Source organism: Peribacillus simplex (genome assembly GCF_001542915.1).
GTDB lineage: Bacteria > Bacillota > Bacilli > Bacillales > DSM-1321 > Peribacillus > Peribacillus simplex_B.
Genome location: NZ_LNNH01000051.1, coordinates 57,672 through 107,352, shown reverse-complemented (window position 1 = coordinate 107,352; position 49,681 = coordinate 57,672). Strand labels below are relative to the sequence as shown.

51 protein-coding genes and 1 pseudogene (1 of these 52 running past the window's edge) are annotated in these 49,681 nt (G+C 42.4%); 33 read left to right on the top strand and 19 right to left on the bottom strand.

The annotated features are described in order from the left end of the window. Positions 1–110: 110 nt before the first annotated feature. On the bottom strand, positions 111–1,136 hold the full coding sequence (locus tag AS888_RS21640; RefSeq protein WP_061144155.1) for an acyltransferase family protein: 1,026 nt from the start codon (positions 1,134–1,136) through the stop codon (positions 111–113). Between the two features lie 284 nt (positions 1,137–1,420). Between AS888_RS21640 and AS888_RS21635 the strand changes: the two genes are divergently transcribed. After that, the gene (locus tag AS888_RS21635; RefSeq protein WP_185113150.1) at positions 1,421–3,583 is read left to right on the top strand and encodes a PAS domain S-box protein; all 2,163 of its coding nucleotides are present in this window, start codon (positions 1,421–1,423) and stop codon (positions 3,581–3,583) included. Positions 3,584–3,939: 356 nt separating this feature from the next. Then, a complete protein-coding gene (locus tag AS888_RS21630; protein ID WP_221408621.1) occupies positions 3,940–4,137 on the top strand; it encodes an aspartyl-phosphate phosphatase Spo0E family protein in 198 nt (65 codons plus the stop codon). 267 nt (positions 4,138–4,404) lie between these two features. Here AS888_RS21630 and AS888_RS21625 read toward each other — a convergent pair whose 3' ends face one another. The 3 genes from AS888_RS21625 to AS888_RS21615 form a co-directional block, all read right to left on the bottom strand. Continuing rightward, positions 4,405–5,136, bottom strand: a complete 732-nt coding sequence (locus tag AS888_RS21625) for a ZIP family metal transporter (RefSeq protein ID WP_061144152.1) — start codon at positions 5,134–5,136, stop codon at positions 4,405–4,407. Positions 5,137–5,263: 127 nt separating this feature from the next. Then, positions 5,264–6,469 (bottom strand): MFS transporter, encoded by a 1,206-nt coding sequence (locus tag AS888_RS21620; protein ID WP_260320329.1) that lies wholly within the window; start codon positions 6,467–6,469, stop codon positions 5,264–5,266. Positions 6,470–6,595: 126 nt separating this feature from the next. After that, positions 6,596–8,089, bottom strand: coding sequence for an ATP-binding protein (locus AS888_RS21615; RefSeq protein WP_061144150.1), 1,494 nt, complete (start codon positions 8,087–8,089; stop codon positions 6,596–6,598). Between the two features lie 155 nt (positions 8,090–8,244). On the opposite strand from AS888_RS21615, the gene AS888_RS21610 reads away from it, so the two are divergent. The 3 genes from AS888_RS21610 (at position 8,245) to AS888_RS21600 (ending at position 11,849) form a co-directional block, all read left to right on the top strand. Continuing rightward, positions 8,245–8,682, top strand: coding sequence for a MarR family winged helix-turn-helix transcriptional regulator (locus AS888_RS21610; protein WP_061144149.1), 438 nt, complete (start codon positions 8,245–8,247; stop codon positions 8,680–8,682). Between the two features lie 223 nt (positions 8,683–8,905). Continuing rightward, on the top strand, positions 8,906–10,600 hold the full coding sequence (locus tag AS888_RS21605; protein ID WP_061144148.1) for a M3 family oligoendopeptidase: 1,695 nt from the start codon (positions 8,906–8,908) through the stop codon (positions 10,598–10,600). Between the two features lie 208 nt (positions 10,601–10,808). Continuing rightward, entirely contained in the window at positions 10,809–11,849 is a 1,041-nt protein-coding gene (locus AS888_RS21600) for a YkvI family membrane protein (protein ID WP_061144147.1), read from the top strand. 45 nt (positions 11,850–11,894) lie between these two features. Here AS888_RS21600 and AS888_RS21595 read toward each other — a convergent pair whose 3' ends face one another. Both AS888_RS21595 and AS888_RS25335 read right to left on the bottom strand, forming a co-directional pair. After that, complete coding sequence (locus tag AS888_RS21595; protein ID WP_061144146.1) at positions 11,895–12,521, bottom strand: hypothetical protein; 627 nt, start codon at positions 12,519–12,521, stop codon at positions 11,895–11,897. A 161-nt stretch (positions 12,522–12,682) separates the two neighbouring features. Then, positions 12,683–12,859 carry a YkvS family protein gene (locus tag AS888_RS25335; RefSeq protein WP_064505160.1) on the bottom strand — a complete coding sequence of 59 codons (177 nt, stop codon included), beginning with the start codon at positions 12,857–12,859 and terminating at the stop codon, positions 12,683–12,685. A 453-nt stretch (positions 12,860–13,312) separates the two neighbouring features. Here AS888_RS25335 and AS888_RS21590 point away from each other — a divergent pair, with 453 nt between their 5' ends. After that, a complete protein-coding gene (locus tag AS888_RS21590; RefSeq protein ID WP_061144145.1) occupies positions 13,313–13,507 on the top strand; it encodes a hypothetical protein in 195 nt (64 codons plus the stop codon). Between the two features lie 46 nt (positions 13,508–13,553). Here AS888_RS21590 and AS888_RS21585 read toward each other — a convergent pair whose 3' ends face one another. Both AS888_RS21585 and AS888_RS21580 read right to left on the bottom strand, forming a co-directional pair. After that, positions 13,554–14,048, bottom strand: coding sequence for a sigma-70 family RNA polymerase sigma factor (locus AS888_RS21585; RefSeq protein ID WP_061144144.1), 495 nt, complete (start codon positions 14,046–14,048; stop codon positions 13,554–13,556). Between the two features lie 410 nt (positions 14,049–14,458). Continuing rightward, complete coding sequence (locus AS888_RS21580; RefSeq protein WP_061144143.1) at positions 14,459–15,286, bottom strand: thermonuclease family protein; 828 nt, start codon at positions 15,284–15,286, stop codon at positions 14,459–14,461. A gap of 181 nt (positions 15,287–15,467) precedes the next feature. On the opposite strand from AS888_RS21580, the gene AS888_RS21575 reads away from it, so the two are divergent. From AS888_RS21575 to AS888_RS21545, 7 genes are all read left to right on the top strand, one after another. Next, positions 15,468–16,100, top strand: a complete 633-nt coding sequence (locus AS888_RS21575; protein ID WP_061144142.1) for an ABC transporter ATP-binding protein — start codon at positions 15,468–15,470, stop codon at positions 16,098–16,100. Next, complete coding sequence (locus AS888_RS21570; protein WP_061144141.1) at positions 16,100–16,885, top strand: ABC transporter permease; 786 nt, start codon at positions 16,100–16,102, stop codon at positions 16,883–16,885. The genes AS888_RS21575 and AS888_RS21570 overlap by 1 nt, the downstream gene beginning before the upstream one ends. A gap of 202 nt (positions 16,886–17,087) precedes the next feature. Further along, positions 17,088–17,354, top strand: a complete 267-nt coding sequence (locus tag AS888_RS21565) for a phosphocarrier protein HPr (protein WP_061144140.1) — start codon at positions 17,088–17,090, stop codon at positions 17,352–17,354. Further along, on the top strand, positions 17,354–19,069 hold the full coding sequence (ptsP, locus tag AS888_RS21560) for a phosphoenolpyruvate--protein phosphotransferase (RefSeq protein ID WP_061144139.1): 1,716 nt from the start codon (positions 17,354–17,356) through the stop codon (positions 19,067–19,069). Before AS888_RS21565 ends, ptsP begins: the two co-directional genes overlap by 1 nt. Positions 19,070–19,397: 328 nt before the next feature. Beyond that, complete coding sequence (locus AS888_RS21555; RefSeq protein WP_061144138.1) at positions 19,398–20,183, top strand: SDR family oxidoreductase; 786 nt, start codon at positions 19,398–19,400, stop codon at positions 20,181–20,183. Between the two features lie 6 nt (positions 20,184–20,189). Beyond that, positions 20,190–21,092, top strand: coding sequence for an NAD(P)-dependent oxidoreductase (locus AS888_RS21550; protein WP_061144137.1), 903 nt, complete (start codon positions 20,190–20,192; stop codon positions 21,090–21,092). A gap of 65 nt (positions 21,093–21,157) precedes the next feature. Beyond that, on the top strand, positions 21,158–21,523 hold the full coding sequence (locus AS888_RS21545) for a hypothetical protein (RefSeq protein WP_061144136.1): 366 nt from the start codon (positions 21,158–21,160) through the stop codon (positions 21,521–21,523). 103 nt (positions 21,524–21,626) lie between these two features. Here the strand turns inward: AS888_RS21545 and AS888_RS21540 are convergent, their stop codons facing one another. Beyond that, the gene (locus AS888_RS21540) at positions 21,627–22,769 is read right to left on the bottom strand and encodes an aminotransferase A (protein WP_061144135.1); all 1,143 of its coding nucleotides are present in this window, start codon (positions 22,767–22,769) and stop codon (positions 21,627–21,629) included. Between the two features lie 160 nt (positions 22,770–22,929). Here AS888_RS21540 and corA point away from each other — a divergent pair, with 160 nt between their 5' ends. Beyond that, positions 22,930–23,904, top strand: a complete 975-nt coding sequence (corA, locus tag AS888_RS21535) for a magnesium/cobalt transporter CorA (protein WP_061144134.1) — start codon at positions 22,930–22,932, stop codon at positions 23,902–23,904. Between the two features lie 637 nt (positions 23,905–24,541). Continuing rightward, a complete protein-coding gene (locus AS888_RS21530) occupies positions 24,542–25,447 on the top strand; it encodes a chemotaxis protein (protein ID WP_061144163.1) in 906 nt (301 codons plus the stop codon). Positions 25,448–25,510: 63 nt separating this feature from the next. Here AS888_RS21530 and AS888_RS21525 read toward each other — a convergent pair whose 3' ends face one another. Both AS888_RS21525 and AS888_RS26210 read right to left on the bottom strand, forming a co-directional pair. Then, positions 25,511–26,014 carry a YkyB family protein gene (locus tag AS888_RS21525; RefSeq protein ID WP_061144133.1) on the bottom strand — a complete coding sequence of 168 codons (504 nt, stop codon included), beginning with the start codon at positions 26,012–26,014 and terminating at the stop codon, positions 25,511–25,513. A 284-nt stretch (positions 26,015–26,298) separates the two neighbouring features. Further along, positions 26,299–26,601 (bottom strand): penicillin-binding protein, encoded by a 303-nt coding sequence (locus AS888_RS26210; protein WP_397252346.1) that lies wholly within the window; start codon positions 26,599–26,601, stop codon positions 26,299–26,301. A 165-nt stretch (positions 26,602–26,766) separates the two neighbouring features. On the opposite strand from AS888_RS26210, the gene AS888_RS21515 reads away from it, so the two are divergent. Both AS888_RS21515 and crcB read left to right on the top strand, forming a co-directional pair. Beyond that, positions 26,767–27,147, top strand: coding sequence for a fluoride efflux transporter FluC (locus tag AS888_RS21515; RefSeq protein ID WP_061144132.1), 381 nt, complete (start codon positions 26,767–26,769; stop codon positions 27,145–27,147). Further along, positions 27,144–27,506, top strand: a complete 363-nt coding sequence (gene crcB, locus AS888_RS21510; protein WP_061144131.1) for a fluoride efflux transporter CrcB — start codon at positions 27,144–27,146, stop codon at positions 27,504–27,506. Before AS888_RS21515 ends, crcB begins: the two co-directional genes overlap by 4 nt. A gap of 166 nt (positions 27,507–27,672) precedes the next feature. On the opposite strand, the gene AS888_RS21505 is transcribed toward crcB, so the two are convergent. Then, a complete protein-coding gene (locus tag AS888_RS21505) occupies positions 27,673–28,539 on the bottom strand; it encodes a metallophosphoesterase (RefSeq protein WP_061144130.1) in 867 nt (288 codons plus the stop codon). Between the two features lie 144 nt (positions 28,540–28,683). Here AS888_RS21505 and AS888_RS21500 point away from each other — a divergent pair, with 144 nt between their 5' ends. The 4 genes from AS888_RS21500 to AS888_RS21485 all read left to right on the top strand — a co-directional run bounded on the left by AS888_RS21500 (position 28,684) and on the right by AS888_RS21485 (position 32,877). Beyond that, positions 28,684–30,540 carry an SLC13 family permease gene (locus tag AS888_RS21500; RefSeq protein WP_260320328.1) on the top strand — a complete coding sequence of 619 codons (1,857 nt, stop codon included), beginning with the start codon at positions 28,684–28,686 and terminating at the stop codon, positions 30,538–30,540. Positions 30,541–30,720: 180 nt separating this feature from the next. Further along, a complete protein-coding gene (locus AS888_RS21495) occupies positions 30,721–31,929 on the top strand; it encodes an EAL domain-containing protein (RefSeq protein ID WP_260320330.1) in 1,209 nt (402 codons plus the stop codon). A gap of 72 nt (positions 31,930–32,001) precedes the next feature. Next, positions 32,002–32,235, top strand: a complete 234-nt coding sequence (locus tag AS888_RS21490; protein ID WP_061144127.1) for a hypothetical protein — start codon at positions 32,002–32,004, stop codon at positions 32,233–32,235. Between the two features lie 156 nt (positions 32,236–32,391). Beyond that, a complete protein-coding gene (locus tag AS888_RS21485; RefSeq protein ID WP_061144126.1) occupies positions 32,392–32,877 on the top strand; it encodes a DUF3993 domain-containing protein in 486 nt (161 codons plus the stop codon). 35 nt (positions 32,878–32,912) lie between these two features. On the opposite strand, the gene AS888_RS21480 is transcribed toward AS888_RS21485, so the two are convergent. After that, positions 32,913–33,146 carry a glutaredoxin family protein gene (locus AS888_RS21480; RefSeq protein WP_061144125.1) on the bottom strand — a complete coding sequence of 78 codons (234 nt, stop codon included), beginning with the start codon at positions 33,144–33,146 and terminating at the stop codon, positions 32,913–32,915. Between the two features lie 91 nt (positions 33,147–33,237). Then, complete coding sequence (locus AS888_RS21475; RefSeq protein WP_061144124.1) at positions 33,238–34,197, bottom strand: MBL fold metallo-hydrolase; 960 nt, start codon at positions 34,195–34,197, stop codon at positions 33,238–33,240. 183 nt (positions 34,198–34,380) lie between these two features. Between AS888_RS21475 and AS888_RS21470 the strand changes: the two genes are divergently transcribed. From AS888_RS21470 to AS888_RS21460, 4 genes are all read left to right on the top strand, one after another. Beyond that, on the top strand, positions 34,381–34,620 hold the full coding sequence (locus AS888_RS21470; protein ID WP_034314086.1) for a YkuJ family protein: 240 nt from the start codon (positions 34,381–34,383) through the stop codon (positions 34,618–34,620). A 616-nt stretch (positions 34,621–35,236) separates the two neighbouring features. After that, positions 35,237–35,383: a hypothetical protein gene (locus AS888_RS26205; protein ID WP_185113148.1), complete on the top strand. Its 147-nt coding sequence runs from the start codon at positions 35,237–35,239 to the stop codon at positions 35,381–35,383. 122 nt (positions 35,384–35,505) lie between these two features. Continuing rightward, a complete protein-coding gene (cbpB, locus tag AS888_RS21465) occupies positions 35,506–35,943 on the top strand; it encodes a cyclic-di-AMP-binding protein CbpB (RefSeq protein ID WP_061144123.1) in 438 nt (145 codons plus the stop codon). A gap of 91 nt (positions 35,944–36,034) precedes the next feature. After that, a complete protein-coding gene (locus tag AS888_RS21460; protein WP_061144122.1) occupies positions 36,035–37,543 on the top strand; it encodes an MDR family MFS transporter in 1,509 nt (502 codons plus the stop codon). A 51-nt stretch (positions 37,544–37,594) separates the two neighbouring features. Here AS888_RS21460 and AS888_RS21455 read toward each other — a convergent pair. Continuing rightward, positions 37,595–38,267: pseudogene (locus AS888_RS21455) on the bottom strand (sulfite exporter TauE/SafE family protein). A 166-nt stretch (positions 38,268–38,433) separates the two neighbouring features. Between AS888_RS21455 and AS888_RS21450 the strand changes: the two are divergent. The 4 genes from AS888_RS21450 (at position 38,434) to AS888_RS21435 (ending at position 42,057) form a co-directional block, all read left to right on the top strand. Next, the gene (locus AS888_RS21450) at positions 38,434–39,318 is read left to right on the top strand and encodes a LysR family transcriptional regulator (RefSeq protein ID WP_061144121.1); all 885 of its coding nucleotides are present in this window, start codon (positions 38,434–38,436) and stop codon (positions 39,316–39,318) included. 121 nt (positions 39,319–39,439) lie between these two features. Beyond that, complete coding sequence (gene dapD, locus AS888_RS21445) at positions 39,440–40,150, top strand: 2,3,4,5-tetrahydropyridine-2,6-dicarboxylate N-acetyltransferase (protein WP_061144120.1); 711 nt, start codon at positions 39,440–39,442, stop codon at positions 40,148–40,150. Positions 40,151–40,226: 76 nt separating this feature from the next. Then, positions 40,227–41,351, top strand: coding sequence for an N-acetyldiaminopimelate deacetylase (locus tag AS888_RS21440; protein WP_061144162.1), 1,125 nt, complete (start codon positions 40,227–40,229; stop codon positions 41,349–41,351). A 46-nt stretch (positions 41,352–41,397) separates the two neighbouring features. Beyond that, entirely contained in the window at positions 41,398–42,057 is a 660-nt protein-coding gene (locus AS888_RS21435) for a potassium channel family protein (RefSeq protein WP_061144119.1), read from the top strand. Between the two features lie 73 nt (positions 42,058–42,130). Here the strand turns inward: AS888_RS21435 and rnjA are convergent, their stop codons facing one another. Both rnjA and AS888_RS21425 read right to left on the bottom strand, forming a co-directional pair. Next, complete coding sequence (gene rnjA, locus AS888_RS21430) at positions 42,131–43,801, bottom strand: ribonuclease J1 (protein ID WP_061144118.1); 1,671 nt, start codon at positions 43,799–43,801, stop codon at positions 42,131–42,133. A gap of 3 nt (positions 43,802–43,804) precedes the next feature. Next, the gene (locus AS888_RS21425) at positions 43,805–44,014 is read right to left on the bottom strand and encodes a DNA-dependent RNA polymerase subunit epsilon (RefSeq protein WP_061144117.1); all 210 of its coding nucleotides are present in this window, start codon (positions 44,012–44,014) and stop codon (positions 43,805–43,807) included. Between the two features lie 902 nt (positions 44,015–44,916). Here AS888_RS21425 and AS888_RS21420 point away from each other — a divergent pair. After that, positions 44,917–45,684: a Cof-type HAD-IIB family hydrolase gene (locus tag AS888_RS21420; protein ID WP_061144116.1), complete on the top strand. Its 768-nt coding sequence runs from the start codon at positions 44,917–44,919 to the stop codon at positions 45,682–45,684. 51 nt (positions 45,685–45,735) lie between these two features. Here AS888_RS21420 and def read toward each other — a convergent pair whose 3' ends face one another. Next, on the bottom strand, positions 45,736–46,290 hold the full coding sequence (def, locus tag AS888_RS21415; RefSeq protein ID WP_061144115.1) for a peptide deformylase: 555 nt from the start codon (positions 46,288–46,290) through the stop codon (positions 45,736–45,738). 245 nt (positions 46,291–46,535) lie between these two features. Continuing rightward, positions 46,536–46,697, bottom strand: coding sequence for a YjcZ family sporulation protein (locus tag AS888_RS21410; RefSeq protein ID WP_061144114.1), 162 nt, complete (start codon positions 46,695–46,697; stop codon positions 46,536–46,538). Between the two features lie 217 nt (positions 46,698–46,914). Here AS888_RS21410 and AS888_RS21405 point away from each other — a divergent pair, with 217 nt between their 5' ends. The 3 genes from AS888_RS21405 to AS888_RS21395 form a co-directional block, all read left to right on the top strand. Continuing rightward, complete coding sequence (locus tag AS888_RS21405; RefSeq protein WP_061144113.1) at positions 46,915–47,580, top strand: YkyA family protein; 666 nt, start codon at positions 46,915–46,917, stop codon at positions 47,578–47,580. 599 nt (positions 47,581–48,179) lie between these two features. Next, positions 48,180–49,295 carry a pyruvate dehydrogenase (acetyl-transferring) E1 component subunit alpha gene (gene pdhA, locus AS888_RS21400; RefSeq protein ID WP_061144112.1) on the top strand — a complete coding sequence of 372 codons (1,116 nt, stop codon included), beginning with the start codon at positions 48,180–48,182 and terminating at the stop codon, positions 49,293–49,295. A 3-nt stretch (positions 49,296–49,298) separates the two neighbouring features. Continuing rightward, positions 49,299–49,681 carry the 5' portion of an alpha-ketoacid dehydrogenase subunit beta gene (locus AS888_RS21395; protein WP_061144111.1) on the top strand. It continues 595 nt past the right edge of the window, so 383 of the gene's 978 nt are visible here — the first part of the coding sequence; its start codon is at positions 49,299–49,301; the stop codon falls past the right edge of the window.

Sequence of the window (49,681 nt, the reverse complement as noted above, 5' to 3'; positions counted from 1 at the left end):
TCGAAGAGCCCAAATCTCGTAACCTTTGGTCAAAATTTCAAAGGAATTTCAAAAGGGGTTCGGAATTTTTTAATTCCGAACCCCTTTTGTCTACAAACTGCAGCTTTCTTTTAAAAAGCTTGTTTTATATATTCCTTGGTTCTCGTCATGAACCGTTTTGTTTTGGTGGCCTTCAGTTCTATGATTGGCTGGGCCATGGTTGCGATCATCTCGCTTGATAACAGGACCGTGATCAAGAATGATAGGCAGGCAAGCATGATGAAGCTTTCCGTATTACTGAAATAGTCATGTATCGTACTCTCACGGAAGAATCGAATGAAGAATCCATGCAGCAGATAAACATATAAAGTTTGCTTGCCCCAATTGGTAAAGAAATACTGTCCCCGCGGGATGAAGGATAAGAAGCTGAACACGGAAATGAGGCTTAACCCGTAAAACCCAAGGCGTTTGAACATCGACACGATCGTTGCATCTTCCAGCTCGGCATATGGCTTGGAACCGAGCAGCCATTTATAATTGATATCGGTATTTAAATAAAAGCCGATGAATATCACTAACATGACACCAAGGGAAGCGAAACGAACTTTTGGTGTAAATAATTTCTTTAGATGGTCCTTACTTAAATGATAGCCGATTAAGAACATCGGGAAAAAAACGAAAGTCCTTGAGAGACTAAGGTAATTGGAGATATTGTCCATATAACCAATCAATAAGGCGATCATAATCGATAAACCTATCCCTATTGATGGTTTTAGCTTTGAAAATCCAAGCAGCATGATGTTCCAGCAAAATAGACTAATCAAGAACCAAAGAGACCACTGCGGATCAAGCAAGTCAACAGTGAGGGCAGACCTTTGATAAAGGAAATAATAATAAACGGCATATATTAATTGAAAGATGACGTAAGGTAAAATCAATTTTTTCGTAATTTTAGCTAAATATCCTTTTTGATAGAAGCCTTTTGCAAAGAACCCCGAAACTAGGATAAAGGCTGGCATGTGAAAGGAATAAATGGTTTTATATAAAGCGTAAATCGTTTCATTATCATGGATATACGTATTAAGCAAATGTCCAAAAACGACAAATGCCATAAGAATGAACTTGGCATTATCAAAGAAAAAATCGCGTTGTTTCATAGTTGCCTCCATTTAAGAGAATTTTAAGGTAGCTAGAAAGCATTGTTATTTTTATACCCTAATTTTGTAGTGGGGAATCATGATTTATTAAATTAATTTTATGATTTCATTCTTAATTTAAGCTTAACGCTAAATTTTATCGGATTCAACATACGATAATTTGACATGAAGGGAAATACTGGATTTTAAAATTGCGATTATTTTCGAAAAAATAGCGAGGAAATTCAAAATGGGTGTCGAATAAAGGTTGGTAAGTAAGGGTTTGATAAGGGGTGTGGATGATCATGAATATCGGTTTAAAAAATGAAACGGAATATAAACAGGAACTTGAAAAATTGAAAATGCAGATTGAAGATTTTCAAAACATTATCAACTCAATGCCGGAGCCTTATATCAGGATTGATGAAGAACTAGGGTTCACATATGTCAATGATGCCGCCTGTGCCCTGCTGGAGACCCCTGCAGGAAAGCTTTACTCCATGAAGATGACGGATTTTCTCGACGTCATCCCTTTGAATAATCAGGAAGAGTCCGCCATACGGGGAAAACCGAGAGATAGGGAGAAGCAAATGATCCAGCTCCATACAGGGGATCTTAAACAAATTGTATTCGTACCTGTCGGTGCCGTTACCGAAGGCGAGCAAATGTATCGCCTGGAAGATGTGAGTTTGGATGTGTCCGCATCCCGGGAAAAAAGCATGTCAAGGCAGATGTTTTTGGACATATTCGATACTTCCATAGAGAGCATTGTCCTGTTTGACAGTTCGGGAATAATCATGGAAGTGAACCATGCCTTCATCCATGTAATGGGGATTCCGAAAAAGGAAATCGTCGGAAAGAATATGCAGGATTTCATTTCCCCCGATTATAAGGGCTATTGGGATCAATGCATACGTAAAGTCTTTGATGTATCGAACTTCAAGGGAGAGGTAGAGATGATCATCAGGGACGAACCTTACCATTTCACCTTTTCGATAAGTCCAATGGGAGGAAATGACTTATACATGTCAGTGCTTCGGAGACTTACAGAATCCAATCTTATCGAAAAAAGGTTGGAGACGAGCGAACGGATTTTTGCCGAATTATTTGACCAGTCGATGGATGCGATCATTTTTTGGAATGATGACGGAATCATTTTTCGAGTCAATTACTCCGCTTGCAAAATATTCGAATCGACGAGGGAGGATTTGATTGGCAGTTATATCTGGAAATACGTTTACAGCAACAATCAGCATTTCGGGCAGATGATGGAAACGTTTGAAAGGGACACGCAAGTGAGGGGCGAGCTGTTTTATAAAATGCCGAATGATCAAATTAAATTACTTGAATTGACGGCAAAAAAACATGAGGGTGACGGGTACAACGTCACGATTTTCCGCAATGTCAGTGAGCGCTGGCTGATTGAAAAGGAATTGAGGGATAGTGAAAAGAAATTCAGGAAAATATTTGAGGGAACATTGGACGGCTTGATCTTGTGGAATCATGAGGGATTCAAGGATATTAACGAAGCGGGTCAGGAAATATTGGAAATATCGAAGGATAGGCTGCTTTCTTTTACGGTAAAAGAATTCATCGAGAAAGTTCCAGGAAATGCCCCTGACTTGAATGCACACATCGAGAATGTATACCAGCATGAGGTTTTCTCCTCCATCATTCCGATAAAGTTCGAGGATGGACGTGTTAAACATATTGAATTTTTAACGAGGAAAAATGTATATTCGAGTCTGAATTTAAGTATTTTTCGTGATGTGAGTAAAAGCCTGGAAATGCAAGAGCAAATCCGCAAGTCGGACACGTTGAACGTCGTCGGTGAACTGGCGGCCGGGATTGCCCATGAAATCAGGAATCCAATGACGGCTTTAAAAGGTTTTATCCAGTTGCTGGAGGATGGAGTGGAAGGGGATTTCTCCACATATTTTCATGTCATTACTTCCGAAATCAAGAGAATTGAAACCATCATCACGGAATTTCTAGTTTTGGCTAAGCCGCAGGCGCTTAAAATCATTAAACAAGATGTGCACACCATTTTAAAGGAAACACTCGAATTGCTTGCAGCTCAGGCTTTATTGGACAATATTCAATTCGATACGTCCTTCGAAGAAGTGGAGCTTCCCGTTTTATGTGAAGCGAACCAGCTAAAGCAGGTTTTCATTAACATCATAAAAAATGCTTTGGAGGTGATGCCGGATGGCGGATCTGTTCGGATTAAAACAAGTCGATGCTCAGGGAAATACGTTTGTATTTCCATTACTGATCAGGGAATGGGAATTTCATCGGAAAAACTGAAAAAGTTGGGTGAACCTTTTTATACGACGAAGGATCGGGGAACCGGGCTTGGACTGATGGTCAGCTATAAAATCATTGAAGAGCATAAAGGTTATATAGATGTCGAAAGTCAAGTGGATCAAGGGACGAGCTTTCATATATATTTGCCTTTGGAGTCTTGAAGAAGGCTTGCTGAAACCGTAAAGCATATCCTGATCAAATCCAATCCTTAAAAAAGGGGAATCGATGAATGGATTCCTTTTTTTTTTGCCTTTCGGAGTAGTGACTTGTACAGCTGGTCCATGTAGGGGATGCGTTTTTCCAAGGTTGATAGCGATAAGAATTCCCGTCATATTCTGTCTGCTTCTGGGACATGCTTTAGCGCAATTTAAGAAGTTTTGTCTTTTTTTGCGAATCTATTTACATATAAGGCATATTTTGTAATACTTCTTTATTATGATGTAACTTTAAAAGGGCAGGAGTAGTGAATGTAGTTATGAATTCTAGGGGTGCAATGGAAATTTGTTCTGAGATTCGCATGAAACGTTGGGAAATGATGGAGTTGGCAAAGGCGTATGGGATAGGCCATGAGTATACTCTTCGCCAAAGCGAGCAACTCGATAAGCTTATAAATGAATATTTGATCCTTCAACACCATTCATCGGTGGAAGTGAGGAATAAGCGAAAAGACATGGTCGTCATTGTACAGAAGCCATTTCATGATGACTTTGCATGATAAATGGAAGAAATATAAAGATAAAGGATATATCTAATTATTCATGATGAGAAGCTGAACTTCTACGGCAATCGGCTATAAACGATGAACTGTAGCGAAAAAATGGGGAAAGGCACCTTGAGGTGTCCTTTCATGCGTTGGAAAAGCCAAATCGGCAATTGGTTTTACATAGGTTGGATGACCAATGATATTGTCCAAGCGGAATATGGAAACGCTTGGATGAATAAAAAGTAACAGCTGACTCACTTAAGCGAGCCAGCCCATGCATTACAATATCTCCAATAATATGACCATGAACAAAAGGCCGATAATGAAGGAATAGGTGGAGGATCGTTCATTGCCATCTCCGTGACTTTCCGGAATCAATTCCTTATAGACAATGAAAAGCATGGCCCCGGCCGCAAAAGCCAGGCCGTACGGAACGAGGAACCCGATGTACGATGTTAAGTAAAAACCTAATAGGCCCGTAATTATTTCGATGGCGCCAGTTAAGGTGGCGATGATGAACGCCGTGAATTTACCGATTTTTTGATTGATTAAAAAAAGGGCGACAAGCAAGCCTTCGGGGGCATTTTGCAGCCCGATGGCAAAAGCGATCAAGTTACCCGTATCAGCAGTAGTCGAGGCGTAACTCACCCCGACGGAAAGCCCCTCCGGAATATTATGAAGTGTAATGGCAGTAATGATCAGCAAAGCCTTTTCATCGAACTGAATGCCGCTTTTCGTATGGCTGAGATCGATATGCGGAATATTTTTTTCCATCATCGTCAATGTCATGACCCCGAGAAAAACTCCAATGACAAGCTGAATATAGCCTCCCGTCGCAAGAGACTCAGGAATCAGGCTCAATAACGAAGCGGCCATCATGATACCAGCGGTGAATGCCAGAAGGGTGTCCCTGAACCGGTGTGTGATTGAGCCTTGAATGAAAAGAATAGGTAACGCACCGAGCCCTGTGGACATAGCAGATAGGATGCTGCCTAATAAAACTCCACTCATAAACGTCTCCTTTGTATGATACTTATCGATTCGTATTCGTAAACCATATGGTGAAACAATAATGTATTGTATTGAGCGGACGAAAAATTGGTTCCAGATAAAAGGGCATTCCGATCATCCTTTATGATCATTCTGCGGGATACCATTTTTTCAAAGTGGAATCCGTCGGCAGCAGCATGCTGATGATGCCGAGCAACGGCAGGAATCCGACAAGCTTGATCATGGATTCGATCCCGATTATATCAGCAATGGCTCCTAGTGATACGGATCCGATGGCGCCCATCCCGAAGGCCAAGCCAACAGTCAGGCCGGCCATCGTTCCCACTTTGCCAGGGACCAATTCCTGTGCATATATGACAGTGACTGAAAAGCTGCTCATGATAATGAAGCCTGCTATCAATAACAAGATGAAAGCCGCTGCTGGAGGCACGAATGGCAGAAGGGCGGTGATGGGCGTGCTGGCAGCGAAAGAAAGGAAAATCACGTTTTTGCGCCCGAATCTATCCGCGAGCGGACCGCCGAAAAACGTTCCTACAGCTCCAGCTGCCAAGAAGGCGAACAGGAATATTTGAGCGGATTTTATCGTGAATGAATGCTGTTCGATTAAGTAAAAACTATAAAAGTTGGTCATGCAGGATACATACCAGGAACGGGCAAAAATAATGAACAAAATTAAGATCAATGCTTTCGCGACTTTATGGGACCTTTCTTTATTGAAAACCTTGGCAGCTACCTTTTTCGGTTGAAAGGAAATGAGTCTTTGCGAATACCACTTGGCGATATAGAGCAATAAGATAACCGCCGTTAAGGCAACGAGGGCAAACCAGAGTGCGCCTTTTTGACCGAAAGGGACAAGCACGATCGCTGTGATGAGCGGGGCGAGTGCCTGCCCGCTATTCCCGCCCACCTGATAAATCGATTGTGCCAGGCCTCTCTTGGGGCCTCCTGCCATATAGGCGACCCTTGAGCCCTCCGGATGGAAAATGGCCGAACCGAAGCCCATCAGAATCACTGCACCTAGGATGATGGTGTAGTTCGGGGCAAGTGCTAGGATGATGACCCCGATTAGCGTGCTTGTCAAGCCAATGGGCAATGCATAGGGAATGGGCTTTTTATCCGTATAGAAGCCAACAGCAGGCTGCAGGAGCGATGAGACGATATTCAGGCAGAATGCAATCATCCCAAGCTGGGTATATGTCAGCGACATGGATTTCTCAAGGATGGGGAACATGGCCGGTACTACGGCCTGAAGAGAGTCATTCATCAAATGGCAAATGCCGATGATGATCATGATTTTCAACGTCATATCTTGTTTTTGTGATTTGGTTTTCATGGCAGTGAGACTTCCCATTTGTATATTTCCTTCTTCCTGATATAGAAATTTGACTATTCATATATATGTAAAAAGCAGAGGCCTTATTAACGGGTGCCGCTTATCCTGTCTTACTGGCAGGGACGATCATGGATGTTTGGTAACTAACGGTAAGCTGATTGTAACGGTGGTCCCGATAAGCGGTTTGCTTGCAAGCTGGATCGTTCCATTGAATGATTCAATGATTCGTTTGCACACGAACAGCCCTAATCCAGTTCCTTCTTTTTTAGATGTGTAGAAGGGGTCGAACACTTTACCGATTTCTTTTTCGTTCAAGCCTTGTCCAATGTCGATGATGTCGATTTTCGCATGGTCCTTTTCATTGTAAATTCGTATGCTCAATTTTTCACCATCCTTCATGGCCTCGAACCCGTTTTTGGCCGTGTTGAGAATGATTTGTTTAAACTGGTCCTTCGTGCATTGGACCCATATTGGCTCCTTCACGATATGCCATGTCACTTCCATATTGAAATAACGTGCTTCTGATTCTATTATTGGTCTCAATTCGGCAATGATACTGCGAACATCATAGATGGATAAGTCCCTTGCCATAGGTTTCCCTAAAATCAAAAATTCGCTGACGATGCTGTTGATCCGGTCGATCTCTTTCATGATGACAGCGTAATAAAACTGATCTTGTTCTTCAGGGTGTTTTTCAACCAGCAGCTGTATGAGACCTTTTATGCCGGTAAGGGGATTTTTTATTTCATGCGCGGTACTGGCCGCCAATGTGCCGACAAAATCTATTTTTTGCCTTTCAATCAATACCTTTTGTTTTTTTTCTTCTCTGCGAACGTTCAACTCCTCCACGGCAGTATAGATCATGTGGGTAAAAAAGAAGGTGAAAAAGACAAACATTAAAAAGACATTCATGTTATTTGTGTTAAGCGTGTCGGGCTTTTTGACGGAAAGGGTCCAATCTACTTCTGACAAAGGAACATCCACCCATTCCGAATGCCTGGAAATGGTTTCATTCATTCCTAAAACTCGAATATTATCGCTCGTTTTAAGTTTCAAGGTTTGATCAGGGATGAGTATATTCAATATTTTTTCCATATGGTCGAGCCGGATTTGTGCCAATAAAAACCCATGGGCCCTTTTCTCGTGGTCGAGAATGGGAGCGAATATGGAAAAATGGTTAATGCCTGAGTTATTCAATGCCTTGCCTTTTGCAACTACGGCTCTTTGCGTTATAATGGCACGGTTTATATCAGCTTGTTCGATTAAATAGTAATGGTAGAATTCCTTATTCGTCCCCGATAAGGAGACTCCGTCCATATTTATCCAATAAACACCTGCATATCTCGGGTCGGTATCCATGATCCATTTCATAAGGTGCTCAGTTCTATTATCATCCATATAAAGGACGGAACTGCTTAGGCTTAGCAGTTCAAGCTTTTTTTTCGTTTCACCGATAACTTGGTCTATATAATCTCGATAGACAGAACCGGCCCATTCAGCTTGCTCCTGTCTTTCCTTTTGGATGGACTTGTCTAAATGACGCCAATATATGAAGGACAGAATGATTAATGGTAAAATAACAATGAGAAGATAGGTCGTGAATTTATGTCTTGTTTTCATGTTCGTCACTACTTTAACTTTTTTTTTCAAGTATAACAAACTGTTTGATTAAACAATACATTCCCGAGTCGTAAATTGACAAAGAAGTCATAGTGTCATATAATAACTTTTAATTCAAGATATTTTAATTAAAAATACTTTAAGGTTGTGAATTTATGGAGAATAATAACATCCAACAGTCGTTGAAACTGTTCATTGTGATGTCTAGAGCTCATCGCTCCATTAATGATGTGGTAAATAAATATATAGCAGAAGAGGGTTTGAATCCAACTGAATTTGCGGTACTGGAATTACTTTATCACAAAGGTGATCAGCCTCTCCAGCAAATAGGCGGAAAAATCCTCTTGGCCAGCGGCAGCATCACGTATGTCGTGGATAAACTTGAGCAGAAGGAATATCTTCAGCGCATAGCCTGTAAGGAAGATCGCCGTGTAACCTTTGCCAAAATAACGGATAAAGGAAAAGAATTTATTGAAGGGGTCTTTCCCGAGCATGAAAAGAGAATCGATGATATCATGAGCGTACTTACCCAAGACGAAAAAGCTACAGTGATCGAGCTGCTCAAAAAGATAGGTTATTCCGCTCAAAAATAGCTTGTGAACCAGCGCCCCTTTATTGAATGGGTGCTGTTTTTTTTTGTGTGATGGAATGATTAGGAGCAACAACCGAAAACCTTTTTTGGCAGGGTTTGAAGGTTTTTAATATCGTTGCGGAGAATGTAGTTATATGACGGAACCTACATATAGGGCTTTGGGGAAAGAGGTAATATAGGTTAGGGAGAAAAAGCTGGCGAAATGGGAAAAGGAGCGTGTACATATGAAATTTAACGAGTATGAATATAACCGGCCAAAACTGGATGAGATTAAGGCCCGGTTCATGGAATCCTTGGAAAAGATGACGGACGCAAAAGATGTGTCTGCCCAAATGGAGGCTATTGAAGAAATAAATGAAATCCGAAACCATGTAGGTACGATGTTTAACTTGGTCCTTATTCGACATTCCATCGATACGAATGATGAATTCTATAAAGCGGAGAATGATTATTTGGATGACTTCTCCCCTGAAATGGAAGAGTTGACTTCGAAATTTTACAATGAACTTGTCCACTCTGCATATCGCCAGGAGCTTGAGGCCAGATGGGGCAGCCAATTGTTTGATTTGGCGGACGCCCAACTGAAAACCTTTTCACCTGAAATCATTCCGCAGCTTCAAAAGGAGAATAAACTATCCAGCCAATATTCGCAATTGATTGCATCCGCAAAAATTGACTTCGATGGCAAGGAGCTGACTCTAGCTCAGCTGCAGCCTTTTATGGAGTCCGAGGATCGTGAATCAAGAAAAAATGCAAGCGAGGCATATTATGGTTTCTTCGAAGAAAATCAGGAAAAATTGGATCGTATATTCGATGAACTTGTCAAGGTGAGGCATGAAATTGCGCTTGCGCTCGGTTATCGAAATTTCGTCGAACTTGGATATTATCGAATGACAAGGACTGATTATGATGCCAAAATGGCTGCTGCATTCCGCAAGCAGGTAAAAGAGGAAGTGGTCCCGCTTGTTACCAGGTTGAAGGACCGGCAGCGTGAACGTCTTGGCTTGGATACCCTGAATTACTATGACGAGGATTTTCATTTCAGGACAGGAAATCCAGTTCCTAAAGGTGATGCGGAGTGGATCATCGCAAATGGGAAACAGATGTATCAGGAGCTTTCGCCTGAAACGGGTGAGTTCTTCCATTTTATGATCGACAATGACCTGTTGGATCTAGTGGCTAAGAAAGGTAAAGAAAGCGGAGGTTACTGCACTTTTATCGAAGATTATAAGGCTCCGTTCATCTTTTCCAATTTCAACGGGACTTCAGGAGATATTGATGTTTTAACACATGAGGCAGGTCATGCATTCCAAGTGTTTCGCAGCCGTAACCTCGATATTCCTGAGTATTACTGGCCTACCTATGAGGCGTGTGAAATCCATTCCATGAGCATGGAATTTCTTACGTGGCCATGGATGGAGCTGTTTTTCAAGGAAGATACGGAAAAGTATAAGTTTTCCCATTTGAGCGGGGCACTTATATTCCTTCCGTACGGGGTGGCTGTTGATGAATTTCAGCATTTCGTTTATGAAAACCCTGAAGCTTCCCCACATGAAAGAAAGCAAGCCTGGCGTAAGATCGAGCGGGAGTATTTGCCGCATCGTGATTATGAAGGAAATGCATTCTTGGAGAATGGCGGGTTTTGGCAGCGGCAAAGCCATATCTATCAGTCACCATTTTATTATATCGATTATACACTGGCCCAAATATGTGCTTTTCAATTCTGGAAGAGATCCGTTGAAAAAGATGAAACGGCATGGCAGGATTATTTACAGCTGTGCCAACTTGGTGGCAGCCAATCTTTCCTTGGTCTCGTCGAATCCGCGAATTTGAAATCTCCCTTTGTCGACGGAACTGTCCAGTCTGTCGTGAAGGTGATAGACGAATGGCTCTCCACGGTTGATGATAAGGCACTATAATGGATGATAAGCATTACATGTCACGGTATAGTACCTGATGACAACGCTTGAGGATTTTTCCTTAAGCGTTTTTTTATGCAGTTCCGGATTTCGCATGGATGGCGCACTTGCTTTTTAACGTTCAAAAGCTAGCCTGGCGTAAGGAATATCACTTGGCTTGTCTTAAATGTATCTTCCTTACATATAGATGTAGGGAGGAGGGGAGCGTATGCTTTCAAGGTGGACGGGGGTTTTTCAGATTGCAGCCGTTTATGTAGGCACAGTGGTAGGTGCTGGATTTGCGACTGGAAAAGAAATCGTCGAGTTTTTTACCCGTTATGGGTTTTATGGCTTTATCGGGATCTTAATAGCAGGTTATATTTTCATATTTAGCGGTACGAAAATCATGCTCATTGCTGCAAGAATCAACGCAGCATCCTACGAGGAGTTCAATCAATTCCTTTTCGGGAAAAAAATAGCCGGAATCATCAATATCTTTTTCCTCTTCATGTTATTGGGCGTGACAGCTGTCATGATCTCCGGATCAGGAGCGGTGTTTGAAGAACAACTGGGCGTTCCGAAAAGTATAGGAAGCTGGTCGACGATCATCCTGGCATCGTTGGTATTGATGATGGGGATGCGTGGGGTTTTCACGGTCAACTCCTTTGTCGTGCCGATCATGATTTGTTTTAGTATCATCCTTTTTTGCTCGACATTAGGGAACGGGGATTTCCTTAGGAATCTTACGAAGGTGCCGGATGAAGTGATCACCTTGAAAATGATAGTATCCCCATTTGCCTATACGGCCTTCAATCTTGCATTGGCACAAGCTGTGCTTGTTCCCGTTGCCTATGAAGTCCGCGATGAGAAGGTCATCAAACATGGTGCAATTCTTGGAGGCATTTTTCTGACCATCATTTTATTGACGGGGCATTTTTCGCTCATGACGCTACCTGACGTTAATCGTTTTGAAATTCCTTCAGCGGTAATCATGAGGACTGCTGCATCCCAATTGTATTGGATGTTCATTTTGGTGATTTACGGGGAAATATTCACCTCGGTGATTGGAAATATATATGGATTACAGAGGCAAATAAGCCGGTATATTAAATTGCCAAGCATATTGATCATTGCATTGATTTTCTTAATAGCGTTAGGGATAGGCGAATTTGGATATGGAAGGTTATTAGGCTATATTTATCCGGTTTTTGGATACATCAGCCTGCTTTTTTTAATGTTGGTATGGAAAAGCAAGGCAGGAAAGGAGTAAGGAGAAACGGGGCATTTCCTTAGCCTCCTTCCCAAGATAGGAGGGTCAATCTTTCGAAAGCGTCTGGGCCATTTCCAGGAAAGCATCCCGGTAATCCTTATCTTTTTGCGTGAACATGGTCAAGCGGAGGGGTTCATTTTCATTTTTGATCAATACGGATGTTATGACTTCATCCCCATTCTTCACTTCAAATCCAGTTCCGTTCCCCACATCAAGCCCTGGATCCGAAATCGTTCCTGAAAGACTTTTCAGTTGGAGTTTAGTGTTTTCTTCCGCTTCATCCCAATCGGTGTCCCTTGCCAGCAACTCGATCCGCATGAATATCGAGTCATCTTCATTCAAGACGAGAACATCTTTTCCAGGTTCTTCGGCACTTAACTTGAACTGCTGCAGAACATAGAGGCTAAATGGTTGGTTGTTACTTTTTTTTAGGAACGCCGTTTTTTCTATGGTCCTGCCATTACTCTTATATTGCAAATTCTTTTCCATCAGTCTTACTTTGTTGTTTTTTTCAGGACTGCCATTTTCTTGATGAGCTGAATGATTTTCATTATCTTCTTTATCGACATGTTCTTTGGGCGCATCTTGGCTATCGTCTTTGGCCGCTCCACAGCCAGTTAAAAGTAAGCCCGTCAATATGGCACAGCCTATGTGAATTTTCCGATTGATCATGTTTTGGATCTCACCCTTCTGTTTGGAGTTCATGCAAGATAGTTGTGGAAGATGAATTTTCCCATATAAGAATAGACGGTCTTGGCAGAGAAAAGTTACAAAGCTGTAAAATGAAAGCGGAATGGTCAGTTTAGTGACCATTCCGCTAGGCTATGATGAAGTTATCCGATAATTTTATAATTTTTATGATTGACGACGGTTTTTTGTTCAAGTTCCAAATCACGATAATTTTCCATATACGTGACGTCCACGATTACGGAGTTCTCGTTCACTTTCTCGACGATTCCTTTTAAGCCTTCTCTAAATTCAATGATATTTCCAACTTCCGCTTTCTTCATGGTAATCATCCTTTCCCATTTCGTTTCCAATGATTAAAAAGTAATTATGGAGTAATTGGATTATTCGAACATCTTGCCGTTTAGATTTTGACGTGGGGGAGTGCAAGTAAAAGCATTGGACATCTCTTCTGTCGGTACAGTATGCTAAATTGTTAAGGATGGAGCCTTTCTTGTCATGAAGCGAGTGTAATGATAACGCTTTATTTGGTAGATCTTGCATATGGATGTGTTCTGACCAGTATGTATTCCTATGTACAAAAAATGCCAAACATTTTACATTATGATATTTTACTATACAGTTTGCACTATTTTAAAGCATACGTAAAGAATAATGTAGCAAGTATGCCCAAAAAATTCTGATTTAAATAAAGTGCCAAGCTTATGATAAAATGGAAACGGAATTTCTCCTGTCAAATGGATGGAAGCTTATTTAGAAAAAAAGGGGATCATATGATGAATGCAGACGAAGCAAATGAAGTACTGAGTAAACTGGCAAATCGTGAAATCGATGAATTCAGGATCTCAAAGGAAGATTTTTTAGGGTTTCGTGAGGTACTTGTGAACAGGGAAGACTTTAAGCATTTCCGAGGAAATGCACAACATGACGGTGTAATCATCTATACGTATTTAGAAGAAGCGAGAAGCTGATATAAGGAAGAGGGGAGGGTGGCTCATTATTTGAGCCACCCTTCCATCATTTACAATCAACTTGCAATTGCCTTCTCAATTTGACTAAAGCCGACTTTCTCCATGATTTGACGGCTGATGGGGATACCTGGTATATATAGGCGATTTCGGTTACTGTTTTATTTTGCAAGTAGGTTTGCAAAAGCCATCTTTGCTGATTTAAGGTCAACCCTTCGGTGTAGGTTAATAGATTTTCATTCTTGAAGGCCTCTTCGTGTATGGAAAGGGGATCTATGATTTCAAGGTTGACGGCATCATATGGTTTGTTGTTGGTTTCATATTTATGATGGTTCTTCAATTCATTCATGATGCGGCCTTTGATGACAGTATAGGCGTAGTTATGGAATTGTCCTTGGTCCGCATTGAAATTCCGATAAGACTCCCAGAGGGCGATCAACCCTACTTGGAAATACTCTTCCTTATTTTTATAAATGGAAAGAGATCGGATAATGTGATGGATCATCGGGGTGAATTTCGTTGTAATTTTCGAAAAATCCGTCATAAAGCACAACTGCCTCTGGAAAGTGCACTTTCATGTATTCCCGGGTGCTTTTACCATATCTGATTGGAAATGCTTTAGCGAAAAGGCATTTCGAGAAAAATGACAGGCCTAAAGGGAGGCTGCCATCCAACAAATAATAAAATTAATGCCATGATACTGTCCATTTTCAAGATAAGGGAAAAATGGGCTTGATTCCAGGTTGGATAGGCTCTCTTCATGATTGAAGGCAGCGTCCCCATTCTGTTTCATGTTTTAAGTAGTGTAGGTATATAATGCTGAATAAACCAGGAATCGGTGGAGAGAAGCTGAATCGAAATGCTTCATTCCTGTATATTTCATTATGTATCCCCTTTACATACTTCTACAGCACGTGCAGAGTTTCCCAAAATCGGCTCTTCGACGGTATGTCATTACCGCTGCGATTTACGGAATCCCGCTTCTTGTGCGTCTTGTTCGGTACAAAACATTTCCTCCGCTTTGGTTATATCGTAATATTGGCCGGAAGGAAGGTGATAGATTTTATTGCCTTTAGAATTTATATTCCCTTTAATTTTGGGATTGCTGCAAGCTAATGTCCCAGTGGATTCCCCCTTTGAGGCTTCATCAGTCTTCGAATCATCAAATCCTTTTGAAGTGGCATAGTCTTCAAGTGACCAAATGCCAATTCTCTCTTTTTGGGCTTGTTTCTGAATAGACTCCAATTCATCCAGATATTTAGTATTCGGTGCGTATACATAGGCGACTCTTGCCAATCCTTTTTCAAGCAGGAGCTCATTCACCATTTTTCCATTCACATAAAAATAGGCGAGCAGCCGACCATATTTATCTCTTTCACCAATACCGGTTTCCACTTCCACGGTAGATCCTGCAGGCATTAATTCCTTGGTGAACTTGCTTGCTTCCGGCCCAAACGGCTGTACCGGCTTGGAAGGGTGAACGGTTTCCGGTGTATCGATCAACAAAAGCCTGACCGTTTCTTCATTTCCATTCTCCAGTTTGATTTTTACAGTATCACCGTCAACCACCCTGACGATTTTGGCTGTGAAGGTTTCTCCCTTTTCTTCATGGACAGGCGAATCTGTACTGGATTGGACGTCTCCGTTGGACTTCGAGGTTTCTTGTGTCGATCCATTTCCCAGGCTATCTACTGTTCCCTGGCAGCCAGTCAAGATGAACAGGCAGAATGCACTCATGAGAATTGCGTGCAAATAAGTTTGTATAAAGGAATTTCCGTTCATGATCGTCCTCCGTTTCAAAGATGTTTTGTCAGTCAGTCATGGATCTAATCGGCAGAAATAATACTAACCTATAAAAAAGGGAAAGAAAACGAAAAAAGTTTAAATTTGAGTTTCCTTGCTACCCCAAACGCCGGTAGTTTCTTATAATGGATAAGAGGGGCAGGGGAGGAAGACTTAAATCATGACGTTTAGGCTCGAAAAAATCAGGTATAAAGGGATTCTGCATATCGATCATTTGAAAATATCAGCTGGGATGGTTACCTGCTTGACTGGAGAAAGCGGAGCGGGAAAGACGTCTTTACTCCGGTTATTGAACAGGATGGATGATCCGGATAGCGGTTCGATCTTCTATCAAGAGCAGCCGCTCGATCGTTTCAATCCGATCGAGTTAAGGCGTAAAGTCACGATGCTGTCTCAAACGTCATTCACGTTACCGGGAACGATTGGGGAAAACCTTCAGGCGGGCCTGGAAATGACGGAACGGGAAAAGAAGGATGAGGCCGTATTGTTGAAAGCGCTTGAAACGGTCCAACTGCATAAGTCCTTATCAGATGGGGCAGGGAATCTTTCTGGAGGTGAGAAGCAAAGGCTTTCACTTGCGAGAGTGCTTTTGTTGAAACCAGAAGTGTATTTATTGGATGAACCGACAGCAGCTCTTGATGAGGAGACAGAGCTGAAGGTCATGAGCCGGTTTTTAGAGGAAGTGAAACGGGATAAGGGAACGGTCATCATGATTACCCATTCTAAACAACTTGCCGAAATATGCGCCCAAAACACAATCACGTTGAAAAAGGCGAAGGAAGGTGAGTATTAATGGAGGGAAATGGAATAATAGATATTGAGTTCTGGCGTCTTAGTGCAGCGTATATCTTCGTTATCGTCCTGCTCATCATCGTGAAATGGAGGGGGATTTCAAGGGAGAAGCAAATCATTCTCGCTACGGTGCGGATGACGGCCCAACTCATCCTTGCCGGGTATGTTTTGACGTATATCTTTGAAAATCCCCAGCCATTGCTCTCCTTGGCATTTTTATGCGTGATGGCTCTGTTCTCCATCCATAATATTTTTAAGCAAGTTCCATTCACGCCCAATAAGAAAATCAAAAGGATGGTTATCCTAAGTATGCTGACAGGACCGATGGCAGCCTTGTTTTATTTTAACTTGGTCGTGATTCATTTCACCCCCTGGTACGAGCCAAGGTATTTCATTCCAATCGCCGGAATGATTGTCGGGAATGCGATGACTGGTGTGACATTAGCGCTTAAAACCCTTCATGGAGGGATTACCGATAATCGTGACAAAGTAGAAGCGATGCTCATGCTTGGGGCGACTCCTGCGAGGGCTGTAAAAAGTCATGTGGATGCAGCATTCGACTCGGCGGTGCTCCCGACATTGAACAATATGCTGGGGATGGGGATCATTTTCCTTCCCGGTATGATGACAGGGCAGATCATGTCGGGGATAAGCCCGCTTATTGCTATTGAATACCAGATTGCCATCCTTATCGGGATTCTCGGGAGTGTCTCATTGACGGTTGTCCTTTTCATCATGCTGAGTTTTAGAGCCTTTTTTACCAAAAATGCGCAGCTTTGCATTTAATCATTGAAAAATTCTAATAAGTAATAGTTGCAGTTCCATCTATATTTTTGTACTATTTTTAGGTACTGAATAGTTTTGGTTTGTTTGTTGGGTATGATAATGCTATTCTGATAAGGAAAAGGGCATTTCTTTTTCCTGATTGGATCGAGAGACCCCTTACATAACCTATTTTGTTAATTTATCTTAAAGGAGATTGATTCATATGGTAGAAAAAACATTTACAGTAACAGCAGAAACAGGAATTCACGCACGTCCAGCTACATTACTTGTACAAGCTGCAGGAAAATTCGATTCAGATATTAACCTTGCATATAAAGAGAAAAAAGTGAACCTTAAATCCATCATGGGCGTAATGTCCCTAGGTATTGGCAAAGATGCAGAAATCACGATCTCTGCTGAAGGAAGCGATGAAAACGATGCTCTAAATACACTAGCTGATACATTGAACAGAGAAGGACTAGCAGAATAATGTCCACTTTGATTAGTGGAATAGCAGCTTCAAATGGGATAGCCATCGCTAAAGCCTATCGCCTTACAGAGCCGGATTTAACGATCGAAAAAAGAAACATAGAAGACGTTCAGGCGGAAATATCCCGTTTTAAGGAAGCTATTCATAAGTCAACGGTTGAATTAGAGGTTATCAGGGATAAAGCCGAAAAAGATCTAGGGGCGGATAAAGCCGCTATTTTTGACGCGCACTTGCTCGTATTGGCAGATCCCGAGCTTATCAACCCGATTTCCGATAAAATACAATCCGATAAAGTCAATGCCGAGTTTTCTCTGAACGAGACAGCAAGCATGTTCATTACGATGTTCGAGCAAATGGATAATGAGTACATGAAGGAACGTGCGGCAGATATCCGCGACGTCACGAAGAGGGTACTGTCACATCTCTTAGGTGTCCATATCCCCAATCCGAGCTTGATTGCCGAAGAAGTGATCATCATTGCCGAGGATTTGACTCCTTCGGATACAGCTCAGCTGAATCCGGTTTACGTGAAAGGGTTTACGACCGATATTGGTGGACGTACATCCCATTCAGCCATCATGGCCCGTTCATTGGAGATTCCAGCTATCGTTGGCGCAAAAACAGTAACATCTTCCATTGAAAATGGAGATTTGGTCATCATAGACGGTTTAAAGGGTGAAGTTCATATCAATCCTACTCCGGAATTGGTGAAACGCTACGAAGAGGAACAAGTTGCCTATGCCAAGCAAAAGGCTGAGTGGGCCAAGCTGGTTCATGAACAAACGGCTACAAAAGATGGCCATCATGTTGAATTGGCTGCCAACATAGGGACGCCGAAAGACTTAGAAGGCGTACATCAAAACGGCGGTGAAGGAATAGGGTTATACCGTACCGAGTTCCTTTATATGGGCAGGAGTGACTTCCCTAGTGAAGAAGAACAGTTCGAGGCATACAAAGCGGTACTGGAAGGAATGTCAGGAAAGCCTGTAGTCGTCCGCACGCTTGATATTGGCGGAGACAAGGAACTGCCTTACTTAGAGCTCCCTAAGGAAATGAATCCTTTCCTTGGATACCGTGCGATTCGCCTTTGCCTTAATGAACAAGAGATATTCCGGACCCAGCTCCGTGCCCTTCTAAGAGCAAGCGTTCACGGGGATTTGAAAATCATGTTCCCGATGATTGCCACATTGGCTGAATTCCGCGATGCGAAAGCCGTTATGGCTGAAGTCAGACAGGAATTGCTTGATGGCGGTATTCAAGTTGCTGAAAACATTGAAGTCGGCATCATGGTTGAGATTCCTTCAACAGCCGTTATGGCGGACGTTTTTGCTAAGGAAGTCGATTTCTTCAGCATCGGTACCAATGACTTGATCCAATATACGATGGCTGCCGATAGAATGAATGAGAGAGTATCTTATTTATATCAACCATATAACCCAGCGATTTTACGTCTGGTCAAAATGGTCATCGATGCAGCTCATAAAGAAGGAAAATGGGCAGGAATGTGCGGAGAGATGGCTGGAGATGAAGTGGCCATCCCGATCCTGATCGGTCTTGGACTTGATGAATTTTCGATGAGTGCGACTTCGATTCTAAAAGCACGTTCGTTGATCAGCCAACTTTCGCTTGAAGATATGCAAAAACTATCTCAAGACGTTTTAGAGCTGGATACGAATGATAACGTGAAAGAAGCGGTTATCAATGCTTTGAAGTGATAAACCAATAGTGAAAAAAGGTGCCCCTTACCTGTTCAGGCTGGGGTACTGAACTGTCACTTTTTCTTTATCATTTTTAGGGAAATATGTTTATTGCAAAAAAATCGGGGTATATAAGAACCAAGCACAGTTGTTAGCTCTAAGCAGAGCAGCTGACATTCTCATTTCCCCCTTTGACGCCGGTTGGATTATCCAACCGGTCGTTTTTTTGAATTCATACATATGGGGGAACATGAAAAAGTGCTTGAAAATGATTATTCAGATTTTTCACTTTTTGATTATGACGATATAATGGAATTATATTTATATGGAGAATGGAGGATATGATATGGACTTAAAATTGGAACAGAAAAATGCTTTGATTTTAGCGTCAAGTCAAGGGTTGGGAAAAGCGATAGCGGAAGAGCTGGTTAAAGAAGGAGCAAATGTCATGCTCGCCAGCCGGGATGAAAACAAGCTCGCTGCCGTCCAAAAGGAATTGTCGCTGCTTGGCACCGGAAAAGTAACGTATGTGGCTACCGACATAACGGATGGAGAAGCTATCAAACGGTTGGTAAACCAAACTGCACTTGAGTTTGGGGGCATCGATATCCTGATCAATAACGCTGGAGGACCTCCTGGGGGGAGCTTTACCGATTTCAATGATGAAGAGTGGCAGCAGTCTTTTGAACTTAATTTACTAAGCTTCATCAGGACGATCCGTGAAAGCCTGCCACACCTGAAAAAACAGGGCGGAAAGATCGTTAATATTGCATCTTCATCCATAAAGGAACCTATTCCTGGATTGATATTATCAAATACATTCAGGACTGCAATCGTTGGATTGTCCAAGACATTAGCATCCGAATTGGCGCCAGACGGGATCTTGATCAATACAGTCGGACCCGGCAGGATCGCGACGGATCGCATTCAGCACCTGGACAAAATGAATGCAGACAAACTAGGGTTAACACAGGAGAAGATTACAGAACAATCGATCGGTAAGATCCCTCTCGGCCGTTATGGGGAACCGGAGGAATTCGCGAAGTTCGTTACATTCCTTGTTTCGGGTGCCAATACATATTTAACGGGCCAATCTTATTTAGTTGACGGAGGAATGGTTAAATCCATTTAAAGTATCATGAAGCAAAATGATTTGGAGGAAATTGCAGTGACACAATCAAACGAAACAATCGGATTCATCGGTCTAGGAGTTATGGGAAAAAGCATGGTTCGAAATCTTCTTAAAGCCGGATATGAGGTTCATGTGTATACAAGGACTAAAGAAAAAGCGGATGAACTGCTCTCAGAAGGAGCCATATGGGCCGCTGCCCCTAAGGAAATCGCTCGGAAAGCCGATTTGATCATCTCCATGGTAGGTTATCCAAGTGACGTGGAGGAAATTTACTTTGGAGAAGATGGACTTATCGAAAATGGGAGAGAAGGTACCTATTTAATCGATATGACGACCTCCACCCCATCTTTGGCAATGAAAATCGCCGAGGAAGCCAAGAAAAAAGGCATGGCTGCCTTGGATGCACCTGTATCCGGTGGCGATATTGGCGCACGCGATGCAAAGCTTACCATCATGGTTGGCGGGGAAAGCACCGCATTCGAAGCAGTCAAGACCATTTTTGGTAAAATGGGCAGCAATGTTGTCCATCAAGGTCCGGCTGGATCTGGCCAGCATACGAAAATGTGCAATCAAATTGCCATTGCTTCCAATATGATCGGAGTTACAGAAGCCATTTCTTATGCCAAGAAGGCGGGCTTGGACCCAGACCGCGTCCTGCAAAGCATTTCATCCGGATCTGCCGGAAGCTGGTCACTGTCCAATTTGGTGCCTCGTATGGTCCAAGGTGACTTTGAACCAGGCTTTTATATCAAGCATTTTATAAAAGATATGAAGATTGCCCTTGATGAAGCCGAAAGAATGGGAATGGACGCACCGGGATTAAGCTTGAGTAAATCCCTCTATGAAGATCTTGCGGAAGCTGGCGAGGAAAATAGCGGTACCCAGGCATTGTATAAACACTATAATTAAGTGCTAGCTTTTCTTTTTGATGAATAAGCTGATAGCGACAGCCTTTACAAAAAGGAGTGATCGTTATGGGCGAATTCGATGACATTCAGATGAAATTCCAGGAATTGGAGGATGGACGGTATATTGTCAGGATTGAAGGCTTTAAACGCGAAAAAACCATTCACCAAACAAAGCCCATTCGCTGGGACCTGAAATTAATGAATGAAAGTCCGCTAATCCTGCCGGTAAAGTTCAGTCATATTGAAACGAATGCCGGGTTCCAGATCCTGATGCGCGAATTGAAAAACTTAGGCTTTTCAAAGCCGCGGTCTGCGAAGGAATTTGAAGAAGTGATGGCTGATTTACTCGGATCGATCGTTGAAGTGAGCCTCACGACGACAAATAAGGAAGAAGGATACCGGGAAATTCGCTTTTTACGGAGATTATATTGATTACGATCTTGCATTCCCAGGAGCTTTTCAGGAGCTGGCATATAGATAGAAAGTTGAGGCCTTCAATCATCCATTCGATTGAAGGCCTCTTTTTTGTTAACTTTCAATCTAAAAAAGTCTCTATGCGATCCAAAGCCTTTTCCAGCGTTTCCATGGAATAGGCATAAGATAATCTGAAGTATCCTTCGCCGAGCGGAGAGAATGCATCTCCCGGGACTACAGCAACCTTTTCCTGTTTGACTAGGCTCAGGCAAAAGTCCAGCGAAGAGGAATACCCTTCAGGAAGTTTAATGAAGAAGTAAAAGGCACCATTCGGCTTGACTATTTCCAGCTTCATCGATTGCAAGCGCCTGTATACATATTCCCTTCTCCTTGCATATTCTTCCTTCATCGGAATGGCATCATCCTTGCCTGCGGTCAAGGCCGCCAAGGCCGCCCTCTGCGATATGGAAGCGGCACAGGTCACATTGTATTGGTGGACCTTCAAGAGGTGCTCAGAGATGGCCTTGGGGGCAAATAGAAGCCCAATCCTCCATCCGGTCATCGAATGGGACTTGGATAAGCCATTCAAGACGATGGTTTGTTCCTTCAGGAATGTGGCAATCGAAACATGCTCCTGATCAAATACGAGTTCGCTGTATATCTCATCGGCTAGAATGAAAATATCCTTCCCCCTGACAAGTTCCGCAATGTCCTGGAGTTCTCTGGCAGACAATGTCACCCCGGTTGGATTCGATGGATAAGGTAACACGATGCAACGAGTCTGGTCAGTTATGTATTTTTCGATGATATCCGCAGTCAGACGGAACCCATTTTGGGTTGTATCGGCATAAATCGGGGATGAACCGCACATTTTGATGATAGGTTCGTATCCTGGATATACCGGCCCTGGCAATATCACTTCATTTCCCGGGGTAAGGATCGTCCGGAATGTAATGTCGATCCCCTCACTGGCTCCTGATGTGACGATGACTTCATTCAACGGATCATAGGAAAGCTTGTATTTATCCATAACATATTCAGATGCTGCTTCTCGCAATTCAAGATAACCTGCATTGTGGGTATAAACCGTATGATCTTGATCGATGGCTTGTTTGGCCGCTTCTTTAATATGCATAGGAGTTGGAAAATCAGGCTGTCCAATCGTTAAAGAAATGGTCCCTTCGATTTCAGCGACCATATTGTAGAATTTGCGGATTCCTGATATTTGAACGTCTCTTACTAAAGGGTTAACTAAGTGTTCCATCTATGAATATCCTCCCTTTTCATACTTGATGAAATGATGTACTTCGTTTGACTGGTTCATCCTATTTTATCATTTAGTTTGGATGGGGGATAAATACTTTTTGCGATTCATGAATTAAAGGTATAATGAAAGATAAGAAAAAATTTGAGGGCTGATACATATGATTAGAACTTGCGCAATAACGTCCAACCAGGAAGTGACGTTCGATTTACCGCTATCTGATTTGAATGATTCGAATATAGAGTGGTTTTGGGTGGACTTTTCCAATCCTACAAATAAGGAAATCGAGCTATTATCCAACCATTTTCATTTTCATCCGCTGGCAATCGAAGACTGCCTCGATGACTTTAATCAACGTCCCAAGATGGATTTTTATGAGAACTATCAATTTCTTGTGCTTCATGCCCTGAGGCAGAAGGTATTCAGGGCGGTAGAGTTGGATATGTTTGTCGGGGAAAAATGGATCGTCACCTTCCATAAGGAAGATATGCTTGAGCTGGAAAAGGTATGGGAAGAAATTTCAGGTAATAAAATGCTGAAGCAAGGTCCCTTTTTCTTGATGCACAGAATCATCGACAGGATCGTCGATGAATTTTTCCCTCCCGTTTATAAAATGGAAAGCGAATTAGGGATCATCGAGGACAATACGGAAAATGAAACGATAAATGATTTGATGGATCAACTATTCGATTTGCGTACGGATATGTCCAGGCTTCGGCGGACCATTTTACCGATGCGCGATTTATTGTATAGGATGATTTCATCAGAGCGCTTGAATTATTTGAAGGACCAGCACCTTTATTTCAATGACGTATACGATCATCTTTTGAAGTTAACCGAAATGCTGGAATCCTATCGGGACTTTTCCTCCGATATCCGGGATAGTTATTTATCGGTGAACTCCAATAATATGAACTCGACGATGATGACCTTGACCGTCATCACGACCATTTTCATGCCGCTGACTTTCATAGTTGGTGTATATGGGATGAATTTTGAATTTATGCCCGAATTGACCTGGCATTATGGCTATTTCCTCATCCTTGGAATGATGGGCGGAATTGCCTTGATGATGTTTTTATACTTTGTTAAGAAAGGCTGGTTGAACCCAAGGAAAAAATCACGAAAGAACTGAAATTTAGCTTGATAGGACAGTCTTAGGGATATGTTCCTGAATACCAGCGATTCAAAAAGCACTTGGAGCGGATATCCAAAATTTGTGAATGAAAAAGAATTAAGAGTTTCAACTCCACCATGTTTTATCACGACATGACACGATTGGAGTCAAAGGTTCATGGCTGGAGTGAAAGGAACGAAGAGTGGGAGGTTCCCACTAGAAGTGCGAGCCCAGACTACAGCCCCAAAAGTGCCGACGAGGCTCCCGGACGAATTCGGATAAGCTTAGTGCCTGCAGTGAAATGAAACGATCAAAATGCAAATCCCTCCACTCGGAGGGATTTGAAGGTTTATCCCGTTTTGATGCAGAGCGCCGAAGCGGCCCGAGCGACCACCCGCACCAAAGCAAGTGCCTTGTGTTCCATGTGACAGTCATTTTTATAAGCCAATAAAAATCGGATAACCTCAATTATTTTTTTGCGAATTCTTTTTTTATCTATACTCTAAACAAAAGCCATAAATATCCGAATTATTAGGTATGAGCATTGATGAAAATCATCATGGTCCATTTGAAAGGCAGCTTTTGCTGCTTCGCCAAAGGTTTGGATTCATGGAGCGATAAAATGAAAAAAGCAAGAGAAGGGCGAGATGAACCAATGGAAGCAAATAAGGGGATATTATTGGAAAGTGGAACGAATGAGCTTGAGATAGTGGAATTCGGCATCGGCAAGAATAAATTCGGCATTAACGTAATCAAGGTGAAGGAAATCATTAATCCTGTTCCTATCACAGTTGTTCCCCATTCACATGCAAATGTGGAGGGAATCATTGAACTCCGGGGAGAGGTCCTGCCAGTTGTGAACGTGGCTGACGCGCTCGGGTTCCCTCCTTCTGCCACTCCTGAGCATGACAAATTCATTGTTGCGGAATTCAATCAGCAAAAAGTGGTTTTCCATGTACATACCGTGACACAGATACACCGTATTTCCTGGTCCCAAATCGAGAAGCCATCGGATATGTATCAAGGCCTTGAAAGTCAGATTATCGGAGTCATTAAGTTAAATAGCGAAATGTTATTGCTGCTCGACTTTGAAAAAATAGTGGTTGAAATCAATCCGGAATCAGGAATAAACATCCAACAGGTCAAGAAACTCGGTATCCGTCAAAACTCAGACAAGAGAATCCTGATCGCGGAAGATTCCCCATTACTTAGGAAGCTGTTGTTTGATACATTATCAGAGGCTGGTTTCAAGTACCTGGAGTTTTATGAAAATGGACTAGATGCGATTGGGTATTTAGAGAATTTGATCGAAGCAGGAAAAGACGTAACGGAAGAAGTGCAATTGGTGATTACCGATATCGAGATGCCCCAGATGGATGGCCATCACTTGACCCGGAGAATAAAGGAAAACAGTGAGCTCGCCGTATTGCCTGTGATCATTTTCTCTTCGTTGATTACGGATAGCCTGCGTCATAAAGGGCAAATGGTAGGAGCCGACGCCCAAATCAGCAAACCGGAAATAGCGGAGCTTGTAAAATTAATAGACAGATTCGTATTATAAGAATGAAAAACGAGCCGGGGAGGCAACACCTCACGGCCCGTTTGTATTTTCCAAGAATTATCCTTAATACTTGGAACCTTTTCCTAAAAAGGAGGATGGAAATGGATTGTGAAAAGGCTGCTTGACCGAATTTCGGCCATAAGCCTTTTTCTCGGTAGTGAGGTTAGGTTGTTTGTCACCGGCTTGTCCAACATAGGCTTGAAGGATTTGTTTTGCCTTGGATAAGGACAAAGCGGCTTTGGGATTGCGTATGGATGCTGCCCGGCTGCCGAGGTGGGGGAGTTTTTTCAAGTCTTCCTTAGTGGGAGGCAGATGAAAAACATACGATCCGCATTCGACAATGACATCGGATTGCTGCGCTGCAAAGCGAGGGTTATCAGAAAAATGCAAGCCGATCTTTTTTGCTTTGCCTTCTTGCATAAGCTTGCTTAATGCGAGCCGTTTTAAATGATATAAATTTTTAGGCTCCAACGCGGTCTTCGCATGTTTGTTAACGATAAACACGGCTTGGGCAAGGGAGTTAATCGAAAACTCATCCCTCTCAGAATGTCCCTTCGTTTCGTTCATTATGGAAACTCCTTTTCTTAATAAGGTTAGAAGGTATGATACATGGGTCCTTCAATAAATACCTGTATTCATATTGAGTGTAATAAAGATGCGGTGCGACTTGGGCTTATAGCCGCATGAAAAGGATGCTTGTACCTTTCTAGGGCAGGACAAATTTTACCAACACTTTACCATCTATGCTTTTCATATTATACCACTTCAAAATAGATAAGGAAGTAAATTTCAAATAGACAGTGTTTGGCCATACAAAAAGAAGGCGTTTCAGGACGCCTTCTGCCAATTTCTTATTGAGTGTATATGTTGATATTTTCAGAAACTCCTGCCTGTGCCTGTGCACCGAATTGTTGTGGATACCCCTGAAAGCCTTGATAAACAGGATAAGGAGGGTAAGCGTAAGCTGGCGGGTAAGGCGGGTAGGGAGGAGGATATGGCGGATAGGCTGGTGGGCGGTTATTGAATAACAATGGTCCCACTGCCAATCCCGCTACAAAAGCAACAGGTGCTAATAGAGGAAAGAACGGAAAAAATCGCTCGTCATTCCAATGTTCCGGTCCATATTCATTCCCATTCCTATATTCGTTTTGCAGCGTGAAGGATTGAGGATAGTAGTGGTAAGGCAAATACTGTGGTTGCATAATTGGCCTCCTTTCCTATAATTCTATACATAGTATGGATTTTTTTTAGAAAAGAGCCTGTTTCACCTCAATCTGTTATAATGAATCTACTTATGAAAAAAATCAGAGGTGACCGTAATGGATTTCCTTAAAAGCATTTTAGCCGTTGGATTCGGCGGGGCAGCGGGAGCAGTGTTGCGTTATACCGTAATCTTGGCGACCGCCCATACCTTCCTTCCATTGGGAACCCTCTTAATAAATATAGTAGGCAGCTTTTTACTTGGCATGATTAATGGCTATTTCGCCTCGAAAAGGAAATCGCTCGTTTTTTTAACTTTGGGCAGCGGGTTTTGTGGCGGCTTCACGACCATGTCGACATTCTCCCAAGAAACTGCCGATTTCCTGCAAACATCGGTGTTATATGCAGGAGTGTATGTGGGGGCCAGCGTTTCATTGGGCTTGCTTGCCGGTTTTCTCGGACTGGGCCTTTTCAATAGACAAAGAGGTGAAAGGCAATGAATCACCTTCTTTCAGTTTTTATCGGAGGTTTCTTTGGTTCAGCCTCAAGGTATGTTTTACAGATGATTTTTAATAGGCTAATGCCAGCAGGTTCGATCCCCATTAGTATTTTACTGATTAACCTGATAGGTTCTTTCGGTTTAGGGATTGCGTTTCCCCGGAAGGAAGCTTGGGACCCTTCTGTTCAAGTTTTCCTGACGATAGGTTTCCTGGGGGCGTTCACGACCTTTTCCACATTCAGTATGGAAACAATCGAACTTATAAGAAAATACCGTTGCATAGATAGCCTCATCTATGTAACGGTATCGATTTTAGGCTGTATCGGCGCTTTCCTATGTGGATATTTAATGTATGTATGACCTTCATGAAATTGGCCGATGTGGCTGGTAAAAAAATCTAAGTTTCTCATTTATCCTTCTAATGCTATAATTCATAAGAATTCATTACAAATGATAGGCAACAGCAAGTCATTCTCGTCGCACAGGTTTTGTTAATAAGTCTGGCGGCTTTCCCCTGTGTTCTTTTCTATTCCTTTCCGACCTTGAATTCGTATACGGTCAGCTCAGGGCGTGAGAGAAAACGATATGGAAGCCGGGTAGTGCCAAGCCCCCGATTGACATGTAACGTCAGTGAATCAAGTTCATATGTGCCTTCGCGATACTTTTCAGCATACGGAGGAGTGACAAGGGCACCGGCAAATGGAATCTGGACTTGACCTCCGTGACTGTGACCGCTTATTTGATACTGGATATTATAAGTCCTTGATATATCGGCCAGATCAGGGGCATGCGCGAGCATGATGGTGAATACTTCGTCTGGGATGCCGGCAAGGGCCTTTTCAAAATCCGGTTTCCCCAGCATGGCATCATCAACGCCAGAAATGAATATTTCTTCACCCGTCAATAAGGAAAGTTTGGTTGAGGTGTTTTGCAGCATGGTAAAATGAGATTCCTTCATGATATTGCTGTAAATCGTTGAGCCGTATCCGCCATGGTCATGGTTACCGTAAATGCAGAATTTTCCAAATGGTGCTTTGAGCTGATTCAAGACAGTGGGTATTTCCTGCTGGGAACCGTATTTATTAGGCTGGTCCATTAAATCGCCGGTAAATAAAATGACATCAGGATTCAGTTGATTGATCTTATTGACAACCGCTTGTAGATCCCTTAGCTGAAATTGAAAGCCTAAATGCGTATCACTGAATTGAATCATTTTCATGCCATTGAATCCTTTGGGGATAAGAGGGTGGCTGATGACCTTGTACTTGGTTTCTAACCATTTTGGCTCCAGATTATGGGCATAATAGTTTCCGCCTATGCCTAAACCGGTCAAGGCAGCCAAAGTACCAAAGCTTTTCTTTAAAAAAGTTCTTCTGGATATGGGTTTATTCAAATTAATCAACCTATCTGATTTAAAAATGTTACTTCCTCATACTAACAAACAATATACAAAATATGAAGAAAATATCTTCTTTACGCATATGAAAAATGGAACCCTATACGGTTTGAAATTGAACATCTATACGGAGGTAACATGATGACCGAACCATTGTTTATAACACTGATTATACTTCTATGCGCAATTGCGCTTTTTATACAAGCAAAATTTCGCGCAGACTTAATTGCGCTAAGTGCACTTTCCATACTCGGTCTCCTCGGGATACTTACATTGGATGAGCTTGTCGCTGGTTTTGCCAATCAAGTGGTGATCATGCTGGCTGGGTTATTCATCGTCGGTGCTGGCCTCTTGAATACAGGTATCGTGGAGAAGGCAGGAAACAAACTATTAGGTTTATGCGGGGGAAGTGAGTGGAAATCGCTGCTTATCGTCATGCTGACGGCTGGGATATTGAGTGCATTTTTAAGTGGGGCGGGCATTGTTTCCATTTTGCTTCCGCTCGTTATGAGCATGGCTTTACAACAAAAAACCAGCCCGACAAGATATTTATTGCCTCTTGCCTATGCAAGCAGCATTGGCGGGCTATTAACCCTTACCGGTACACCCTCCAATATGATCGTTGCTGACGTGCTGCAGCAAAACGGATTGGAGACTTTATCCTTTTTTGACTTTTCACCGATAGGCTTAATCGCATTTGCAGCCGGTTTATTCTTCATGCTGACACTTGGGCGCCTGCTGCTGCCGGAAAGAACGATTGCCGCTAACAATAGTGTCAAAGGTTTGTCGGCAGGCGAACTTGCCGGTATGTACAAAGTGTATGATCGATTGCACTACCTGCATATACCTGCAACTTCGGATATTGTCGGTGAAAGGCTGTCAGACTTGCAGCTTCCGATTCAATATGAATTGACTTTGATTGAAATCCAGCGGAAGCAGAAGGATAAGCAATTACCGCTGTTACAAAGGCAGCTTACCATTTCAGCCAGAGCGGATGAAGTGCTTCACCCTGACGATATCATATTGGTGTTCGGTGAAGAAGAAGCGGTTGAGAGATTGGCACTCAACTATGAACTGGAATTTAAACATTTCAATACGGAACAAATAAAAAAGCACTTTCTCAGCAGCAGATTTGGTTTGACGGAAATATTGATCGTTCCGAATTCCGATTATGAAAATCAAACATTGATCGATGTCCATTTCCGTGAGAAGTACCAATGCAATGTGCTGGCCATCAATCGTAATGGTGAATATATTCAAGCGGATGTCGGTACGGAGCGTCTGAAACCGGGTGATGCCATACTCATACATGGCGAATGGGAAAACATTGAGAGGATTTCCTCGGATTTGCAGGACGTCATCGTTATCGGAAGTACTTCGGAAGATGGCTCGCATATATACTCCAAAAGCAAAGCTTGGATTTCCGTGGGCATCACGGCATTGATGGTCATTCTTTTGTCGCTGGACTCGATACCTCCCGTGCTCTCAGTATTGACCGCTGCCTTGCTGATGATCATTACGGGCTGTGTCCGATCGATGGAAGATGCTTACCAAAAGATTAACTGGGAGCCTATCCTATTGATTGCGGCGATGTTCGGAATCACGACTGCATTGGATAATACGGGTGGGGTGAGAATGATCAGTGATTGGCTGGCAGTGCTGTTCAGCAATATCGGCCCACATGGTATACTGGCGGTGTTCTATCTGTTGACATTGATCCTTAGCCAATTCATCCCCTATGGGGCCGCCGTCGTGATCATGACGCCGATTGCGCTGACATCATCCGTTAACCTGGGGATTGACCCCATTCCTGTCTTCATCTGCCTTGCTGTCGCTGGGAGTTTGGCATTATCCACACCAAGGGTGGCAACGACCAACGCACTTGTCATGACAGCAGGGGATTACAAATATAAAGATTTTATCGTGATTGGGATTTCTATCCAGGTGTTCATCGGTGTCATCATGGTGATCACCATTCCATGGATCTTCCCATTTTGATGGATTTTGAGGCATTGCTCTATATAGGGACAATGCCTCTTCCATATGCTTATAAGCAAAGGGGATTAATTGGCGGAAAATGGAGTTATGCCTAAGGAATTAAAATTATTTATTATCAATATTAGAAACTAATGGTATAATTTTTGCATATTGGTGTTTTCGTAATTAGGGGGAAGATGCATCTTGGATACAGAAAAAATATTGAAAAATTTAGACAGGGTGACACCATTCTTTCAACCGATTTTCAGTGCAGATCAACATCAGGTAATCGGATATGAAATTTTAGGGCGTTATGAGGAACAATCGGAATATAAAAGCCTGGGTTCATTCTTTCATGATTCTTCAGTGCCTAAAGAGTATAGGGTGGAAGTGGATAATTACGTACTTGAAATAGCCTTGGAAAGAATAAAAGACTATGGGGAAGATTTTCTGATCTTCATTAACAGAGATCCGAATTTGCTCATGCTCGATCATGGCGAAGAATTCATGGAGATTTTACATCGTCATTTCCAGCCTGAGGAAATGCACAGGATTGTACTTGAACTATCAGACACGATCAGCCCGGAAAATTTTGATCCTTTACAGCATGTTCTTGCTTACTTTAAAACATATGGGATTAAAATAGCTTTCGATCATTTGGGTCAGGATACGAAATTGGATCAAATTGCGCAAATTTCTCCGAATATTTTAAAAGTTAATTTGGACCAGCTTCGCATTTCAGGTGGGGATGCCTATCAGGTCATCCTGTTTTCACTAAGCATGCTTGCACGAAAGATCGGTGCCAATTTACTATTTGAGAACATTGAGTCCGAATACCAGCTCCGCTTTGCCTGGAAGAACGGCGGACGATATTATCAAGGGTATTTCTTGGCCAAGCCCGAAGGTGAGTTCATCAATAAAGATTTACTTCGGGAAAAATTCCATCAAGAATGTCAGTCCTTCATTTCACTTGAAACGAAGAAGCTGGAAGCAGTATATCAAAAGACCTTGCAATTTAATGAAAATATGCAAACCTTTTTGAAGCAGCAAAAGCGATTTGGATCTCATGAAGAATTTCTCGGGACGATCGCGAAAAAGTTGGAGTCCATCTGTTTTCGACTTTACATTTGTGATGAAGAGGGGTATCAACGATCGCCGAATATCCTCCAAAAAAACGGGCAGTGGATCATCCAGCCGAGTTATCTCAATAAAAATTGGAGCTGGCGGCCTTATTTCCTCGAAAACATCGTAAAGATGCGCAATGAGAAAAAGGGGATTTTGTCTGATTTATATAGTGATATCGAAACAGGGGAGACCATAAGGACCTTTTCCTATCCGCTTAATAATAAGGAATACATTTTCTTCGATCTTTCTTATAGTTACCTATATGAAAATGATGCCCTTTTATAAAAAGGATTCATGTATATAAAAGCTTGAAATGTGTAAACCTAAGCAAAATGATGCGCTGGGAGGAGTCATATTTTGAGCACGTACATCTGGATTCTACTCATAGTCGTTACAGTCATGGCGTTATATCTTCTGTTTTATACATATTCTGTAGCCAGGGCACAAAAGGTCAAAGCCAGATATGATTCGACAATCGATGATTCAGTTAAAGAACATCCTTATTTGAAAAACCCGATATTCGTTTCTCTTATCGTTGGAACTCTTTTGGTTGCCGGTTTTATTTTCTACTATGCCTTTCAATGGTTATAAGAAGGAGATTTCATCATATGAAATCTTCTTTTTTTATGGCTGAGGATACAAATGGTCTTCATGACAATTTGTAGTTTCACTTTGTTCTGGACGGGTATTGAAAGAACATAGGCAGTAATCGGAACCAAATTATTCTATAGTGAGGGGATGATAGGAATGAGTAAATATGTAGTAGCATGTCTCGCCAGTATCCTTCTTTTTTTAGGCGGGGGGTTCACAGCTTCGGCAGAGGGGTTACATAGGGAGGAAGCACTTAACTTAGTAAAGGAAGCCGCAATGAGCCAGGGCTCGATAAGCGAGGAAGTAAGAACGAAAGAAGCGATAGATACCAAGCTCGAAAAACATTTCACAGATGATTTCATCAGGAAGTTTGTGAAAGCGAATGTAGTGAAAGTCGATGATGGGTATACTGCATTTGGATCGGACTTCGCGCCTTATTATATCCCATTTTTCAGCTACGATGAACATACTGAAGTTGTTTATGGGGACAATGGTGATCTCATGTATGTGCAGGAGGAGTTCAGGGGCACAGAGGACGGGCCGGTATTAAGCGGAAAACATGTTGAGTGCGTTACCTTGAAAAAAGAAAATGGCGTTTGGAAGGTAAAGGATGTAAGATATGAAAATGAAAAATTGAAATGAAAAAGTCTGGAGGGTGGCCCCTTCCAGACTTTTTGTTATATATTCAGTTCCTTTTTTATGGCATCAATTTCAAAGCCTATGATGGCCTTCCCATCGATGACGACCGTTGGTGTGGAATAAGCCCCATATTTATTCGTTAATTCTTTACGTGCATGTCCGTCTGCTTTAATATCTTTTTCATTATACACGACATTATTATCATCAAAAAACATTTTCATGATTTTGCAGGGAGGGCAATCAGGTTGGGTATAAAGCGTGACGTCTTTCATTTCATTCCTCCATGTATGTGCTATAGGTAAGGTTCACTCTTTCATTATAGGTAATCCCGAGCCATTTGGATAGGAAAAAAACTTCAGCAATCTACTTATTCTGCTCCTGCTTCATCAGATAGTCTATCAATCCCATGGAACTGACATTCAGGTCCATGGATATGATATCGAAAACAGGGTGGTTTATGCTTATCCCCTTTTCCTCCAAATGAGCTGCCACTACCTTGAAAATATTTTTACTGGTTGCTGCGACCCTTTCCTCGAAGGCAGCATACTCCCGGAATGCCGATTTTGCCGTCTCGACAAAAATAGGCAGCCAGTACTGAAGTTGCCTATATACTTCCTTAGGGTTTTCCGATACCCCGTAATGGCCGAAATATATTCGCTCCACGCCGACGCTTTCATACAATTCTGCTGCAGCCAGCATGGCTTCGGGGTTAAATTGATTTGGTGATGTGGATGGTAAGTGAAATTCCACCCCCTCCTCATCGAGTTCACGGTAATAGATGCCAATCGTGTCACCAGAAAACATCCCTTTTGACATGGAATCGAAAATGCTCATATGATGGTTTGCATGGCCCGGGGTGTCATAAAAAGTCAGCGTCGAGTTATCACCGATTTGTAAGGTTTCCCTATCATGTTTCCCTATCATCCTTTCGGGGGGAATGGGCAGGATCGGATCGAAAAGCTTATTGAAGTCTTCCCCATAAACCGCTTTAGCTCCGGCTATCAAACGTGTAGGATCTTCTAAGTGCCGTATACCTTTTGGGTGGACGATCACTTTGGCATTCGGGCAATGTTGTAAAAAAAGTCCGGCACCGCCTGCATGGTCCAAATGAATATGGGTAAGAATGATATATGTAACATCCTCGGGGGCTATGTCAAGTTCAGCGAGCCCCTTGAGTAAGTGTGGGATGGAGGGACTGGCGGAAGTTTCTACTAACGTGATATCCGTATCGGCAATTACATATGTTCCCGTTCGATTTCTTCTATCCAGATCAAAACCATCAATTAAAGAAATGCGATAACCAAGTTCACTAATGTTTTGCAATCGAATCTACCTCCAGAAAATTTTTCATGTACAAAATCCATTCCTTATTTTATGCTGTTAATAGTGTCATGTAAAGAATGAAGTTTTAAATTATTCTGAATTTATTTCAGCGTGGCTACTGGATAGAAAAGTATGGTATAGTGAAACCTATCGAAAAGGTTTTATTCAGAAAGGAGAGGGAGTATGTCTCAATTACAGGGCATCCTTACCAGATTGAAAAGTCTTCAAGAGCAAGCGAAGGAATCTGAATCTGCTCAACGTTTTTTTGAAATAGATGGTGTGAAAAAGTGCCAGGTTACATATTTCAGCAAAACAGAAATGTTCGAGCTTGAAGTATACAGTGATAAAGGGAAATCATCGAAATATCAATTCGATAATATCGATATGATTACCATTGAAATCTTTGATCTTCTTCAATCTTAAAAAAACATGAAAAAGCTGGCTTCCACTTGGAAGAGGCTTTCAGACCGTAGATAAGCTCCAGATTAATGGAGGTTGTCTACGGTTTTTTGTTTTTTGCTATTGGTCGTCGAAAACAAAGATAGAATCTCCATTGCATTTTTGATGGTTTGTACGATGAACGTTTCATTGCACTACAGAACTCCTTTATCCAGAGGCGGTCCTTGAGCCTCCTGGGCTTTTAGCCTGCGGGGTCTCAAGTAGACACGCATTTCCCGCAGGAGTCTCGCACCTTCCGTTTCATTCCACTCTGTGTGAAAACGAAAATTGAAGGGCGTTGCCTTTAGTTTTGTTGATTTGTAAAAAGACCGCTTCATTCCATTTTGCGTGAAGACAAAGAGGTAATCCCGATTGTCCATATGTAGCTGGAGAGAAAAGGGACAAAAAGCATGTGAAAAGTGCGATTTTTATGAGAACCTGCCTCAAATTCGATGAAAAGCCCAAACTCGCGAGTAAAAGCAAGAAACTGGCGAGAGCTGACTTCCGATTAGAAAAGGTGTTTTATTGTAGAGGCGAACACGTTTCGCTTTTTGAATGAAGAAGTGCTTTTTACGACATCTTATTAATTGGAGGGATGTAAATGAAGAGTCCAATCGTATTATGCCCTGTTTGCGGTGAGAAACGGGAAATGGAAAATGTATTGACGGCACAGTCCAACCAAAATGTCATTTATCAATGTCCTGAATGCGGTTACAAAAAGGCAAACATCAAAACTAGTAAGGGCTAAGGATTTCAAGGGAAAATCCCGCAGTTTGGGATTTTATTGCTCTGGGAATGAGCCTTTTCAGCTTACATATGTTAAACTAAAAGGAGAGCTGTATATAAAAACATATGGTAAGGGGTTTTAACATGATCGGTACTCATGATGGGGATTTATTGGAATCCAGCGTTAAAGATTTGATGATTTCTTCTGAACGCGTGGCCCACGTGCAGGTAACCAATAATTTAGAACATGCACTATTGGTATTGACAAAGAGCGGTTATACGGCCATTCCTGTGTTAGATCCGATGTATAAGCTGCATGGCTTGATTAGCACACCAGTCATTCTTGATTCAATCTTGGGACTGGAACGAATCGAATTCGATAATCTTGAGAATAAAAAAGTTTCAGAAATAATGAATATAGACATACCTCGCTTGCATATTGAGGATACACTGACCAAGGGTGTGGAATTGTTAATAGATCATCCGTTTGTCTGTGTAGAAAATGACGAACATGTATTTGAAGGAATCTTGACAAGAAGAGCGATCTTGAAAAAGGTATTCAAACAAAGTTCACCTGAATAAGTTCGGCTGCGCATTATGGTTCCTTCAGAACTCGCCAATTGGCGAGTTTTCTTGTTTAACTTGAACCGAAATCAATACATATTGGGAAAGGATGCGAAAATTGGGGAAAACAGCGGATCGTTCGAAAAAACAGCATAAACCATTGAAACGTCCCTTCATATTGACTGCCATCATGCTGGCAATGTTCATGAACGCCATAGAAGGGACGATCGTATCGACGGCAATGCCGGCCATTGTAAGTGATTTAGGCGGTTTTTCCTTATACAGCTGGGTGTTTTCAGGTTATTTGTTAATGAATGCCGTGACGGTCTTGATATATGGAAAGCTTTCCGATATTCTCGGGAGAAAACCGGTTTTATTATTTGGAATTACTGTATTCTTAATAGGCTCGCTTCTTTGCGGCTTTGCAAATAGTATGACTGAGCTCATCATTTATCGCTTTATACAAGGCTTTGGCGCGGGTGCTGTAGCTCCGGTTGCTTCAACGATCATTGGGGATATCTATAAAAATGAAGAACGGGCACGCGTTCAAGGATATCTATCCAGTGTATGGGGCATTTCGGCGGTCATGGGACCTGCCTTGGGCGGCTTGCTTGTTGAAAACCTGACCTGGAAACTGGTTTTCTGGGTGAATATCCCCCTTGGAATATTATCTTTTATTGGAATATGGTTTTTCCTTCATGAAAATATCGAAAAGAAAAAACGGGATATCGATTACTTGGGAGCAGCCTTATTGACTTTATCCATCTCCACTTTCATGCTGATCCTTGTAGAAGGAGGAGTGAAATGGTCATGGGCATCGGTACCGATCATTTCCCTAGCCATTGTGGCCTTGCTTGCCTTCAGCTTATTCATTCTTCAGGAAAAGCGGGCAGCGGAGCCGATGATGCCGTTTGAAATCTGGCAGGAGCGCTCCATCTTGATAGCGAATCTTGTATCCCTTACGACAGGGGTCATGATGATTGGTTTGTCGAGCTTTCTTCCGACCTTCGTACAAGGAGTGATGGAACGTTCGCCAACGGTGGCAGGTTTTACCTTGACCGCCATGTCGATAGGCTGGCCGATTGCATCCATGGTTTCAGGTTGGCTCTTGATGAAAATAGGCTTCAAGGCGACTTCTCTCCTTGGAGGGAGTTCCTTGATCATAGGAAGCTTGATCCTGGTCTTGATGAAGCCTGAAGCAGGCCCGCTCCTGGCAGCGTTTGGTTCGTTCTTTGTCGGGGTGGGGATGGGCCTGACTTCGACTTCATTCATTGTCGTCATTCAAAAAACAGTCAGCTGGGAACGGCGCGGGATTGCTACAGCATCCAATATGTTCATGCGTAATCTAGGCAATACTGTAGGCGCTGCCTTACTTGGAGGAGTCATGAATACCAGACTTCATGACTATTTAAGAGGACATGCACCAAAAGGGACGGAAGTGACGATCGATACCGCCAATAAGTTATTAAACAGTGAAGAAAGGGAGTTGCTTCCTGATGCTGTCGTGAAGGTCCTGCAGGAGGGACTCACATTGTCGCTGCACACGATTTATCTAATCGTTCTCGCCTTCTCTGCAGTTAGCTTCATATTGCTTACGAGACTAAGGAAGAACGGATAGTCATATAAAGCAAAGGCAGTCTCGTTCATGAGGTGGCCTTTGCTTTTTTCGTTAAGGAAAGGCAACGCGGATAATCAATTGAAGCAGCAAGGCAATCGTGACTCCATGTAAAATGAACTTCAGCTGACGGGTTGAGATTTTTTGGGCGACACGAACGGCTAGCTGCGAGCCGATCAGTGACCCAATGGTATAGTAAGTGGCAATCTCCCAGGCAATGTTCCCTGCAAGGAAATAGGTGATGAATGCAGCTGTGCAGCTTATGAAAGTTTGGAATCTAGTAAAGGCGAGGGATTGAAGGTATGTGGCGCCATTTCTTAAAAAGGTATACATAAGCATGGTTGCCTGTCCTGGACCGAACATCCCATCGTAAACACTGATCCCGAATAAAGAAGGGTACGCTTTTTTAGGCAGCTGCCAAATTGATCCCGATTCCGGCTTTGGCTTCTTGATGAAATTCATCACCAAGGCAATCGTCAAGAGGCAGATGGCCAATTTTTTCAGAAAAGGAATTAGCAAGAAGGCCGCCACAGAAGCCGCCAAATAAGGCAAATGGGATTAACTTGAGTGCATCCGCCACTTTTAGCTGTTTTTTCTTCAATAAGATATAAAAACTCGAAAATGAGGAAAACATATTGGAAAATTTGACTGAGCCAATGACTTGGTGAATCGGGAAGCCTATCAAAAGGAGGGAAGGCATGCCGATAAGGCCTCCGCTGCCAGCCAAGGTGCCTACGAATGAGGCGGCAAAACTGATGACCAGCAATAAAATGATCGTCAATGGATATCACTCCGTTTCTTTTCCCTTGTATTATAAGCGGACTTTGTTGATAATTACATGTAAATAATTTTAATCATCATGATAAGAAATAATTATCAAGAGGTTGGTGTGTATGTCATTTTCAGAATTTCATCTATTATCCGTGCTAGCTCAGGAAATGAATATGAGAAAAGCGGCTGAGCGGTTGTTTGTTTCCCAACCGGCGTTATCTCAGCGTTTACAATCAATAGAAAAGGATTGGGGCTCGAAACTGTTTCTCCGTTCACAAAAAGGACTATCCCTGACGCCTGCAGGGGAAGCGGTGATCCGATTGGCCAATGAAGTGATCGAAAAAGAAGAAAAGGTAAGGGAAAGTATCCAGGCAATGGATCATGAAGTGTATGGCACATTGAAAATAGCCTGCGCCTCGATCGTCGGCCAAAATTGGCTGCCTCAAGTCTTGAAAAAATTCGTCCAAAAATACCCTTATGCCAAAATCTCGCTAATCACCGGATGGAGCAGTGAGATTTTAAAGTCTTTATATGAGGGGCAAGTGCATATTGGCATCATCAGGGGAGCACCAGATTGGAAAGGAATCAAACAGCACTTATTTACCGATATGCTCTATTTGGTTGATACCGAAATGAAGGAATTGAATCAAGTGTTCGAAACGGACCGCCCGTTCATTCAGTTTAAAAGTGATTCCAATTATTATCAGGAAATTCAGGACTGGTGGCATCGGCAATTTAAAACGACACCAAAAAACACCATAGTCGTCGACCAAATTGAAACATGTAAGCAAATGGTGTTCAATGGAATAGGGTATGCCATTTTGCCGGCCATCACGTTACATGATAAGGATACGAATGTGTTCAAGATCCCGCTTTTGGATGGGCATAACCATTCGATTGAAAGAGATACATGGCTTTGCGGATATGAATCTGCTTTCCAGCTAAAGCAAGTCCAAGCGTTCACTGAAGTGGTGAAGGAACATATTCGTGAACAAGGCATGATATGAATCAGCTAAAGCCAAGATAGGGCCGAATAATAAATTGGAGTGACATTCAGCTTGTCTTGCCAGCAGTTGTCTGGTAAATTTAAGACGAGTAATGATACATATTTAGGAGGTTTTACCCGGAATGAATAAAATGGATGCAAACGAAATTATTTCTTTTATCTCAAATAGTAAAAAATCCACACCAGTCAAGGTATATGTCAAAGGTGATTTGGAAGGCATCGATTTTGGCGCAGCTTCGAAAACCTTCATTACAGGGAATACCGGGGTCGTATTCGGTGAATGGTCTGAAGTGGAAGAGGCAATCAAGGCGGCCGGAACGAAAATCGAGGATTATGTAGTAGAAAATGATCGCCGTAATTCTGCCATTCCTTTATTGGATCTAAAAGGAATCAAGGCGCGTATCGAGCCTGGTGCAATAATTCGTGATCAAGTGTCCATCGGGGACAATGCAGTCATCATGATGGGGGCATCAATCAATATTGGCTCCGTCATTGGCGAGGGTACGATGATTGACATGAATGCGATCCTTGGCGGTCGTGCAACCGTTGGGAAAAACTGTCACGTCGGGGCAGGGGCTGTATTAGCAGGTGTCATCGAGCCGCCTTCCGCACAACCAGTCATATTGGAAGATGATGTGTTGATCGGAGCCAATGCGGTCGTTCTTGAAGGCGTTAAAATCGGCGAGGGATCCGTTGTAGCGGCTGGTGCTGTCGTAACGAAAGACGTTCCTCCATACTCTGTTGCTGCTGGCATTCCGGCTAGGGTCATCAAGCAAATTGATGAAAAAACGAAATCGAAAACAGAGATCATGCAAGAGCTTCGCCAGCTTTAATTTATTAATAGAATATTGTCTAAAGCGTGGATAATTTTATCCACGCTTTCTGTATAGGGAGGAAAATCGTGTGAAAATAAATCCTTTTGCCGAGATTCGGCGTGAATTGCATCAAATTCCGGAGATTGGATTCAAAGAATACAAGACACAACAATATCTACTGAATTACATACAAGGTTTACCCTCTGAGCGAATGGAAGTGAAAACTTGGAAAACTGGGATATTCGTCAAAGTGAGGGGAAGGAAGCCGCGGAAAATGATTGGCTACAGAGCCGATATAGATGGGCTGCCGATAAAAGAAGAGACGGACTTGCCCTTCGCCTCCACTCATGAGGAGTATATGCATGCATGCGGTCATGATTTTCATATGAGCATCAGTTTGGGTCTATTGACCCATTTTAACGAAAATCCGATCGATGATGACTTACTTTTCATTTTCCAGCCAGCGGAAGAGGGACCTGGCGGCGCCGAGCCGATGCTGAAATCGGAAGCGATGATAGAATGGAAGCCGGATATGATTCTTGCCCTGCATATTGCGCCGGAGTATCCAGTGGGGACGATTGCCGTTAAGGAAGGGCTTTTATTTGCCAATACATCCGAATTATTCATCGAATTAAAAGGCAAAGGCGGACATGCAGCGTACCCTCATGAAACAAGGGACATGGTCATCGCAGCCTGCTCGCTGGTAGGGCAGTTGCAAACCATCGTTTCCCGAAATGTCAATCCGCTTGATTCAGCCGTGATTACAGTCGGAAAAATCACAGGCGGGACGGTGCAAAATGTTATTGCGGAGACAGCGCGCCTGGAAGGTACGATACGCACGCTTAATCCGGAAACGATGATAAAGGTCAAGTCGAGGATAGAAGCGCTTGTGGAGGGCATGAAAGTGGGCTATGAATGCCTTGCAGAGATAGATTATGGGGCGATGTACCATCAAGTATATAATGAAGAAGTATTGACCAAGGAATTCATGGAGTTTACAGAGGCGAGAGCTGATGTTCATCTGCATCGCTGTACGGAAGCGATGACGGGTGAGGATTTTGGGTATATGTTAAAAGAGATACCAGGTTTCATGTTTTGGCTCGGGGTTTCATCGGAATTCGGATTGCACCATTCCAAGTTGAACCCTGATGAAAGGGCAATAGAACTTGCCATCAACCATATTGCCGATTATTTAACGTTCAAAGGGAACGAAGCGTAAAGATTATACGGAACACAGAGCAAAGAAAGATGTTGGAGGGCTTAAAGTGAAAAAAGAATTTGCTGTGATTGGACTTGGTCGCTTCGGCGGCAGTATAGTGAAGACATTAGCTGAAGAAGGATTGGGAGTGTTGGCCATCGATGCTGACGAAGATCGAGTGAATGAATTCGCAAGGATCGCTTCACATGCCGTAGTTGGAGATACGACAGATGAAAATGTGCTGAAAAACTTGGGAATTCGCAATTTCGATCACGTCATTGTAGCCATTGGCGAGAATATTCAGGCGAGTATATTGACAACGCTCATGCTGAAGGAGCTGGGAGTCGGCAATGTTACCGTGAAAGCGCAAAACGATTATCATGAGAAGGTTCTTCGGAAAATCGGGGCCGATTTTGTCGTGCATCCCGAACGTGACATGGGGAGAAGGATCGCCCATAATATCGTTTCCAATAATATCCTCGATTATTTGGAGCTGTCTGATGAACATTCCATCGTCGAAATAGTTGCAAGCCAGAAGATGAACGGAAACTCGATATTTGACCTTGATATCCGTGCCCACTACGGGCTGAATATCGTCGCGATAAAAAGAGGCAATGAAATCAACGTTTCCCCGCAGGCGAACGACTTGATTCATAAAGGGGATATATTGATCGTAATCGGCGCCGATTCCGATATCAACCGTTTTGAAAAGAAGATTGTGGAATAAGAAAGATTCTTGTGCCTGACTCAATGGGACGATAAAAAAGCCCAGCCATTCGAATGGCTGGGCTTTTTCTTGTTTATTGAACTTCCATGATGATCGGCAGGATCATCGGACGGCGTTTCGTTTTTTCATAAAGGAATGGAGACAATGTATCCGTAATTTCATTTTTAATTTCAGACCACTGTGTAGTCTTCCGATCCATCACTTTATTCAGATGCTTAGTGATCAAGGATTGGGCATCGCTGATCAGATCTCCTGATTCTCTCATATAAACAAAGCCGCGTGAGATGATGTCAGGACCCGAAGCAATTTTAAATTCCTTCATGTTGATGCTTACTACGACAACCACAAGGCCTTCTTCAGAAAGAATGCGGCGGTCACGTAAAACGATGTTGCCGATATCCCCGATGCCGCTTCCATCGATGTAAACCGAACCAGAAGGGATTTTACCAGCGATTTGTGCGGTATTTTCACTTAAGGAAAGCACCTCACCATTATCCATGATAAAACAGTTTTCTTCAAGAACTCCGCAATCGACTGCATGGCGGGCATGAAGCTTTTGCATCCGGTATTCGCCGTGGATCGGCATGAAGAATTTTGGCTTGATTAAACGCAGCATTAGCTTTTGTTCCTGCTGTCCGCCATGTCCAGATGTATGGATATCACTCAATGGTCCGGAAATGACTTCTGCACCAGCGCGATATAATTGATTGATCGTTCTGGAAACACTGATCGTGTTACCGGGAATAGGGGAAGAAGAAAATACGACTGTATCCCCAGGAATGATCTGGATTTGTCGGTGTGTCCCATTAGCAATTCTCGAAAGGGCTGCCATTGGTTCACCTTGGCTGCCTGTACAAAGGATGGTGACTTTGTTTGCAGGCATGCGATTTAATTGCTGTACGTCAATGAACGTATCCTTCGGCGCCACAATATAGCCAAGGTCTTGGCCAATTGATATGGCAGAGTCCATGCTGCGGCCAAAAACGGCAATTTTACGCCCATTTGCCACCGCTGCCTCCACCACTTGCTGAAGGCGGTGAATGTTCGATGCGAATGTTGCGAAAATAATCCGGCCGTCCACCTTACGGAAAATGTCTTGAATGGTATCGCCGACACGGCTTTCGGACATAGTGAAATTCTGCACCTCACTATTCGTGCTGTCTGAGAGCAGGCATAATACGCCTTCTTTGCCAATTTCAGCCATCTTTGTCAAGTTGGCCGGTTCTCCAACTGGAGTGAAATCGAATTTAAAGTCACCAGTATGAACGATCTGTCCAGGCGGCGTCTTTACAACGATTCCGTAAGAATCCGGGATACTGTGTGTCGTCCTGAAGAAAGAAACGGAAGTCTTCCGGAACTTGATCACTTCATCTTCGCTGATTTCGATCATCGTCGTCTGACGTAAAAGGCCGTGTTCTTCCAATTTGTTGCGAAGCAACCCAAGTGCCAGTTTCCCGCCGTATACCGGGACATTCACTTTTCTAAGTAAATAGGGAATCCCGCCAATATGGTCTTCATGGCCATGCGTGATGAAGACACCTTTAATTTTATCTACATTTTTCTCTAAATAGCTGTAATCTGGAATCACATAGTCAATACCGAGAAGTTCATCTTCCGGAAATTTAATTCCAGCATCAATGACGATGATCTCGTCTTGAAACTGAACCGCGTATGTGTTCTTACCGATTTCGCCTAAACCGCCCAGGGCGAATACAGCTGTTTGATCATTTTTTACGAATTTCATAAATTATAGCTCCAATACTTTGTAATCTTCATTTTGTTTTTCATAGTCTAGATAGGCTCCGGTTACGGGCAGTACGATTTCTACGTTGTAAGGTTCTTTCTTTAATTTTAGACGAACGTCGCGAACGGATTCACCTTCGACAAACATCGTTTTCGTATTCTCCCTGATGGGAACCTCTGATATGGTTACTTGATAGTATACCTTAAAAACCATTTAAATCTCTCCTCACTTGTGTGCATTGCTTTTTTCATTATATATAAAAACAACAATTTTTACATGTTTTTCAACATCATGTAAAAATAAACCCAGCTCCGCCATGAAAACGGAAGGGGTTTTGCTGAACCAAATATACTAATGTCTGCCAAAGTATATAAAAAATAGATTGCCGGTCCGTTTAGTCCTCTATCCTCTATCCTAACCGTTTTTACTAAGTGTAAAACTTAAATCGGCAAAGAAAGTTTCGGACAGCACGTTTTCAGGCGATTTCAGCTTATCTCGATTACTGGAATGATCAATGTTTTCTTCCCGCCTAACCCAGCGTTTCAAGAAAGAATAACGGCTCCTATTCAACACGAAATATGTATGGTACCCATTGGTTGGCTGTTACATGGCCAATGGAAAGAATGCTTAACAAGAACTTTACAACAAGGAAGAAGCCCTCCGCAAGTTTTTGAAGGGCTGTCCGAAAAAAATTCGCAAATGGATGACGGCCATGGCAAGAAATGAATGGCGAATCATGCGATGGATTTTTTTCTTAAAAGATCATTCCACTGTTTTACAAGCTTTTTACGAAGCTTTTTTAACATGGCGATCACACTCCCTTAGTATTATTGTATAGGATTATTCAATAATGTAAATATGTCTTTACAAGTACTTGTTCCATTTTTGAAAAAAAGGCCCGAACGACGGCTAAATGAGTTTGTGGGGAAGTAAGGAGAAATATTAAATGGAGGCCGGGTAGGTGGACCCTTAACGATAGTATATGCACGTCCCCGAATAAAAAACGTGACTTAGCGTGGAATTTGGCACAGTTACTTGACTTATCTTGATGACAATTATTAAATGGGTACATATTAGAAAAGGATAAATCCGAATGAATTGGAAGTGAATGATTAGTGAAAATCGTATTTTTTGATATTGACGGAACATTGCTGGATCATGACAAAAAATTACCTGCCTCTACGAAAAAGGCGGTTAAGCAGCTGCAGGATAGCGGGGTGTTTGTTGCGATCGCAACAGGAAGGGCTCCTTTCATGTTCGAATCATTGAGGGAAGAACTTGGCATCGATACGTTCGTGAGTTTCAATGGGCAGTATGTCGTGTTTGAAGGGAAAGTGGTTTATAAAAACCCGTTGAGCAAATCAGAGGTAAGGAAGCTTCACGATCATGCTGAGAAAAATGAAATCCCGATCGTCTTCATGAATGAAGAAACGATGAAATCAAGCGTGCCTCATCATGAGCGAATCGAAGAGGCCATTAGCACCTTGAAATTCCCCCATCCTGAGCATGTGGCCGATTTTTATGAGGATCATGAAATATATCAGGCATTATTATTTTGCTCCGAAGATGAAGAAACGGATTATGTAGGGAATTATGATGACTTCCATTTCATTAGATGGCATCCTTATTCAACGGATGTACTTCCGTTTGGAGGATCAAAAGCAGAAGGCATAAAAATATTAATGGAAAAAGTCGGGTTCGCGCTCGAAGATGTTTATGCCTTTGGAGATGGGTTAAATGATATTGAAATGCTAAAAGTAGCAGGCTATGGCGTGGCGATGGGGAATGCCGGCCAACTTGTGAAGCAGGAGGCAGACTTTGTAACGAAGGCTGTCGATGAGGATGGAATATTTTTTGGCTTGAAAGAACTTGAACTCATTTAAAAAATAAAAACTCCCGTCGGACAACAGACGGGAGTTTTTCACCCAAAAGGATCACCGTTCCACCGCGATCGAATGATCCGGCACGGCATAAGGGTCCTCCTTATTGATGCGATCATAAAACATAATTCCATTCAAATGGTCGATTTCATGCTGAAAGCAAATGGCTGGGATGCCTTTCAGCCGGAGCAGGACCGAATTTCCTTCCAAATCCGTACCTCCAACCGTAATTCTAGCATAACGTGGTACATAGCCTGAGACAGGCCGGTTAACGGAAAGGCAACCTTCTCCTGTAGTCAAGTAGGCTTTCTCCACTGAATGGCTTAGGAGCTTAGGGTTGAAAAGCGCATAGCTGTACAGTTTATCATCTTTTTCTTTTAAATGAACCGCAATCATTCTTTTAGAAACATTCACCTGTGGTGCGGCCAAGCCAATTCCTGCACGCAGTCCGTAGAGGGCGGCAATATCAGGCTTCTGGCTGTTTTGCACATATTCCATCAAGCTGGCCAAAAGCTGCTTATCGGCATCTGATGCCGGGAGAGGGACCTCCACTGCGACTTTCCTCAAGATAGGATCGTCTTCTTTAACAAAATCATCCATAGTAAGCATCGTTTTTCACCCCCATCGTACTGTCATTGATATGTATAGGGTTATTTTAACAAAAAACATGCCAAAAGTTAATGGAATGATCACAACTATTAATAGCATGGGATAGGAGGCGAACCCTTGGGTAAATCCCTATCCCACCCATTGTTTTATTTTCGAGTTAAGGTCAAAAGAAAAAAGTACATCTTTTTTTTTGAATCAGGGTAAATAGATAACATTTTCGGGTAAAGGTAATAGTAATTATCTGTTTAGCATAAGCAAGCGCCGACGATGATGAGCAGGATGAAAAGGACGATGATCAAGGCGAAGCCGCATCCGAAGCCTCCACCGCCACCACATTGCTCACCATAACCATAGCTGGGTGCAGCTGAAACCGGATAACAACATTCCTGGTTGTAACCTCCATACATAATTTCATACCTCCGTATTTGTATTGTTTTTACTTGTTGACCACTCTGATTTGAAACGGTCCCTACAGCCTATGCAGTAAGGTTTAAAGGGTGTAGGCTAACGCCCAGTAATGAAAAAATCCTGTTATGAATATGGATAGTACGAGGTCTGCTGCTATAACGGAAATTCAAAAGGAATTTAAATCTTCGAAGAACTTATCAGAAGGAGCTGTCTATATTGAAGCGTTTGGGCGCCATTGTTATTTTACTTTTTTCCACTACATTGATCATGTCCGGTTGTTTTAATGGTTCACCAGAGGAAAAAATCCAAAAGATTTTAGAAAAAACGGCAGAAAAGGAAAATGATTTCAACGAACATCAGGAGCCGCTTAATGAATTGGAGAAAAAAGAAAAAGAGCAGTATGAAAAAATTATAAAACTTGGAATGGATGAATATGAACAAATCGTAGAGCTATCAGATGAAGCCACCAAGAATCTCGAACAACGGGAAGCAATAATCGAAAAGGAACAAACTAGTATGCAGAGCTCGAAAGAAGAATTTAAAAAGATGGATGAACAAATAGGTAAGATAGAGGATGAAAAAGTAAAAAAAGAAGCGATTGAAATGGTAAATGTCATGACGGAACGTTATGATACATACGACAGCTTATATGAAGCCTACCGGCAAAGCCTGGATTATGATCGAGAATTATACGACCTGTTCAAAAAAGAAGATTTGAAGATGGATGAACTGCAGGGGCAAATCAAGAAAATCAATACCTCATATGCAAAAGTATTGAAAGCCAATAAGCAATTTAACGCCTTAACGGAAAAATCCAATCAAAAAAAAGAAAGTTTTTATGATCGTTCAGGCATAGAAATGGCTAATTCAACAAAAGAATAAATACTGATGGGCTGTGATTCTCACTCACAGCCCTTTTTTTGCATCAGGCTGAAACCAGGGTGTGCGTGAATATTCCAGGACCTGTACTAAAAAAAATCAAATGTGTAAAATCTAACAGCAGGATCAAATGAAAGCGTTTGAATATTTTTTCTGAATATTCCTCCAAATAGCGAAAATGCCTTTAGTTCAAGGGATTTTTGAATGGCTGGTATGAGTGGGCGAAGGCAAATGATCCTCATTCTCCCACCCAAAATGAAAGATAGCGCAATTTTAGTGATACAGTAATAAACGCAAAACTAATACAGAGATGCAAATCCTTTGTTGTTCGTACTATGGGTTTGAAAAAATAAGGAACTTCAAGACATTGACTGATGTTAATTCATCTTGTAAATTAATATTTGGATATCCCTTGTATCATTTTCCTTGATTTTTTTTATGGTACAGACTAAGATTGAAGCATATTAAGCGTATCCACGTTTGAGGGATTGGTCTTAAGGGAAAAATAATTCAATGGATTGTTGAAGAAGCTAAAAAGCAAACTATCTTTGCTTTATAGAAGAATAATCACAAACCTTTTTAATGAAAGGATGAGGTGCCAAATGGCTCAAAAAACTAAACAAGCTAAAATTAATGTTCAGGATCAGCTTAAGAAAGTGGAAGAACAATTTGAAACTTTTCAAATTATAAACGAAGAGGGAGAAGTCGTGAATGAAGCGGCAATGCCTGATTTAAGTGATGAGCAGCTACAGGAATTAATGCGTCGTATGGTTTATACACGTATCTTGGATCAACGTTCAATCTCATTGAACCGCCAAGGACGGTTAGGGTTCTATGCACCGACTGCCGGTCAAGAGGCTTCTCAAATCGCTTCGCAATATGCTTTGGAGAAAGAGGATTTCATTCTTCCCGGCTATCGTGATGTGCCGCAAATCGTTTGGCATGGCCTGCCGTTATGGCAAGCATTCCTATTCTCCCGCGGTCATTTCAAAGGAAATCAAATTCCTGAGGATGTTAATGTCATTTCACCGCAAATCATTATCGGCGCCCAATATATCCAAGCTGCCGGTGTAGCGCTTGGACTGAAAAAACGCGGTAAAAAAGCGGTAGCGATCACTTATACTGGTGATGGCGGAACTTCACAAGGTGACTTCTATGAAGGAATCAACTTTGCAGGTGCATTTAAAGCGCCAGCTATCTTCATCGTGCAAAATAACCGTTTTGCGATTTCAACTCCTGTTGACTTGCAATCCGCAGCGAAAACATTGGCACAAAAGGGTGTGGCTGCAGGTATTCCAGGTATCCAAGTTGATGGAATGGATGCATTGGCCGTTTATACTGCCGTTAAGGAAGCCCGGGAACGTGCCATTAATGGTGAAGGCCCTACATTGATCGAAACATTGACGTACCGTTATGGACCACATACGATGGCTGGAGATGATCCGACACGCTACCGTACTTCCGACATGGATAATGAGTGGGAACTGAAAGATCCATTGGTTCGTTTCCGTAAGTTCTTGGAAAACAAAAAGCTTTGGAATGAAGAGTTAGAGAACGAAACGATAGAAAAAGCTAAAGAAGATATTAAAGAAGCAATCAAAAAGGCAGATGCAGAACCTAAGCAAAAAGTAACTGACCTTATCGAAAACATGTTTGAAGAAATGCCTTACAACCTAAAAGAACAATATGAAATTTATAAAGAGAAGGAGTCGAAGTAAGCCATGGCTCAATTGACGATGATCCAAGCAATTACAGAAGCATTACGTACAGAACTAAAAAATGACGAAAACGTACTCGTTTTTGGAGAAGATGTCGGTCTTAATGGTGGAGTATTCCGTGCAACGGAAAATCTTCAAAAAGAATTCGGCGAAGATCGTGTGTTTGACACTCCCCTTGCCGAATCTGGAATCGGTGGATTAGCGGTCGGTCTTTCTTTACAAGGTTTCCGTCCTGTTCCTGAAATTCAATTCTTCGGATTTATATATGAAGTAATGGACTCCGTAAGCGGTCAGCTTGCTCGTATGCGCTACCGTTCAGGCGGACGTTACAGTGCGCCTGTTACGATTCGTTCACCATTCGGAGGCGGAGTGCATACTCCGGAAAT

Excerpts from the sequence above, each read along its gene's own strand:
- AS888_RS21640 (WP_061144155.1), bottom strand. The coding sequence starts at position 1,136 with ATGAAACAACGCGATTTTTTCTTTGATAATGCCAAGTTCATTCTTATG.
- AS888_RS21635 (WP_185113150.1), top strand. The coding sequence starts at position 1,421 with ATGAATATCGGTTTAAAAAATGAAACGGAATATAAACAGGAACTTGAA.
- AS888_RS21630 (WP_221408621.1), top strand. The coding sequence starts at position 3,940 with ATGAAACGTTGGGAAATGATGGAGTTGGCAAAGGCGTATGGGATAGGC.
- AS888_RS21625 (WP_061144152.1), bottom strand. The coding sequence starts at position 5,136 with ATGAGTGGAGTTTTATTAGGCAGCATCCTATCTGCTATGTCCACAGGG.
- AS888_RS21620 (WP_260320329.1), bottom strand. The coding sequence starts at position 6,469 with ATGAAAACCAAATCACAAAAACAAGATATGACGTTGAAAATCATGATC.
- AS888_RS21615 (WP_061144150.1), bottom strand. The coding sequence starts at position 8,089 with ATGAAAACAAGACATAAATTCACGACCTATCTTCTCATTGTTATTTTA.
- AS888_RS21610 (WP_061144149.1), top strand. The coding sequence starts at position 8,245 with ATGGAGAATAATAACATCCAACAGTCGTTGAAACTGTTCATTGTGATG.
- AS888_RS21605 (WP_061144148.1), top strand. The coding sequence starts at position 8,906 with ATGAAATTTAACGAGTATGAATATAACCGGCCAAAACTGGATGAGATT.
- AS888_RS21600 (WP_061144147.1), top strand. The coding sequence starts at position 10,809 with ATGCTTTCAAGGTGGACGGGGGTTTTTCAGATTGCAGCCGTTTATGTA.
- AS888_RS21595 (WP_061144146.1), bottom strand. The coding sequence starts at position 12,521 with ATGATCAATCGGAAAATTCACATAGGCTGTGCCATATTGACGGGCTTA.
- AS888_RS25335 (WP_064505160.1), bottom strand. The coding sequence starts at position 12,859 with ATGAAGAAAGCGGAAGTTGGAAATATCATTGAATTTAGAGAAGGCTTA.
- AS888_RS21590 (WP_061144145.1), top strand. The coding sequence starts at position 13,313 with ATGAATGCAGACGAAGCAAATGAAGTACTGAGTAAACTGGCAAATCGT.
- AS888_RS21585 (WP_061144144.1), bottom strand. The coding sequence starts at position 14,048 with ATGACGGATTTTTCGAAAATTACAACGAAATTCACCCCGATGATCCAT.
- AS888_RS21580 (WP_061144143.1), bottom strand. The coding sequence starts at position 15,286 with ATGAACGGAAATTCCTTTATACAAACTTATTTGCACGCAATTCTCATG.
- AS888_RS21575 (WP_061144142.1), top strand. The coding sequence starts at position 15,468 with ATGACGTTTAGGCTCGAAAAAATCAGGTATAAAGGGATTCTGCATATC.
- AS888_RS21570 (WP_061144141.1), top strand. The coding sequence starts at position 16,100 with ATGGAGGGAAATGGAATAATAGATATTGAGTTCTGGCGTCTTAGTGCA.
- AS888_RS21565 (WP_061144140.1), top strand. The coding sequence starts at position 17,088 with ATGGTAGAAAAAACATTTACAGTAACAGCAGAAACAGGAATTCACGCA.
- ptsP (WP_061144139.1), top strand. The coding sequence starts at position 17,354 with ATGTCCACTTTGATTAGTGGAATAGCAGCTTCAAATGGGATAGCCATC.
- AS888_RS21555 (WP_061144138.1), top strand. The coding sequence starts at position 19,398 with ATGGACTTAAAATTGGAACAGAAAAATGCTTTGATTTTAGCGTCAAGT.
- AS888_RS21550 (WP_061144137.1), top strand. The coding sequence starts at position 20,190 with ATGAAGCAAAATGATTTGGAGGAAATTGCAGTGACACAATCAAACGAA.
- AS888_RS21545 (WP_061144136.1), top strand. The coding sequence starts at position 21,158 with ATGGGCGAATTCGATGACATTCAGATGAAATTCCAGGAATTGGAGGAT.
- AS888_RS21540 (WP_061144135.1), bottom strand. The coding sequence starts at position 22,769 with ATGGAACACTTAGTTAACCCTTTAGTAAGAGACGTTCAAATATCAGGA.
- corA (WP_061144134.1), top strand. The coding sequence starts at position 22,930 with ATGATTAGAACTTGCGCAATAACGTCCAACCAGGAAGTGACGTTCGAT.
- AS888_RS21530 (WP_061144163.1), top strand. The coding sequence starts at position 24,542 with ATGGAAGCAAATAAGGGGATATTATTGGAAAGTGGAACGAATGAGCTT.
- AS888_RS21525 (WP_061144133.1), bottom strand. The coding sequence starts at position 26,014 with ATGAACGAAACGAAGGGACATTCTGAGAGGGATGAGTTTTCGATTAAC.
- AS888_RS21515 (WP_061144132.1), top strand. The coding sequence starts at position 26,767 with ATGGATTTCCTTAAAAGCATTTTAGCCGTTGGATTCGGCGGGGCAGCG.
- crcB (WP_061144131.1), top strand. The coding sequence starts at position 27,144 with ATGAATCACCTTCTTTCAGTTTTTATCGGAGGTTTCTTTGGTTCAGCC.
- AS888_RS21500 (WP_260320328.1), top strand. The coding sequence starts at position 28,684 with ATGACCGAACCATTGTTTATAACACTGATTATACTTCTATGCGCAATT.
- AS888_RS21485 (WP_061144126.1), top strand. The coding sequence starts at position 32,392 with ATGAGTAAATATGTAGTAGCATGTCTCGCCAGTATCCTTCTTTTTTTA.
- AS888_RS21480 (WP_061144125.1), bottom strand. The coding sequence starts at position 33,146 with ATGAAAGACGTCACGCTTTATACCCAACCTGATTGCCCTCCCTGCAAA.
- AS888_RS21470 (WP_034314086.1), top strand. The coding sequence starts at position 34,381 with ATGTCTCAATTACAGGGCATCCTTACCAGATTGAAAAGTCTTCAAGAG.
- AS888_RS26205 (WP_185113148.1), top strand. The coding sequence starts at position 35,237 with ATGAAGAGTCCAATCGTATTATGCCCTGTTTGCGGTGAGAAACGGGAA.
- cbpB (WP_061144123.1), top strand. The coding sequence starts at position 35,506 with ATGATCGGTACTCATGATGGGGATTTATTGGAATCCAGCGTTAAAGAT.
- AS888_RS21460 (WP_061144122.1), top strand. The coding sequence starts at position 36,035 with ATGCGAAAATTGGGGAAAACAGCGGATCGTTCGAAAAAACAGCATAAA.
- AS888_RS21450 (WP_061144121.1), top strand. The coding sequence starts at position 38,434 with ATGTCATTTTCAGAATTTCATCTATTATCCGTGCTAGCTCAGGAAATG.
- dapD (WP_061144120.1), top strand. The coding sequence starts at position 39,440 with ATGAATAAAATGGATGCAAACGAAATTATTTCTTTTATCTCAAATAGT.
- rnjA (WP_061144118.1), bottom strand. The coding sequence starts at position 43,801 with ATGAAATTCGTAAAAAATGATCAAACAGCTGTATTCGCCCTGGGCGGT.
- AS888_RS21425 (WP_061144117.1), bottom strand. The coding sequence starts at position 44,014 with ATGGTTTTTAAGGTATACTATCAAGTAACCATATCAGAGGTTCCCATC.
- def (WP_061144115.1), bottom strand. The coding sequence starts at position 46,290 with ATGCTTACTATGGATGATTTTGTTAAAGAAGACGATCCTATCTTGAGG.
- AS888_RS21410 (WP_061144114.1), bottom strand. The coding sequence starts at position 46,697 with ATGTATGGAGGTTACAACCAGGAATGTTGTTATCCGGTTTCAGCTGCA.
- pdhA (WP_061144112.1), top strand. The coding sequence starts at position 48,180 with ATGGCTCAAAAAACTAAACAAGCTAAAATTAATGTTCAGGATCAGCTT.